Origin of the sequence: Pseudomonas umsongensis (genome assembly GCF_012647205.1) — a bacterium.
Lineage (GTDB): Bacteria > Pseudomonadota > Gammaproteobacteria > Pseudomonadales > Pseudomonadaceae > Aquipseudomonas > Aquipseudomonas umsongensis.
Genome location: NZ_CP051487.1, coordinates 113,555 through 171,225, shown reverse-complemented (window position 1 = coordinate 171,225; position 57,671 = coordinate 113,555). Strand labels below are relative to the sequence as shown.

General features: G+C 58.6%; 55 protein-coding genes (1 of these 55 cut by a window edge). 34 read left to right on the top strand and 21 right to left on the bottom strand.

The window, feature by feature from the left end; translation table 11 throughout:
• The 8 genes from HGP31_RS00790 to HGP31_RS00755 all read right to left on the bottom strand — a co-directional run.
• A protein-coding gene (locus HGP31_RS00790) for an MlaD family protein (protein WP_020798023.1) crosses the window boundary here: on the bottom strand, positions 1-383 show its 5' portion. The gene continues 556 nt to the left of window position 1, outside the view; the window shows 383 of its 939 coding nt (coding positions 1-383); it begins with the start codon at positions 381-383; its stop codon lies off the left edge, out of view.
• A 1-nt stretch (position 384) separates the two neighbouring features.
• Positions 385-1,188 carry an ABC transporter ATP-binding protein gene (locus HGP31_RS00785; protein WP_020798022.1) on the bottom strand — a complete coding sequence of 268 codons (804 nt, stop codon included), beginning with the start codon at positions 1,186-1,188 and terminating at the stop codon, positions 385-387.
• Entirely contained in the window at positions 1,185-2,333 is a 1,149-nt protein-coding gene (locus tag HGP31_RS00780; protein ID WP_020798021.1) for an ABC transporter permease, read from the bottom strand. The genes HGP31_RS00785 and HGP31_RS00780 overlap by 4 nt, the downstream gene beginning before the upstream one ends.
• A 54-nt stretch (positions 2,334-2,387) precedes the next feature.
• Positions 2,388-3,416, bottom strand: coding sequence for a DUF5924 family protein (locus HGP31_RS00775; protein WP_168757032.1), 1,029 nt, complete (start codon positions 3,414-3,416; stop codon positions 2,388-2,390).
• Between the two features lie 64 nt (positions 3,417-3,480).
• Positions 3,481-4,857, bottom strand: coding sequence for a M16 family metallopeptidase (locus HGP31_RS00770; RefSeq protein ID WP_020798019.1), 1,377 nt, complete (start codon positions 4,855-4,857; stop codon positions 3,481-3,483).
• Between the two features lie 166 nt (positions 4,858-5,023).
• Complete coding sequence (locus tag HGP31_RS00765; protein ID WP_168757031.1) at positions 5,024-6,682, bottom strand: Na/Pi cotransporter family protein; 1,659 nt, start codon at positions 6,680-6,682, stop codon at positions 5,024-5,026.
• Positions 6,683-6,895: 213 nt separating this feature from the next.
• On the bottom strand, positions 6,896-7,663 hold the full coding sequence (locus HGP31_RS00760; protein WP_020798017.1) for a TerC family protein: 768 nt from the start codon (positions 7,661-7,663) through the stop codon (positions 6,896-6,898).
• A gap of 85 nt (positions 7,664-7,748) precedes the next feature.
• Complete coding sequence (locus tag HGP31_RS00755; protein ID WP_020798016.1) at positions 7,749-9,056, bottom strand: CitMHS family transporter; 1,308 nt, start codon at positions 9,054-9,056, stop codon at positions 7,749-7,751.
• A 409-nt stretch (positions 9,057-9,465) separates the two neighbouring features.
• Between HGP31_RS00755 and HGP31_RS00750 the strand changes: the two genes are divergently transcribed.
• Positions 9,466-9,867 (top strand): GFA family protein, encoded by a 402-nt coding sequence (locus tag HGP31_RS00750; RefSeq protein WP_020798014.1) that lies wholly within the window; start codon positions 9,466-9,468, stop codon positions 9,865-9,867.
• Here HGP31_RS00750 and HGP31_RS00745 read toward each other — a convergent pair whose 3' ends face one another.
• Positions 9,868-10,194: a DOPA 4,5-dioxygenase family protein gene (locus tag HGP31_RS00745; RefSeq protein ID WP_008064666.1), complete on the bottom strand. Its 327-nt coding sequence runs from the start codon at positions 10,192-10,194 to the stop codon at positions 9,868-9,870.
• Between the two features lie 85 nt (positions 10,195-10,279).
• On the opposite strand from HGP31_RS00745, the gene HGP31_RS00740 reads away from it, so the two are divergent.
• Positions 10,280-10,942, top strand: coding sequence for an NAD(P)-dependent oxidoreductase (locus tag HGP31_RS00740; protein ID WP_020798013.1), 663 nt, complete (start codon positions 10,280-10,282; stop codon positions 10,940-10,942).
• On the opposite strand, the gene HGP31_RS00735 is transcribed toward HGP31_RS00740, so the two are convergent.
• Positions 10,939-11,889, bottom strand: a complete 951-nt coding sequence (locus tag HGP31_RS00735; protein ID WP_020798012.1) for a choline sulfate utilization transcriptional regulator — start codon at positions 11,887-11,889, stop codon at positions 10,939-10,941. The two genes, HGP31_RS00740 and HGP31_RS00735, sit on opposite strands and share 4 nt — an antisense overlap.
• Before the next feature lie 114 nt (positions 11,890-12,003).
• Here HGP31_RS00735 and betC point away from each other — a divergent pair, with 114 nt between their 5' ends.
• The 3 genes from betC to HGP31_RS00720 all read left to right on the top strand — a co-directional run bounded on the left by betC (position 12,004) and on the right by HGP31_RS00720 (position 16,189).
• Entirely contained in the window at positions 12,004-13,518 is a 1,515-nt protein-coding gene (gene betC / locus HGP31_RS00730; RefSeq protein ID WP_168757030.1) for a choline-sulfatase, read from the top strand.
• Positions 13,519-13,534: 16 nt separating this feature from the next.
• The gene (choX, locus tag HGP31_RS00725; protein WP_033040456.1) at positions 13,535-14,455 is read left to right on the top strand and encodes a choline ABC transporter substrate-binding protein; all 921 of its coding nucleotides are present in this window, start codon (positions 13,535-13,537) and stop codon (positions 14,453-14,455) included.
• 165 nt (positions 14,456-14,620) lie between these two features.
• Complete coding sequence (locus tag HGP31_RS00720) at positions 14,621-16,189, top strand: SulP family inorganic anion transporter (protein ID WP_033045433.1); 1,569 nt, start codon at positions 14,621-14,623, stop codon at positions 16,187-16,189.
• Between the two features lie 121 nt (positions 16,190-16,310).
• Here HGP31_RS00720 and aroE read toward each other — a convergent pair whose 3' ends face one another.
• Entirely contained in the window at positions 16,311-17,132 is an 822-nt protein-coding gene (aroE, locus tag HGP31_RS00715) for a shikimate dehydrogenase (RefSeq protein WP_033045432.1), read from the bottom strand.
• A gap of 13 nt (positions 17,133-17,145) precedes the next feature.
• Positions 17,146-18,060 carry an oxygen-dependent coproporphyrinogen oxidase gene (hemF, locus tag HGP31_RS00710; RefSeq protein WP_168757029.1) on the bottom strand — a complete coding sequence of 305 codons (915 nt, stop codon included), beginning with the start codon at positions 18,058-18,060 and terminating at the stop codon, positions 17,146-17,148.
• A gap of 162 nt (positions 18,061-18,222) precedes the next feature.
• On the opposite strand from hemF, the gene HGP31_RS00705 reads away from it, so the two are divergent.
• Positions 18,223-19,200: an NADPH:quinone reductase gene (locus tag HGP31_RS00705; RefSeq protein ID WP_020798006.1), complete on the top strand. Its 978-nt coding sequence runs from the start codon at positions 18,223-18,225 to the stop codon at positions 19,198-19,200.
• 116 nt (positions 19,201-19,316) lie between these two features.
• On the opposite strand, the gene tsaC is transcribed toward HGP31_RS00705, so the two are convergent.
• The 3 genes from tsaC to HGP31_RS00690 all read right to left on the bottom strand — a co-directional run bounded on the left by tsaC (position 19,317) and on the right by HGP31_RS00690 (position 22,141).
• On the bottom strand, positions 19,317-19,874 hold the full coding sequence (gene tsaC, locus HGP31_RS00700) for an L-threonylcarbamoyladenylate synthase type 1 TsaC (RefSeq protein ID WP_168757028.1): 558 nt from the start codon (positions 19,872-19,874) through the stop codon (positions 19,317-19,319).
• A gap of 54 nt (positions 19,875-19,928) precedes the next feature.
• Positions 19,929-21,035: a DNA-processing protein DprA gene (gene dprA, locus HGP31_RS00695; protein WP_020798004.1), complete on the bottom strand. Its 1,107-nt coding sequence runs from the start codon at positions 21,033-21,035 to the stop codon at positions 19,929-19,931.
• An 80-nt stretch (positions 21,036-21,115) separates the two neighbouring features.
• Positions 21,116-22,141: a LysM peptidoglycan-binding domain-containing protein gene (locus tag HGP31_RS00690; RefSeq protein WP_168757027.1), complete on the bottom strand. Its 1,026-nt coding sequence runs from the start codon at positions 22,139-22,141 to the stop codon at positions 21,116-21,118.
• Positions 22,142-22,316: 175 nt separating this feature from the next.
• Between HGP31_RS00690 and def the strand changes: the two genes are divergently transcribed.
• From def to HGP31_RS00665, 5 genes are all read left to right on the top strand, one after another.
• Entirely contained in the window at positions 22,317-22,823 is a 507-nt protein-coding gene (gene def / locus HGP31_RS00685; RefSeq protein WP_008064647.1) for a peptide deformylase, read from the top strand.
• A 69-nt stretch (positions 22,824-22,892) separates the two neighbouring features.
• The gene (gene fmt, locus HGP31_RS00680; RefSeq protein ID WP_033045430.1) at positions 22,893-23,852 is read left to right on the top strand and encodes a methionyl-tRNA formyltransferase; all 960 of its coding nucleotides are present in this window, start codon (positions 22,893-22,895) and stop codon (positions 23,850-23,852) included.
• Positions 23,849-25,159, top strand: coding sequence for a 16S rRNA (cytosine(967)-C(5))-methyltransferase RsmB (gene rsmB / locus HGP31_RS00675; RefSeq protein ID WP_168757026.1), 1,311 nt, complete (start codon positions 23,849-23,851; stop codon positions 25,157-25,159). The genes fmt and rsmB overlap by 4 nt, the downstream gene beginning before the upstream one ends.
• 22 nt (positions 25,160-25,181) lie before the next feature.
• On the top strand, positions 25,182-26,555 hold the full coding sequence (gene trkA, locus HGP31_RS00670; RefSeq protein WP_020798000.1) for a Trk system potassium transporter TrkA: 1,374 nt from the start codon (positions 25,182-25,184) through the stop codon (positions 26,553-26,555).
• A 123-nt stretch (positions 26,556-26,678) separates the two neighbouring features.
• Positions 26,679-26,993, top strand: a complete 315-nt coding sequence (locus HGP31_RS00665; protein ID WP_020797999.1) for a tetratricopeptide repeat protein — start codon at positions 26,679-26,681, stop codon at positions 26,991-26,993.
• A gap of 25 nt (positions 26,994-27,018) precedes the next feature.
• On the opposite strand, the gene HGP31_RS00660 is transcribed toward HGP31_RS00665, so the two are convergent.
• Both HGP31_RS00660 and tag read right to left on the bottom strand, forming a co-directional pair.
• On the bottom strand, positions 27,019-27,906 hold the full coding sequence (locus tag HGP31_RS00660; protein WP_020797998.1) for a lysophospholipid acyltransferase: 888 nt from the start codon (positions 27,904-27,906) through the stop codon (positions 27,019-27,021).
• A gap of 40 nt (positions 27,907-27,946) precedes the next feature.
• Positions 27,947-28,504: a DNA-3-methyladenine glycosylase I gene (gene tag, locus HGP31_RS00655; RefSeq protein WP_033045429.1), complete on the bottom strand. Its 558-nt coding sequence runs from the start codon at positions 28,502-28,504 to the stop codon at positions 27,947-27,949.
• An 81-nt stretch (positions 28,505-28,585) separates the two neighbouring features.
• Between tag and glyQ the strand changes: the two genes are divergently transcribed.
• From glyQ to HGP31_RS00635, 4 genes are all read left to right on the top strand, one after another.
• On the top strand, positions 28,586-29,539 hold the full coding sequence (gene glyQ, locus HGP31_RS00650) for a glycine--tRNA ligase subunit alpha (protein ID WP_003213601.1): 954 nt from the start codon (positions 28,586-28,588) through the stop codon (positions 29,537-29,539).
• Positions 29,536-31,590, top strand: a complete 2,055-nt coding sequence (gene glyS, locus HGP31_RS00645) for a glycine--tRNA ligase subunit beta (RefSeq protein ID WP_020797996.1) — start codon at positions 29,536-29,538, stop codon at positions 31,588-31,590. Before glyQ ends, glyS begins: the two co-directional genes overlap by 4 nt.
• Positions 31,591-31,596: 6 nt before the next feature.
• On the top strand, positions 31,597-32,130 hold the full coding sequence (gene gmhB / locus HGP31_RS00640) for a D-glycero-beta-D-manno-heptose 1,7-bisphosphate 7-phosphatase (protein ID WP_033045461.1): 534 nt from the start codon (positions 31,597-31,599) through the stop codon (positions 32,128-32,130).
• Positions 32,131-32,196: 66 nt separating this feature from the next.
• Positions 32,197-32,976 carry a lysophospholipid acyltransferase family protein gene (locus tag HGP31_RS00635; RefSeq protein WP_168757025.1) on the top strand — a complete coding sequence of 260 codons (780 nt, stop codon included), beginning with the start codon at positions 32,197-32,199 and terminating at the stop codon, positions 32,974-32,976.
• A gap of 264 nt (positions 32,977-33,240) precedes the next feature.
• Here HGP31_RS00635 and gyrB read toward each other — a convergent pair whose 3' ends face one another.
• Genes gyrB through dnaA form a run of 4 tightly spaced genes read right to left on the bottom strand, consistent with a single transcriptional unit; the run spans position 33,241 to position 39,447 of the window.
• Positions 33,241-35,658, bottom strand: a complete 2,418-nt coding sequence (gene gyrB / locus HGP31_RS00630) for a DNA topoisomerase (ATP-hydrolyzing) subunit B (RefSeq protein ID WP_033041074.1) — start codon at positions 35,656-35,658, stop codon at positions 33,241-33,243.
• A 5-nt stretch (positions 35,659-35,663) separates the two neighbouring features.
• Entirely contained in the window at positions 35,664-36,767 is a 1,104-nt protein-coding gene (gene recF / locus HGP31_RS00625; RefSeq protein WP_008064628.1) for a DNA replication/repair protein RecF, read from the bottom strand.
• A gap of 20 nt (positions 36,768-36,787) precedes the next feature.
• Positions 36,788-37,891 carry a DNA polymerase III subunit beta gene (dnaN, locus tag HGP31_RS00620; protein WP_020797992.1) on the bottom strand — a complete coding sequence of 368 codons (1,104 nt, stop codon included), beginning with the start codon at positions 37,889-37,891 and terminating at the stop codon, positions 36,788-36,790.
• Positions 37,892-37,929: 38 nt separating this feature from the next.
• The gene (dnaA, locus tag HGP31_RS00615) at positions 37,930-39,447 is read right to left on the bottom strand and encodes a chromosomal replication initiator protein DnaA (protein ID WP_033041071.1); all 1,518 of its coding nucleotides are present in this window, start codon (positions 39,445-39,447) and stop codon (positions 37,930-37,932) included.
• A gap of 567 nt (positions 39,448-40,014) precedes the next feature.
• Here dnaA and rpmH point away from each other — a divergent pair.
• From rpmH to glmU, 19 genes are all read left to right on the top strand, one after another.
• Complete coding sequence (gene rpmH / locus HGP31_RS00610; RefSeq protein WP_003213577.1) at positions 40,015-40,149, top strand: 50S ribosomal protein L34; 135 nt, start codon at positions 40,015-40,017, stop codon at positions 40,147-40,149.
• A gap of 16 nt (positions 40,150-40,165) precedes the next feature.
• The gene (gene rnpA / locus HGP31_RS00605) at positions 40,166-40,567 is read left to right on the top strand and encodes a ribonuclease P protein component (protein WP_197677877.1); all 402 of its coding nucleotides are present in this window, start codon (positions 40,166-40,168) and stop codon (positions 40,565-40,567) included.
• Positions 40,560-40,805 carry a membrane protein insertion efficiency factor YidD gene (gene yidD, locus HGP31_RS00600; protein WP_080725322.1) on the top strand — a complete coding sequence of 82 codons (246 nt, stop codon included), beginning with the start codon at positions 40,560-40,562 and terminating at the stop codon, positions 40,803-40,805. Before rnpA ends, yidD begins: the two co-directional genes overlap by 8 nt.
• Positions 40,806-40,807: 2 nt before the next feature.
• Positions 40,808-42,487 (top strand): membrane protein insertase YidC, encoded by a 1,680-nt coding sequence (gene yidC, locus HGP31_RS00595; RefSeq protein ID WP_020797990.1) that lies wholly within the window; start codon positions 40,808-40,810, stop codon positions 42,485-42,487.
• 79 nt (positions 42,488-42,566) lie between these two features.
• Entirely contained in the window at positions 42,567-43,937 is a 1,371-nt protein-coding gene (gene mnmE / locus HGP31_RS00590; protein ID WP_020797989.1) for a tRNA uridine-5-carboxymethylaminomethyl(34) synthesis GTPase MnmE, read from the top strand.
• Between the two features lie 551 nt (positions 43,938-44,488).
• The gene (gene mnmG / locus HGP31_RS00585) at positions 44,489-46,387 is read left to right on the top strand and encodes a tRNA uridine-5-carboxymethylaminomethyl(34) synthesis enzyme MnmG (protein ID WP_168757024.1); all 1,899 of its coding nucleotides are present in this window, start codon (positions 44,489-44,491) and stop codon (positions 46,385-46,387) included.
• Positions 46,384-47,028 (top strand): 16S rRNA (guanine(527)-N(7))-methyltransferase RsmG, encoded by a 645-nt coding sequence (rsmG, locus tag HGP31_RS00580; protein WP_008064612.1) that lies wholly within the window; start codon positions 46,384-46,386, stop codon positions 47,026-47,028. Before mnmG ends, rsmG begins: the two co-directional genes overlap by 4 nt.
• 18 nt (positions 47,029-47,046) lie before the next feature.
• Entirely contained in the window at positions 47,047-47,844 is a 798-nt protein-coding gene (locus HGP31_RS00575; RefSeq protein ID WP_008064610.1) for a ParA family protein, read from the top strand.
• A 9-nt stretch (positions 47,845-47,853) separates the two neighbouring features.
• Positions 47,854-48,726, top strand: coding sequence for a ParB/RepB/Spo0J family partition protein (locus tag HGP31_RS00570; RefSeq protein WP_008064607.1), 873 nt, complete (start codon positions 47,854-47,856; stop codon positions 48,724-48,726).
• Between the two features lie 148 nt (positions 48,727-48,874).
• Complete coding sequence (locus tag HGP31_RS00565; protein WP_008064605.1) at positions 48,875-49,282, top strand: F0F1 ATP synthase subunit I; 408 nt, start codon at positions 48,875-48,877, stop codon at positions 49,280-49,282.
• A gap of 16 nt (positions 49,283-49,298) precedes the next feature.
• Positions 49,299-50,168, top strand: a complete 870-nt coding sequence (gene atpB / locus HGP31_RS00560) for a F0F1 ATP synthase subunit A (RefSeq protein ID WP_020797986.1) — start codon at positions 49,299-49,301, stop codon at positions 50,166-50,168.
• Positions 50,169-50,302: 134 nt separating this feature from the next.
• Entirely contained in the window at positions 50,303-50,560 is a 258-nt protein-coding gene (gene atpE / locus HGP31_RS00555) for a F0F1 ATP synthase subunit C (protein WP_003097235.1), read from the top strand.
• 58 nt (positions 50,561-50,618) lie between these two features.
• On the top strand, positions 50,619-51,089 hold the full coding sequence (locus tag HGP31_RS00550; protein WP_008064601.1) for a F0F1 ATP synthase subunit B: 471 nt from the start codon (positions 50,619-50,621) through the stop codon (positions 51,087-51,089).
• A 12-nt stretch (positions 51,090-51,101) separates the two neighbouring features.
• Complete coding sequence (locus HGP31_RS00545; RefSeq protein ID WP_008064599.1) at positions 51,102-51,638, top strand: F0F1 ATP synthase subunit delta; 537 nt, start codon at positions 51,102-51,104, stop codon at positions 51,636-51,638.
• 21 nt (positions 51,639-51,659) lie between these two features.
• On the top strand, positions 51,660-53,204 hold the full coding sequence (atpA, locus tag HGP31_RS00540; RefSeq protein ID WP_020797985.1) for a F0F1 ATP synthase subunit alpha: 1,545 nt from the start codon (positions 51,660-51,662) through the stop codon (positions 53,202-53,204).
• 50 nt (positions 53,205-53,254) lie between these two features.
• Positions 53,255-54,115, top strand: coding sequence for a F0F1 ATP synthase subunit gamma (atpG, locus tag HGP31_RS00535; RefSeq protein ID WP_008064595.1), 861 nt, complete (start codon positions 53,255-53,257; stop codon positions 54,113-54,115).
• 27 nt (positions 54,116-54,142) lie between these two features.
• Entirely contained in the window at positions 54,143-55,522 is a 1,380-nt protein-coding gene (gene atpD / locus HGP31_RS00530; RefSeq protein WP_020797984.1) for a F0F1 ATP synthase subunit beta, read from the top strand.
• A gap of 45 nt (positions 55,523-55,567) precedes the next feature.
• Entirely contained in the window at positions 55,568-55,993 is a 426-nt protein-coding gene (locus HGP31_RS00525) for a F0F1 ATP synthase subunit epsilon (RefSeq protein WP_007969909.1), read from the top strand.
• Between the two features lie 115 nt (positions 55,994-56,108).
• Positions 56,109-57,476 (top strand): bifunctional UDP-N-acetylglucosamine diphosphorylase/glucosamine-1-phosphate N-acetyltransferase GlmU, encoded by a 1,368-nt coding sequence (gene glmU / locus HGP31_RS00520; RefSeq protein WP_168757023.1) that lies wholly within the window; start codon positions 56,109-56,111, stop codon positions 57,474-57,476.
• Positions 57,477-57,671: the final 195 nt, after the last annotated feature.

Genomic DNA, 57,671 nt, shown 5'->3' with positions numbered 1-57,671 from the left:
CCGTCCTTGCCCTTGAGTGGCGGGCTCTGGGGCGTACCGCCGCTGAGCTGGATGATCGATGTTCCGGTGACCCCGGTCAGCGCCAGCTTGGCCTGGGTATCTTCCTTGATCGGTGTGTCGCCACCCAGACGAATCCTGGCCAGCACCCGACGCGGGTCTTTCGGGTCCAGCCGCAGCAGCACGACATCGCCGACCTTGATCCCGCTGTACTGCACCGGGCTGCCCTTGGATAGACCACTGACCGCCTCGTTGAACACAACCTCGTAGTCCTTGAACTCGGTGTCGACACTGGACTTGGCCAGCCAAAGGCCAAAGAGCAGGGCGCCTGTCACCACAATCACGGTGAACAGGCCGATCAATACATGATGGGCTCGGGTTTCCATGTCAGACCTCGTTGAGCTGTTGAGCGGCCGTCAGCGCCGCGCGGCCGCGAGGGCCATGGAAGTATTCGTGAATCCATGCATCGTCGGTTTCCGAGACGACATCAATGGCATCGGCCACCAGCACTTTCTTCTGCGCCAGCACCGCCACGCGGTCGGTGATGGTGTAGAGCGTGTCGAGGTCGTGGGTCACCAGGAACACGCTAAGGCCCAAGGCATCGCGCAGGGTCAGGATCAGTTGATCGAAGGCGGCGGCACCAATCGGATCGAGACCGGCGGTGGGCTCGTCGAGAAACAGGATGTCCGGGTCCAGCGCCAAGGCCCGTGCCAGTGCCGCACGCTTGATCATGCCGCCGGACAGGGACGCGGGGTACTTGTCCGCCGCCGACAGCGGCAAGCCAGCCAGGGCCAGTTTTACCGCCGCCAAGTGCTCGGCATCGTCACGGCTCAATCCCGCGTGTTCGATCAGGGGCAGGGCGACGTTCTCGGTCACCGTCAACGAAGAGAACAGGGCGCCTTTCTGGAACAGCACTCCAAAGCGCCGTTCGATCAGGGAGCGCTCGTGCTCAGGCAGGGTCGGCAGGTTTTTACCGAAGACTTTCACCACGCCCTCGCTGGGCTGGCGCAAACCGACGATGCTGCGCAGCAGCACGGACTTACCGCTGCCGGAACCACCGACCACAGCCAGGATCTCGCCCTTGTACAGATCCAGATCGAGGTTTTCGTGCACGCTCTGGCTACCGAAACGATTGCACAGCCCGCGGACTTCGATCACCGCCTCGGCGGGCGCTCGGGGTAAACGACTCACCAACTCATCTCCATGAAAAACAGCGCGGCCACGGCATCGAGCACGATCACCACGAAAATCGACTGCACCACGCTGGACGTGGTGTGAGCGCCGACGGACTCCGCACTGCCGCTGACTTTAAAGCCTTCCAGGCAACCGATCGCTGCAATGAGAAACGCGAAGATCGGCGCTTTGACGATCCCCACCAGAAAGTGCTGGACGCCGATGTCCGATTGCAGCAGCGACAGAAACATCGCTGGCGAAATATCCAGCGCTACTGCGCAAACGACGCCGCCACCGATAATCCCCGAGACCATCGCCAGAAAGGTCAGCATTGGCAAGGCGACCAGCAACGCCAGGACCCTCGGCACCACCAGCAACTCGATCGGGTCGAGGCCCAGGGTGCGAATGGCGTCGATTTCCTCGTTGGCCTTCATCGAGCCGATTTGCGCGGTGAACGCACTGGCGGTGCGCCCAGCCATCAGGATTGCGGTCAGAAGCACACCGAATTCGCGCAAGAAGGCAAACGCCACCAAGTCCACCGTGAACACACTGGCGCCGAACGTGGTCAACACCGTCGCCCCGAGAAAGGCCACCACGGCGCCCACCAGAAAGGTCAGCAGGGCAACGATGGGCGCGGCGTCGAGACCGGTCTGTTCGATGTGCGCCACCATCGGCGTGATGCGCCAGCGGCTGGGGCGAAACAGACCACGCACGATGGTTTCCAGAATCAGGCCGACGAACCCCAACAATTGCAGGGTGTCCTGCCAGACCGCGTCCACCGCGCGGCCGATGCGGGTCAGCAATTGAATGCCGACGCTGATTTCGGGCTCCTTGAGCGGCACGCAGAAATCCGTCATCGACTGATAGACGGTTTGCAACAACGCGCGGTCGGCAGTGGAGAGGGTGCAATCGGGATGTTCGGCGGATCGACCCAGGCGCTCGGAACCCAACAGTTCCACCAGCAGCGAGGCGCCGGCCGTATCAAGGGCCCCGAGGCCATTGAGGTCGATATGGGTGCTGTCGTCGTACTGGCCTTCGAGCTTTTCACTCAGGTGCTTGAGGTCGGCGTAATGGGCAAGCGTCCAGTCTCCCGTCACCCGAATCTGAGGCGGGGAGTGCGAGGTGTCCAATTGGGCATTGCCGGCCACTGTGCTGCTTGTCATAAGCTCCGTGCTTTTTCGGCTATTACGCAGAGCTATGTAATAACACGAACTCACTCACTTTTCTTTGACCGGTGTGCTGTCTAATACCTTGAAGCGCAGCACACCGATCAATTGGCCGTCTTCGGTCAACACCCGCACCTGCCATTTGCCTGCCGGATTGCCAGGAAAATTCTGCTTGTGAGTCCAGGCCCGGTAGCCTTCCTTGCGTCCACCGTGAATATCGAGAGGGATGCGATCGACCTCTTTGCCGTTGAATTGCCAGACGTGATAAATCCGCTCGTCCAGTCCGCGTGGCGCATTGATCGCCGTGTAGGCATAGAGGCCACCGCCGCGAATCTGCTCGGTGCTGACTTCTTCGAGGCTGGCGCCGGGGGTGCGATCCTGCATCTGCGTGCTGATGGCCACGTCGGTCATCCACAGGGTCGCGGGCGGTACCCACGAACGCAGTACCCAGCCGACACCGCCGATACCCACGGTAATACTCAGGATCGCCAGGGCATTGCGCACGGTGCGGATCGGAAAGATCGACGCGAGGCTGGGGAACGACAACAGCACGGCGATGCCCAGTGCCCATTTGAAGCTTTGCGAGGTGGTCAGGTGCATGATCACCGGCAATGCGGTGAGGAGGGCGGCGAACAGGGTCAGGGTGTGCAGCGCCAGGAACGCCCAGCGCCGGGGTGCCAGCCACTTGTAGTAGAGCGGGTCGATGATGGAAATCAGCGCCGCGATACCCAACAGCCCGGTGAAGAAAAACTGGCCGCTGTTCCACGTCGTGGTGATGAAAAAGAACGGCAGGACGAAGAACAGGCTTTCCTGGTGAATCATCTGCGTCGCATAACGCAGAAGAGGCTGGGGAATTTCCCGCTTGAAGATTCTGGTGAACAGCTTGGTCAGGCTGTTTTCCAGCATTAGCCAGACCCAGCTGATCAGCATGATGGTGGTGATCCAGCTCGCCAGACCCTGCTGGCGATCCACCAGAATGAAGCTGCCGATTCCGGAGATAAAGCCACCGGCCGCGATGACCCCGGGGTAACGCTTCATCAGCTCGAGGATGCGCTGGACGAAGAGGGTCAGGGTCGGCATTCGGCGGTTCACATTAGTCGTAGGAAAAATCCCTGACAGGTTACCGCCTCATCAGCGAAAGTGCTTACTTTCTGCGATGAAAACGCCACGCCGCCAGGCTCAGCAGCAACAATCCCGACAACCCGGCGATCATCCACATCAATTGGTCATAACTCACCAACGGTTTTTCGATCCGCACATAGCCCGGTTGCAAGAGCAATTCGCGCATGGCCTTGTTCGCTTGCGCCAGCGTGACGGCTTGCAATTCCCTGACCGGGTTGGCGAAACGGCCGTCTGCATAGTCTCCCAAGGAACTCCAGTAGTAATCGGCCAGGGCGCTGTTGCCTTGAACGGCCCACGACTGGCGGGCGATGGCGGCCTGTTTGAGGCGATTGAAGGTCTCGGCGTTGAGACCATCCTTGAGCAAACCGGCCTTCAGCTCATCCAGCACCTCTTGCGCTTCGGCCACGTCGTCGCGATCCAGGTCGGCATTCAGGCTCATGAAGCCAACGCCGCCAAACACCTCACGCTCGGCCCAGGGACCATAGGACAAGCTGTGCGCCAGGCGCAGTTGGCGATAGAGTGCCCAGTCCAGATAGTCCTTGAGCAGGTCGAAGGTTTCGTCGTGCTGATTGTCCAGCACCGGCTCCGGTACCAGCCAGTGCAGCTTGGCCCCACCACCGACGAAGCCGCGAATCAGGTTGCGCTCATGGGCCGCGCTGGCCTGGATTTGTGGCAGGGGCGGGTGCTCTGTCGGGTCGATGGCGGTCAACGCGCCATAAGCCCGATCCAGATAGGCCGGCAGCAAGCGGTCGAGGTCGCCGACGACAATCAGCGTCATGTTGTTGGGCGCGTACCAGCCCTTGCGCACATTCTCCAGCTGTTCGCGGGTCAGGTGATGGACTTGCGCACGCTCAGGGCATTTGAGGCCCAGTTCCACGGCCAGTTGTTTGCTGGCGGTATTGCCCAGGTCCTGGCGATCCAGCCAGCGTTGCAGGTGGGTGTAGTGGCCACCATCTTCACGCTCGACCACTTGCTTGGCGGCGTGGATGGCGTCGTCGTCGAAATGAGTCTGCGTCAGCAACGCCAGCAGCAGATCGAGCACCTTGCGCTGGTTTTTCGCCGGGGCCTCGATCACAAAGGTGGTGTCGGCGTTGCTGGTGAAAGCATTCCACTCGCCACCCAGCGCCTGCATGCGCTCCTCCAGGCCGCCTTCACCGCTGGCGTCGATGCCGCTGAACAGCAGGTGTTCGAGCAGGTGTGGCAGTTCTTTATCGGCGCAACCGAAATCATCCAAGCCTACCCCGACCACCAACCGGATCGCCACGTGGCCGCGCTCAGGGGCGGGCTTGAGCACCAACTGCAAACCGTTGCGCAGGGTGTAGCCTTCGACCTGGAAACGATCCAGGGCAAACGAAGGGAATGAGCCAAGCAACAGACAGGCGAACAACAGACAACGCATAACGAGCTTCCAGACGGCTGATTGGAGATCCGTGTCGCTTTCCAGGCAGCCATCGCGAGCAGGCTCGCTCCCACAGAGGCTTCTCAAATCAACTGTGGGAGCGAGCCTGCTCGCGATGATCTTGAACCCGAAACCAATGTTACTGACTGACCACCGTGCCAGACGTTCAAGGCGAATGCGTGATGTCAGCCAAATCGTCGACGGCCAGCGCGCCAGTGTCGGAAGTTTCCAGCACCACGTAGGCACTGCTGCAAAACAGCGAATTCAAACGCTTCATGTCGGCAATCAACTCCAAGTGCAGCGAACTGGTCTCGATACTTTGCACGATCTTACGTTGCAAACGACTGACATGCGCGTGGGCCAGGCGGCGTTCCTGTGCGCGAAAGCGACGTTTCTCACGCAGTAACTGGCGGGCACTTTCCTTGTCGGCACTCAGGAAAACCGACAAGCCCAGGCGCAGGTTGGAGATCAACTGGCTGTGCAGCCCGGCCAACTCTTCCAGACCCACTTCGGAAAACGACCGGCGCTGGGAGGTTTTCTGTTGCTGGACTTTGCGCAGCATGCGCTCGATCAAGTCACTGGCAAGCTTGAGGTTGATCGCCAGCTCGATGATTTCCGCCCAGCGCCGGCTGTCCTGGTCACTCAAGTCTTCCCGGGGCATTTGCGCCAGGTACAGCTTGATCGCACTGTAGAGCGCCTCCACGTCATCACTCAGACGACGCACCTCCTGGGTCACTGCAGTTTGCTTGCCGTGCAGCACGTCGAGCATGGCTTCCAACATGTTGTCGATCAGATCGCCCATGCGCAGGGTTTCCCGGGCCGCGTTGGCCAATGCCAGGCTTGGCGTGACCAATGCTGTCGGGTCAAGGTGCCGGGGTTTGGCCATACCGTTGGTTTGCGGACGTTCGGGCAGTATCCACGCACAGAACCTGGCCATCGGCCCGACACTGGGCAGCAGGATCAGGCAACGCGCCGTGTTGTAGAGCAGGTGGAAGCCGATGACCATTTCCTGGGGGCTGAAGTCGAGGCTGTCGATCCAGTGCACCAAGGGGTCGAGCACGGGAATGATCAGCAACAGCCCGATCATCTTGTACAACAGGCTGCCCAGCGCCACCTGGCGGCCGGCGGCGTTCTGCATGCTGGTGCTGAGGAACGCGAGAATGCCGCTGCCGATGTTGGCGCCGATCACCAGGCCGATGGCCACCGGCAGGCTGATCACGCTGGCGCCGGCGAGGGTTGCGGTCAGCAGGACCGCCGCCAGGCTGGAGTAGGAAATCATCGCGAACAACGCGCCGACCAGGGCGTCGAGCAAAATGTCGCCGGTCAGAGAGGCGAAAATCACTTTCACCCCTTGGGCGTTGGTGATCGGCGCGGCTGCTTCGACAATCAGTTGCAGCGCCAGAATGATCAACCCCAGGCCGATGCTGACCCGGCCCATTTGCCCTAGTCGCGTCTGTTTGCGCGACAGGAAGAAAATCACCCCGAGAAAAATCAGCAGTGGCGAGAGCCATGACAGATCGAAGGTCAGCACCCGTGCCATCAACGCCGTACCGACATCGGCCCCCAGCATGGTTGCCATAGCAGGGGTCAGCGCCATCAGGCCCTGGCCGACGAACGACGTGACAAGCATCGCCGTGGCGTTACTGCTCTGGACCATCGCGGTCACGACGATCCCCGAGATGAACGCCAGCCAGCGCTTGGACATGTTCTGGCCGATGACGTGGCGCAGGTTGGAACCGTAGACCCGCAAGATGCCGGTTCGGACGATATGCGTGCCCCAGATCAGCAAGGCCACGGCTGAGAGCAAATTGAGCAGGGTGAGCATGCTGGCCCCCTGTGGTGGTAGCGCCCCAAAGGAGCAAGTTGGCGGTGCCGCGCGACATTCTACGTTCTGTAATTAAGCTGTAGTTGGCTAACGGTCTGGGCGCCAGCATCGCATAGCTAAAGAAGCGATTGAAATGAAACTGTCATGAAAACAGTTTGATGCAGACAAAAAAGGGGCCTCTCAAGGCCCCTTTTGTTCAGCACAACATTCCAGTTACTGCCCCGGAATGTCCTTGCGCAGTTTCACCGGGTCCTGCTGCTTTTTCTTTCTTGCAATGGCGGTGCGCATCTTGATGTTGATCGCTTCCACCGCCAGCGAGAACGCCATGGCGAAGTAGACGTAGCCTTTTGGCACGTGCACGTCGAAGGATTCGGCGATCAGCACCGTACCCACGATCAACAGGAACGACAGCGCGAGCATCTTCAGCGAAGGGTGCTTGTCGATGAACGCGCTGATCGTGCCCGAGGCTAGCATCATCACCAACACCGCCACGACAATCGCCGCCACCATGACCGGTACGTGGGAAACCATGCCGACGGCAGTGATCACCGAGTCCAGGGAGAACACGATGTCGATGATCGCGATCTGGATGATGGTGTAGAGGAAGTTGCCGCCCTTCATCGAAGGCTCGTCATCGGTTTCGTCTTCACCTTCCAGCGCGTGGTACATCTCTTGCGAGCTTTTCCACAGCAGGAACAGGCCACCGAAGAACAGGATCAGGTCACGCCCGGAGATACCCTGGCCGAACACTTCGAACAAGTCGGCGGTAAGGCGCATGACCCAAGTGATCGACAACAGCAACAGAATCCGCGTGATCATGGCCAGCGCCAGGCCGAAAATCCGGGTGCGCTGTTGCATGTGCTTGGGCATCCGGCTGACCAAGATCGAAATCATGATGATGTTATCGATACCCAGGACGATTTCCAGGGCAGTCAGGGTAAAGAAGGCAACCCAGATTTCAGGGTTGGTCAGCCATTCCATGTGTATTCCTTTGAGCGATTGTTAAACCAAAAAGGGCCCCGACTTCAAACCGCGAAGCCTGGACCCGAAATGGTGAGTCTTGGGCTTATAGAGTGCTGAACAGCGGAAAAATCCCCATCAGCAATGCGGCAACCAGTATGCACATGCAAACCAGCACTGCCCACTTCAGGGTGAAGCGCTGGTGATCACCAAAATCGATGCCAGCCAGGGCCACCAAGAGGTAAGTCGATGGTACCAGCGGGCTCAACAAGTGGACGGGCTGACCGACGATCGAGGCACGTGCCATTTCCACCGCGGTAATACCGTAATGGCTGGCGGCTTCGGCCAGTACCGGCAACACTCCGTAATAAAATGCATCATTCGACATGAAGAAGGTGAATGGCATGCTCACCAACGCCGTGATCACTGCCAGGTATGGGCCGAGGAAGTCCGGAATCACCGACAGCAGGCTTTTGGACATGGCATCGACCATGCCTGTGCCCGACAGGATACCGGTGAAGATACCCGCGGCAAAGATTAGCCCGACCACCGCCAGTACGCTACCGGCGTGGGCCGCGACGCGATCCTTCTGCTGTTGCAGGCACGGGTAGTTGACGATCATCGCGATACTGAACGCCACCATGAACAGCACCGGCAGCGGCAACAGGCCGGCGATCAGGGTGCACATCAGGACCAGGGTCAGGGCGCCGTTGAACCAGATCAAGCTTGGCCGACGTGCATCCGGGAATTGCGAAACGGTGATCTCGCTGTGATCGACCTCATCGCCGACCAGATGCAACTCTCCCAGACGCGCACGTTCACGTTTGCCGTAGAAGTAGGCAATGGCAAGGATGGCCAGGACACCGGCGGCCATCGCGGGAATCATCGGCACGAAGATGGCCGATGGATCGACGTGCAGCGCACTGGCGGCACGGGCGGTCGGGCCACCCCACGGAGTCATGTTCATCACGCCACCGGCGAGGATGATCAAGCCGGCCATGATCCGCGGGCTCATGCCGATACGGCTGTAGAGCGGCAGCATGGCGGCCACGCAGATCATGTAGGTGGTCGCGCCGTCACCGTCGAGGGAAACGACGAGCGCCAGGACGGCGGTACCCACCGACACTTTCAACGGGTCGCCCTTGACCATTTTGAGGATCTTGCGCACGGCCGGGTCAAACAGGCCGGAGTCGATCATCAGGGCAAAATAGAGAATCGCGAACATCAGCATCACGCCGGTTGGCGCGAGCTTGGTAATGCCTTCGAGCATCATCGGGCCGATTTTCGGGCCGAAACCGCCAAACAAGGCGAAAACGATCGGGATGATGATCAAGGCGATCAACGCGGACAGGCGCTTGGTCATGATCAGGAACATGAACGTGATGACCATGGCGAAGCCAAGGAAAGTCAGCATGGGAATACTCCAGGCGTAGCGCGGCTAGGGAAATGGGCGGATCGGATGGGATCAGCGCAGAACGGGAAGCACGAGACGTACGGGCGGAGTTGCAGCGAAGCGGCGGATAGAAGAGGACATCAGGGTCACCATTGTTGTTGTTTAATGGGCTGGGCGAACAATCGAACATTCGCTTTAGCCAACCGGTCTGTTGCCGGCAGTGAGGGCGATCCTAATCGTGGAAGCTTTCAGCCAGCTTTCGCCGATGAAAGCATTGACCGGATGTGCAACCGGTCGTCGGACCGGGGCAGAGAGGGGAAACCGAGTTGTGCCCTTCGCGAGCAGGCTCGCTCCCACAATGATTTTGATCCCCTGTGGGAGCGAGCCTGCTCGCGAAGACGTCAGTGAAAACGCATCTGGAGGAAAAGGAATGGTCGACTTTCACACAGGCGGCTGCCACTGCGGACAACTGCGATATCAATTCAGCGGGCCTTTACACGATATCGCCCATTGCCATTGCTCGATTTGCCGGCGGGTCAGCGGCGGGATCGTGACCACCTGGATCACTGTGCCGGCGACAACCTTTCAATGGCTCGCGGGAAAACCGGCGCGGTACGACTCTTCGCCAACCTGCGCGCGCTATTTTTGCGGCAACTGTGGGGCGCAACTGGCATTGGAGACTCACCTGAGCCCGGGCAGCATCGACGTGACCATCGCCACCCTCGATCACCCGGAGCGGGCCCCGGCCGAACGCCACATCTGGACCGACAGCCGCCTGCCGTGGTTGCATCTGGATGAGCATTTACCGGGCGAAGCCGAAGAAACACTCTGATCAGAAAATAGACAGGTCGAGCGGGCGAATCGCGCCCATCCAGATCGCGTGCTCGCTGTGATCCAGCAGATCGTTGCCGGTGTCGGGGTGCAGGAACACCACCAACCCCTTGCGGTTGAGCGCCAACCACGGCAGCACATCACCGATCAGTTCAGGGCCGAACGCCAGTTGGCAGCTCCAATCCGGGTGCGGGCCGACGGGGCGTTCGTGCACCCGGCCCATTTTCAGCGGGAACAATTGTGCCGCTTGCTCACACAGGGCCCGCGCCTGGTCGATGGTGCTGGCATCGAAATAGACATGGGCGTGGTAACCCTTGATCCGTTGCATCTGAATCCCTCCAAAACCGAGTCGAACCCTCACCGTTTCCTAAAGGTCAAATGCCATACAGGAAAGAGAACAAGGGAGTTCAGCCATGAAAAATGCCGAAACCCCAGTGGTGAAAGTGGTGCTTTATGGTGCCATGAGTAGCTTGGGCAGTGCGCTGATGGCTGAAATGTTGCGGCGCCAACATGAAGTGATCGCCATTCTCGATGACTTGACGGCGCTGGCGCCGCGCCCGGGTTTGCGTACCAAGGCCGGCGACCTGTTCGACGCACAACGGGTCAAGCAAAGCGTGGCCGGCAGTTCGGCGGTCATCTGTTTATTAGACGCACCGGGGTTGCCATTCAATAGTGAACACGTGGAAAAAAACATTGTGCCCGGCCCGGTCGAGCAGGTGCTGGCGGTGGATGCATTGCTTGATGGCATGCAGGCAGCAGGCATTACCCGATTGTTTCTAGTGGGGGATTTCGAGGTGCTGGACGATCCGGAGTTCGAGGACGGGTTGCAACGCCACGCCGCCGAAGAAATCCGCGAAGCGCTACAAAGCAGCCCCTTGCACTGGACGATGGTAAACGCTCCGCGCGGGGTGCCGGGGCTGACCATCGAGCACTTCAGTCAAATCGGCGGCAACCTTGAGCCGGGACTGGCCGAGCCGCTCGCACGTTTGGCCCGCACGGCAGTGGGGATCGCTGATGAGTTGCATCTGAACCTGCATATTGGCGAGCACGTTAATTTTGTTGCCACCGATAGCTAGATCGCAATTGAGGGCAGTGCCATCCCGTTCAACGATTGCGCACTGCTGGCCTGCTCGGCCATCAACCAATCGACAAACTGCTGGATCAAGGCGCCACGCCGTTTGCGTTGTGGTAACACGACGTAATAACCCAGCCTGGAGATCACCGTTTCGGCAATCGGTCGACACAACAAACCTTGTGCCAACAAGTTATCCACAAGGTGCCGCCAGCCAATCGCCACGCCCTGGCCGCCAATGGCGGCCTGAATCAACAAGGTGTAATTATCGAAACGCAATTGGCCGGGCGCCGGGGGCGAAGTGATGCCCAACTCGCGAAAGACACCGCTCCAGTCAAACCAGTGGCTGCTGTTTTCGCCACGCAGGTGCAGAAGTGGAAACTCCAACAATGATCGAGCGGGTAGGGGCAGGGTGCGATCATTGAGTACTTGCGGGCTGCACACCGGGAACACTTCCTCGCTGAATAGCCAATGACTCTCTCCCTGTTTGAAGCGGCCATCGCCGAACAGCACTGCTACATCGATATCGCTGCGCAACATGTTATGGCTACGTTCACTGGTCACCAGACTGACGTCGACCTGTGGGTTGGCCGCGTGAAAGCGGTGCAATCGAGGCATCAGCCAATAGGCGGCAAAGGCAAAATCGGTGGCGACTTGTAGCACTTCATGCTGATGCTGGGCGCTGATCGCGCTCAATCCTGCATCGATATTCTGCAAACCCAGCTGAACTTGCTCGAAAAGGATAGCACCTGACTCAGTCAGTTCAATGCCGCGATAGATGCGGTCGAACAGTCGAGCCCCCAACTGCTCCTCCAGTCGCTTGATTTGCTGGCTGACCGCCGGCTGCGTGGTTCCCAGCTCGACCGCCGCCGCCGTAAAGCTGCGTTGACGGGCCGCTGATTCGAAAGCGCGGAGCAAATCCAGAGAAAGGTCACCAAGCGCGTCATACATAAGCTGTGCTTATCCTAGTCATTGCCGCCCGTGGGCTTTACCGCAAAGTGTGTGGGTTACATCCTCGACCCCAGCACTCTCGCATAAACATCCACTATGGAATGCCGCGATCACATGAAGCGCAAGAACATTCTTTTCATCATGGCCGATCAAATGGCCGCGCCAATGTTGCCGTTCTACGGTCCTTCGCCTATCAAATTGCCTAATCTGAGCCGCCTCGCCGCCGAGGGCGTGGTATTCGACAGCGCTTATTGCAACAGCCCGCTGTGCGCACCTTCGCGCTTTACCCTGGTCAGCGGCCAGCTGCCGAGCAAGATCGGGGCTTATGACAACGCGGCGGATTTCCCGGCCGATGTGCCGACTTATGCCCATTACCTGCGGCGCCTCGGCTATCGCACTGCGCTGTCAGGCAAAATGCATTTCTGTGGTCCGGACCAATTGCACGGCTATGAAGAACGCCTGACCAGCGATATCTACCCAGCCGACTACGGCTGGGCCGTGAACTGGGACGAACCGGACGTGCGTCCGACCTGGTACCACAACATGTCGTCGGTTCTCCAGGCAGGCCCTTGCGTGCGCACCAACCAACTGGATTTCGATGAAGAGGTAGTGTTCAAGGCCCAGCAGTACCTGTTCGACCACATTCGCGAGGATGGCGAGCAGCCGTTTTGCCTGACGGTTTCGATGACTCACCCCCACGACCCGTACACGATTCCCAAGGCTTTCTGGGACCTGTACGACGACGCCGAAATTCCTTTGCCGGAAACACCGGATCAACACGAACTCGATCCGCATGCCCAGCGATTGCTCAAGGTTTATGACCTGTGGGACAAACCATTGCCTGTGGATAAAATCCGCGACGCTCGCCGCGCCTACTTCGGTGCTTGCAGCTATATCGACAGCAACGTCGGCAAACTCCTGCAAACCCTTGAGGATACTGGGCTAATCGATGACACCATCATCGTATTCTCCGGCGACCACGGTGACATGCTGGGCGAACGGGGCCTCTGGTACAAAATGCACTGGTATGAAATGGCCGCTCGTGTCCCCCTGTTGATAAGTGCTCCAGGGCAATTCGGCGCCGGCCGGGTCAGTGCATCGGTATCCACCGCCGACCTGTTGCCGACCTTTGTAGAACTGGCCGGCGGCACCCTTGAACCGGGCTTGCCGCTCGATGGCCGTTCGCTGGTTCCGCATCTGCAAGGGCAGGGCGGACACGATGAAGTGTTCGGCGAATACATGGCCGAAGGCACCATCAGTCCATTGATGATGATTCGTCGTGGCGCTTACAAATTCATCTACAGTGAAGATGACCCTTGCCTGCTCTTCGATGTAGGCAATGACCCGCGAGAATTGGAAGAACTCAGCAAATCGCCGCAACATCGTCAACTTTTCGACGAATTTCTCGCCGAAGCTCGCGCCAAATGGGACATTCCAGCTATCCATCAACAGGTGCTCGCGAGCCAGCGGCGCCGGCGTTTCGTCGCCGATGCCCTGACCATCGGCAAGCTGAAGAGCTGGGATCACCAGCCACTGGTGGATGCCAGTCAGCAATACATGCGCAATCACATCGACCTCGACGATCTGGAGCGCAAAGCACGTTATCCACAACCCTGCCAAAACCAATAATGTTAAGGGGAAGTCCATGCAAAAGTTATCCACAGTACTGACGGTCGGACTTCTGGCCCTGGGCAGTGCATCGGTGTATGCCGATCAAAGTTGCGAGACGGTGAAAATGGCCGACCCTGGCTGGAGCGATATCGCCGCAACCAACGCCATTACCGGGTTTCTGCTGGACGGCATGGGCTACAAGGCCAAGGTCGACACCCTCGCGGTGCCGATTACCTTTGGCGGGCTCAAGGATGGCCAGGTGGATGTTTTCCTCGGCAACTGGATGCCGGCGCAGCAGGGTTTCTACGACAAGTTCATCGCCACCGGGGACGTCACGCAACTGGCGAAGAACCTCGACGGCACCGAGTTCACCCTCGCTGTCCCGGATTACGTCTGGGATGCGGGTGTGCATAACTTTGCCGACCTGAACAAATACGCCGACAAGTTCGACCACAAGATCTATGGCATCGGGTCTGGTGCACCGGCAAACATTTCGCTGCAAGAGATCATCAAGAAAAATGATTTCGACATGGGTCAATGGAAACTGATCGAATCCAGCGAGCAGGCCATGCTTGCGGAAGTGTCCCGCGCGGTGAAGAAACAGAAGTTCGTGACCTTCCTCGGCTGGACACCGCACCCGATGAACGTGCAGCTGAAAATGCATTACCTGAAGGGTGGCGAGAAATACTTCGGCGACACCGGCAGCGTCCACACCCTGACCCGCAAAGGTTATGCACAGGCCTGCCCGAACGTCGGCAAGCTGCTCACCAACCTGAGCTTCACCCAAGAGATGGAGAACAGCATCATGGCCGAGGTGGTGAACAAGAAAGTCAGCAATGCCGATGCGGCCAAGGCGTGGATCAAGGCCAACCCGGCAGTGCTGGACAAGTGGCTCGATGGCGTGAAGACCGTGGATGGCAAGGATGCGTTACCGGCAGTGAAAGCCAAGCTCTAACTCCCGCCACTGATCGTTCCCACGCTCTGCGTGGGAATGCATCCCGTGACGCTCCGCGTCGCACTCCAAGGGCAAACGCGGAGCGTCCATGGCGGCATTCCCACGCAGAGCATGGGAACGATCAGCGTCTGTTAACCTTGTGCAAAACCCAATCCGAGAGGACCCATGGCCCTTCCCAGCCGCCATTCACTCTTCCCATTCCTCACATGGTTACCCAGGCAAACCCGCGCCAGCGTCGGTCGTGACCTGATCGTCGGCCTCAGTGGCGCGATTCTCGCGTTGCCGCAATCCATCGCCTACGCACTGATTGCCGGCCTCCCACCGGAATACGGCTTGTATGCGGCGATCATCCCGGTGTTGATCGCTTGTCTGTGGGGCTCGTCGTGGCATTTGATCTGCGGTCCGACGGCGGCCATTTCCATCGTCCTGTACGCCAGCGTCAGTCCCCTGGCCATTCCTGCGACGCAGGACTACGTCACCGTGATCCTGTTGCTGACCCTTCTGGCAGGGATTTTCCAGTGGCTGCTGGGGTTGCTGCGCTTTGGTGCGCTGGTCAATTTCGTCTCTCATTCGGTGGTGCTTGGCTTCACCCTCGGCGCGGCGGTGGTCATTGCCGTTGGCCAGTTGCCCAACTTGCTGGGGCTGGAGCTGCCCAGCCAGGCCACCGCACTGGACAGTTTCATCACACTGACCACACACCTGGGTGAAGTGGATAAACCTTCGCTCATTCTCGGATTGGCCACCGTGGCGGTCGGGCTGATCCTCAAGCTGTGCTTGCCGCGCTGGCCGACGCTGTTGATTACCCTGGTGCTGGCTGCCGTGATGGTCTGGCTTTGGCCCTCCATGTTCGGTCACGTAAAACTGGTGAGCGCCTTCACCGGTAAGCTACCGCCTTTTAGCCCATTGCCGTTGGACCTCGACCTGATCCTGCGCCTGCTGCCCAGTGCCGTGGCGGTCGGAATGCTCGGGCTGGTCACCAGCCTGTCGATTGCCCGTTCGCTGTCGGCGCGCTCGCAACAGTTGCTCGACGCCAATCAGGAAGTCCGCGCCCAAGGCTTGTCCAATATTGTCGGCGCGTTTTTTTCCGGATCGCTGTCGGCCGGCTCCTTCACCCGTTCAGGCCTGAGCTACGAAGCGGGGGCCTGTTCGCCGTTGGCGGGAGTCTTTTCGGCTTTGTGGGTAGCGTTGTTCGCCGTCTTCGGTGCCAGTCTGATCGCACACATTCCCATCCCGGCCATGGCCGGCAGTATTTTGCTGATCGCCTGGGGCCTGGTGGACCATCGTGGCATTCGTGCGTTGCTACGGGTCAGCCGCGCCGAGTTCGTGGTCATGGGCCTGACCTGTGTCGCCACGCTGCTGCTGGAACTGCAGACAGCGATCTATGCCGGGGTGCTGGCATCGCTGTTCTTTTACCTCAAGCGCACCTCGCAACCACGGGTGCAGCATTTGCGTGACGGCGATGAAGACATTCTGCGGGTCGGCGGCTCGATCTTCTTCGGCGCCAGCCACTACCTGCAAGTTCGCCTGCAACGAATGCAGGGTGCACGCGTGGTGATCGAGGCGCAGCAGATCAACTTCATCGACTATTCAGGGGTTGAGATGCTGCATCAGGAAGCACGGCGGTTACTGCGCCAGGACCGCAGCCTGACCCTGCGCCGGGCTCGGCCGCAGGTGGTGGATGAATTGAGGAAGCTGGAAGGGGCAGAGAAATGCCCGATCCGGTTTGAAGACTGAAACAACCTAATACGTGTAGGAGCGAGCCTGCTCGCGATGGACGTCAACGATAACGCGTGCATTCAGGATGCATGCGTTGTCCTTGGGTTCTTCGCGAGCAGGCTCGCTCCTACAGGGGGTCTTACTCAGCCAGTTGCCGACGAAGTTCGGCCAGCACCGGCGCCGTATCCGGACGCACGCCGCGCCACAGGAAGAAGGCTTCCGCCGCCTGCTCGGCCAACATCCCCAGCCCATCCATCGACACCGCCGCGCCATGCTCGCTGGCCCAACGGCAAAACGAGGTCGGCTCCTTGCCGTACATCATGTCGTAGCACACCGTCTTGCCCGGTTCGATCAGGCTGGTGGCAATCGGCGGAACATCGCCCGACAGACTCGCGGACGTCGCATTGATGATCAGGTCTACCGACTCTTGAAGCCAGTCATAACCACTGGCCGATACCGGGCCCAGATCGCAGAACAGTTCGGCCAGCAACTCGGCCTTGTCCACCGTACGGTTGGCGATGACCACCGACGCCGGCTGCTCAGCCAACAACGGCTCCAGCGCACCGCGCACTGCGCCGCCGGCACCGAGCAGCAGGATGCGCTTGCCCTTGAGGCTGAACCCGGCATTGACCGTCAGGTCCCGTACCAGGCCAGCACCGTCGGTGTTATCGCCCAGCAAACTGCCATCTTCCAGCTTGCTCAGTGTGTTTACCGCGCCGGCCCGCTGTGCCCGCGCCGTGAGTTTGTCGGCCAGGCGATAAGCCTCTTCCTTGAACGGTACTGTCACATTCGCGCCACGGCCTTCGAGGAAAAACGCCCGGGCACAGCTCGAAAAATCATCGAGGGGCGCCAGTGAAGTGCTGTAGTCGAGTTTCTGCCCGGTCTGCTCGGCGAACAGACGATGAATCAACGGCGATTTGCTATGGCCAATCGGGTTACCGAATACGACGTAACGGTCCATCTGGATTCCTCGTTCAGGCCTTGGCCAACCAATCGCGATCTTGCAGGAAATACTCAGTCAGGCGTGCTTCTTCGCTGCCAGGCTCGGCTTTCCAGTCGTAACCCCAGCGGACTTGCGGCGGCAGCGACATGAGAATCGACTCGGTGCGACCGCCCGATTGCAGCCCGAACAAGGTGCCACGGTCGTAGACCAGGTTGAATTCGACGTAACGCCCACGACGGTACTCCTGGAACTCCCGCTGCTTGGCGGAATAGGCGTCGTTTTTGCGGCGCTGCACGATTGGCAGGTACGCCTCGATGTAGGCGTCACCGATAGCACGCATGAACGCGAAGCTGGTGTCGAAATCCCACTCATTCAGGTCATCGAAAAACAAGCCGCCGATTCCCCGCGGTTCGTGGCGATGCTTGATGTAGAAGTAGCTGTCGCACCAGGCCTTGTAACGCGGGTAGACGTCCGCACCGAACGGCGCACAGGCCTGTTCGGCGACGCGGTGCCAGTGCACGCAATCTTCTTCATTCCCGTAGTACGGTGTCAGGTCGAAGCCGCCGCCAAACCACCAGACCGGCTCTTCACCTTCTTTTTCGGCGATGAAAAACCGCACGTTGGCATGGGAAGTCGGTACATGTGGGTTGTGCGGGTGGATCACCAGCGACACACCCAGGGCCTCGAAACCGCGTCCGGCCAGTTCCGGCCGGTGGGCACTGGCCGACGGTGGCAAACCGCTGCCGAAAACGTGGGAAAAGTTGACGCCGCCCTTTTCGATGACCGCGCCATTTTCGACCACGCGGGTGCGTCCGCCACCGCCGGCAGGCCGGGTCCAGGCGTCTTCGACGAAGCGCGTGCCGCCGTCTTCGGCCTCCAGGGCAGCGCAAATACGGTCTTGCAGATCGAGCAGGTAGGCTTTTACGGCCTCGGTGCGGGTAGTCATGGCATCACCTTGGATCGGGCAAAGCTACGCGGCGCTCCACAGGAGCCAGCCTGCGCAAATGGGCGCGTAGCATACCACCGCCGAAGCGCTCGTCGCAGTTGACGCAGATCACGCTTCGCAGTCCCATAGGGCGCTTGGTAAAACAATCTCAGGAGAGTGCAGATGGCAAAGCGTATCCAGTTCCGTGCCCACGGTGGCCCCGAAGTGCTTGAGTATGTCGATTATCAGCCCTCCGAGCCCGGCCCGCAGCAGGTTCGCGTGACCAACAAGGCCATAGGCCTGAACTTCATCGACACCTATTACCGCAGCGGCCTCTATCCGCCACCGGCCCTGCCATCGGGTGTCGGTTCGGAAGGCGCGGGCGTTGTCGAAGCGGTCGGTAGCGAAGTGACCCGATTCAAAGTCGGCGATCGCGTAGCTTACGGCAGCGGCCCGTTGGGTGCCTACAGCGAGGTCCACGTCTTGCCCGAGGCCAACCTGGTACACCTTCCGGACGCCATCAGCTTCGAGCAGGCCGCGGGTGTGATGCTCAAGGGCCTGACCGTGCAGTACTTGCTGCGCCAGACCTATGAACTCAAGGGTGGCGAGACCATCCTGTTCCACGCCGCTGCCGGTGGCGTCGGTTCCCTGGCCTGCCAATGGGCCAAGGCCTTGGGCGTCAAGTTGATCGGCACCGTGAGCTCGGCGCAGAAAGCCGCGCTGGCCAAGGCCAATGGTGCCTGGGCGACCATCGACTACAGCCATGAAAACGTCGCGCAACGCGTACTGGAATTGACTGACGGCAAAAAGGTCCCGGTGGTGTACGACGGCGTCGGCAAGGACACTTGGCTGACCTCTCTCGACTGCGCGGCGCCCCGTGGGCTGGTCGTGAGCTTCGGCAATGCGTCCGGGGCGGTGGACGGGGTGAACCTGGGGATTCTGGCGGGGAAAGGCTCGTTGTACGTCACTCGGCCGACGCTGGCGACCTACGCCAATAACGCGGAAAACCTGCAGCGTATGGCCGATGAGCTGTTCGAGATGATCATCAGCGGTAAAGTGAAAGTGGATATCAGCCAGCGTTATCCACTGGCGGACGCAGCGAAGGCGCAGACCGAGTTGTCCGCGCGGCGTACGACCGGATCGGTAATTTTATTGCCTTGAAGGCCTCTTCGCGTGCAAGCCCGCTCCCACATTGGATCTTCAGTGACCACAGAATTGGTGTTCGACACTAATCAAATGTGGGAGCGGGCTTGCTCGCGAATGGGGTCACCTCGGTCTTAATCGGGGCGCACAACATGCCCGGTCGCCAGATCCCGGATAACACTCGGGTTCTTGCGCCCACCCAGGTTCCCACCCAACACCAGATCAACCTGACCACGGAAATACTGCTCCACGCGAATCCGCGTGCGCGCTGCCGGCCGGCCCTGGGGGTTGGCGGACGTCGACACCAACGGCCCGACCAGTGCACACAAATCCCGCACCTGCGGGTGATCACTGACCCGCAACGCCACCGTTTCATGCACACCGGTAATCCACTGCGGCAACATGTTCTGATGCGGCACCAACCAGGTGTTCGGCCCCGGCCAGGTGCTGGCCATGCGATCCATCCACAGCTCGGGAAAATCGTCAAAGAGGAAGTCAAACTGGCGGATATTGTCAGCCACCAGTATCAGCCCCTTGTCCACGGACCGCCCCTTGATCAGCAGCAAACGATCCACTGCCTCTTCATCCCACGGGTCGCAACCCAGACCCCAGACAGCTTCGGTTGGGTAGGCAATCACCGCCCCTGCGCGAATTGCTCGTGCGGCTTGCTGCACACGCCAACTGTTGACCATGAAAAATTCTCCAGAATAAGGCTCTGCGCAGTTTACCGATCTTCCTCGTAAAACCTAGCTTACCCGCGCAAACCAGCGCCCGTTTTCGCAGACTGCGCGGCCGTCCATTTCCAGCTCCGTCAACGTCGCCAGGACCTTGGGCAAGGTCCAACCGCTGGCATCGGCCAGTGCTTCACTGGTGTGGGGGGCAGCGTGGAGCAGTACAAGTAGCGGATGACTCGTTACGGTCGCGAGTGTTTCTGTTGAAAACGGTAGCTGCTGCCAGCCGCGCAAGGCTTCGAGGATATGCTCTATGGTCTCCACCAGCACGGCGCCGTCGCGGATCAACTGATGGCAGCCGCGAGCACCGGGATGATGAATCGACCCTGGAATCGCATACACCTCGCGCCCCTGTTCCGCCGCCAGCCTGGCCGTGATCAGTGAACCACTGGCAACACTGGCTTCGACGACCAGCACGCCGAGGGACAAACCGCTGATGATCCGGTTGCGTCGGGGGAAGTTGCTGGCGCTCGGAGCGGCGTCCAGCGGAAACTCCGAGAGCACCGCGCTGCCCGATGCGATCATTGCGTCCGCCAGGCGCCGATTGCGCTGTGGATAAAAATTTTCGAGTCCCGTGCCAAGTACCCCGACCGTTCGCCCGCCAACATCCAGTGCCGCCTGGTGCGCGGCTGCATCGATCCCCAGGGCCAGCCCGCTGGTGATGACAAACCCGGCACCCGCCAGGCTGCGAGAAAACGCGGCTGCGGTGTCCATGCCTGGCCGTGAAGCACGACGACTGCCGACCATCGCTAACTGCGGTTTTTCCAGGATCTGCGGATCACCCGCCACGAACAACAACGGTGGCGCGTCGCTGATTTGCGCCAGCAGCGCCGGGTAGTCGGGCTGGTCCCACATCAGTAAATGCTGGTCCTGACGCTCTATCCAGGCCAATGCGTGGCTGGCGCCGTCACGAATTTCAGGGGAGCGCCGGGCCTCGCCACACACCTGCGGCAAGCCCAACGCTCGCCACGCACTGGCGGGTGCACTGATGGCTTTGGACGCCGAACCGAAGGCTTCCAGCAATTTCCGGAAACGCGCCGGACCAAGTTCCGGTAACCGGTGCAGACGTAAACGGGCTTCCAGTTCCGCAGGGGAAACCGATGAAACAGCGGGTATCGACATGGATCATCCTTGATCGTTATGAGCCCCCATCGAAATGGGAATAAGCTGTGGATAACTCTGTTGGTAACTTGTGAAGTCCGCTAAGGATTCTGCACCTTGTCCAGCACCGCCAAAGAACGCGAGGCCTTCAGCACCAGTCCATAGCTGAGCTTGTCGTAGGTGCGAAAAACCATCAGAAGACCAGCGCGTTCATCCGGAATTTTCAATGGCTGGCCGGTGATCCGGTCACGCACGGTTTCGCCGGTTTTCATCACTACCAGGACATTCCCTTCGGCCAGGCCGTCGCGTTTCCCCTTGTTCAAGGTAACTACGTCCAGTGCACCGATCTGCGTGACCCCGCGTGGTACATCGATGATCAGGCCATTGACCTGGGTGTCGGGAGCGCTCGGCATGAACGTCGAATTGATCGAACGTTCTTCGCCGCTGAACAGGCGATCGCCGAGGCGCACCTCCTGGGTGGTGCGTTGCAGCACCAGCGTCGCGACGTCACCTTCAGTGGCGACGATCTCGCCACCGCCTATGTCATCGGCGTTGATGCCCAGGAATTCCTGGGTCTGCGGATCGGTGTAGACCTTGCCCTGACGAAAAATGCCGTACACCGGTTGAGCCGGGTCGATGAGGCCGCGGGCGAAGATACGGTCGCCGGTGCCGCTGAGTACGCGTTCGGCATCACCGGCAACGATATAAGGCGCCTTGTCGAAATCCTCGGCGTTGTCGACGATGCGGTTACTCAGCAAAAAGCTGTTGATCGATTTCAGCGGGATGCTCGGTATGGCGTCGGCCACCGGGCTGCTGCGCACCCGTGGCGAAAGCTTAATGGTGCCTCGCGAGGTGCCGCGGTTGAGGCTCAGTCGTGGTTGGCCGTTGACGTAGACCAGCGATAGCGTGTCCCCGGGGTAGATGAGATTCGGGTTTTCAACCTGTGGATTGACCTGCCAGAGTTGCGGCCACTGCCAGGGCTCACGCAGGTACTTACCCGATATGTCCCAAAGTGTGTCGCCCGCAGCGACGGTGTACTGCTGTGGAAAACCCTCCCGAAGTTGCACTTGCCCGTGCGCAAAACCTGCCGAGGCCAGAAGGAGCAGGGCGAGTAGTGATTTCCTCATGCGATGAATCCCTTTATTATGTACGTTCGCGTGAAACGCCAGAGCCCTCGGTGGCTCGCTCCCCGCTTGCTTATGAAAAGAAGGGAGCTACGTTTTACAACGGTAGCCTGCATCTTCTCCGGAGCAGCCAGGCCATCGACCCGACTTTACTTCACACGTGCAGTAATCAAAGCTTATGGCCATTTTAAACATCCTCGAATTCCCTGACCCGCGCCTGCGTACGATCGCCAAGACAGTGACCGTAGTGGACGACGAAGTGCGTCAGCTGGTCGATGATATGTTTGAAACAATGTATGAAGCGCCAGGCATCGGCCTCGCCGCGACCCAGGTCAACGTGCACAAACGTATCGTCGTGATGGACCTCTCCGAAGACCGCACCGAACCACGGGTGTTCATCAACCCCGAGTTCGAGCCCCTGACCGACGAGATGGAGCAATACCAGGAAGGCTGCCTCTCGGTGCCGGGTTTCTACGAAAACGTCGATCGCCCGCAAAAGGTCAAGGTCAAGGCCCTGGACCGCGATGGCCAGCCATACGAACTGATCGCCGAAGGCCTGCTCGCCGTTTGCATCCAGCACGAATGCGACCACCTCAACGGCAAATTGTTCGTCGACTACCTGTCCACGCTCAAACGTGACCGTATCAAGAAGAAACTGGAAAAACTTCACCGCCAGAATGCTTGATGCCCCTCTTCAAAGGCTTGCTGCGGCAAGCCTTTTTCTTTTCAAGATGCTTTGTAATCGAGAGCTTTCATGACTGAGCCACTGCGCATTGTCTTTGCCGGCACCCCGGAATTCGCCGCCGAACACCTCAAGGCCCTGCTCGACAGCCCTTACGAGATCGTTGCGGTCTACACCCAGCCGGATCGTCCGGCGGGTCGTGGGCAAAAGCTGATGCCGAGCCCGGTCAAGCAACTCGCCCTTGAAAACAATATTGCGGTGTTACAACCCCCGACCTTGCGCAATGCCGACGCCCAGGCCGAATTGGCCGCACTGAAGCCGGACTTGATGGTGGTGGTTGCCTACGGCCTGATCCTGCCGCAGGTGGTGCTGGATATTCCGCGCCTGGGTTGCATCAATAGCCACGCGTCCCTGCTGCCTCGCTGGCGCGGTGCGGCGCCGATCCAGCGTGCCGTCGAAGCCGGTGACAGCGAAAGCGGCGTGACGGTAATGCGCATGGAAGCCGGCCTCGACACCGGGCCGATGCTGCTGAAAGTCATCACGCCGATCAGCGCCCAGGATACCGGTGGCAGCCTGCACGACCGTCTGGCCGAAATGGGTCCGCCCGCCGTGCTCCAGGCGATTGCCGGCCTCGCCGCCGGTACGCTGGAAGGTGAAGTGCAGGACGACAGCCTGGCCACCTACGCACACAAATTGAACAAGGATGAGGCGCGCATCGACTGGACGCGGCCAGCAGTTGAGCTGGAGCGTCTGGTTCGCGCTTTCAATCCTTGGCCGATCACCCACAGCACACTGAACGGCGAAGCGTTGAAAGTGCTGGCGGCGAACGTGGCCGAAGGGCAGGGCACAGCGGGGGAAGTTCTTGCTGCCAGCAAAGACGGGCTGATCGTTGCCTGCGGTCAGCAGGCCCTGTGCCTGACCCGCCTGCAATTGCCCGGTGGCAAGGCGCTGAACTTCAGTGACCTGTTCAACAGCCGTCGAGAGAAATTCGCCATCGGCACCGTCCTCGGTCAAGCGGTGGACGCTCAATGAACCCGCGTTTGGCCGCCGCCAAGGCACTCGCCGCTGTCCTGAGCGGCAAAGCTTCCCTCAACAGTTCATTGCCGACACAACTGGACAAAGTCGAAGACCGTGATCGCGGTTTCACCCAGGATCTGGCATTTGGCACCGCTCGCTGGCAGCCGCGCTTATCCGCGCTGGCGGCCAAGCTGCTGCAGAAACCGTTCAAGGCTGCCGACGCCGATGTTGAAGCGCTCTTGCTGGTGGGCCTCTACCAATTGCTCTACACCCGAGTCCCTCCCCACGCCGCGATCGGCGAAACCGTGGGTTGCGCCGACAAGCTGAAAAAACCCTGGGCCAAGGCCTTGCTCAATGCCGTACTGCGCCGCGCGCAACGGGAAAGCGAAACCCTGTTGACCGAGCTGGAACACGACCCGGTAGTGCGCACCGCCCACCCGCGCTGGCTGCAAAAATCGCTCAAAGCCTTCTGGCCCGAGCAATGGGAAGCCATTTGCACGGCGAACAACGCGCACCCGCCCATGATTCTGCGGGTCAACCGCCGCCATCACAGCCGTGATGCCTACCTTGGCCTGCTCAGTGAAGCGGGTATCGCCGCCAATGCATGCGTTTACAGCCGCGATGGCATCATCCTCGATGCAGCCGCCGACGTGCGCAGCCTGCCGGGCTTCGCCGAAGGCTGGATAAGCGTGCAGGACGAAGCGGCACAACTGGCTGCCGATTTGCTGGACCTGGCGCCGGGCCAACGCGTGCTCGACGCTTGCTGTGCACCCGGCGGCAAGACCTGCCATATCCTCGAAGCCGAACCCAAGCTGGCCGGCGTCGTCGCCGTGGACCTTGAAGCCAAACGCCTGGTGCGGGTGCGCGAGAACCTCGAACGCCTGAAATTGAGCGCCGAACTGATCGCCGCCGACGGCCGCGACACCGCCACCTGGTGGGACGGCAAGCCCTTCCAGCGCATCCTCCTCGATGCACCGTGCTCGGCCACCGGCGTGATTCGCCGTCACCCGGACATCAAGCTGACTCGCCAGCCCGATGACATCGCTGCGCTGGCGTTGCTGCAAGGTGAATTGCTGGACGCCCTGTGGATGACGCTGGAAGTCGGCGGCATCCTGCTCTATGCCACCTGTTCCACGCTGCCGACCGAAAACACCGAAGTGATCGAGGCCTTCCTCGCTCGCACCCCGGGCGCCCGCGAACTGGACCTGGCCACGACGGCCGGGATCAAGCAACTCCATGGTCGGCAATTGCTCGCCCAGGAAGATGGTCACGACGGGTTCTACTACGCCAAGCTGATCAAGATCGCCGCCGCACGCGGCTAAACGGATTCAACGGAGTGACTGGATGAAAATCATCATCCTCGGAGCGGGGCAGGTCGGCGGTTCGCTGGCGGAGCACCTGGCAAGCGAAGCGAATGACATTACCGTGGTCGACACCGATGGCGAACGCCTGCGTGACCTCGGCGACCGACTGGACATCCGTACGGTACAAGGCCGCGGTTCGCTGCCCAGTATTCTGCGCCAGGCTGGCGCCGATGATGCCGACATGCTGGTCGCCGTGACCAGCAGCGATGAAACCAATATGGTGGCCTGCCAGGTTGCCCATACCCTTTTCCATACACCGACCAAGATCGCCCGCGTGCGTGAAGCGGCGTACCTGACCCGCAACGAATTGTTCGACAACGAAGCGATCCCGGTGGATGTGCTGATCAGCCCCGAGCAGGTGGTCACCAACTACATCAAGCGCCTGATCCAGCATCCGGGCGCCTTGCAGGTGATCGACTTCGCCGAGGGCAAGGCGCAGTTGGTTGCGGTGCGGGCCTATTACGGCGGGCCGCTGGTAGGTCAGCAACTGCGCCAGCTGCGTGAACACATGCCGAATGTCGAAACCCGCGTGGCCGCCATTTTCCGTCGCGACCGACCGATCCTGCCCCAGGGCGATACGGTGATCGAAGCGGACGACGAAGTGTTTTTCATCGCCGCTCGGGCGAACATTCGCGCGGTCATGAGTGAAATGCGCCGTCTCGACGAGACCTACAAGCGCATCGTCATCGCCGGTGGCGGGCAAATCGGCGAACGCCTGGCCGAAGCCATTGAAAGCCGTTACCAAGTGAAGATCATCGAGATGAATCCGGCACGCTGCCGACACCTCTCGGACACCCTCGACAGCACCGTGGTGTTGCAGGGCAGCGCTTCGGACCGTGACCTGCTGCTGGAAGAGAACATCGCCGACGCGGACATCTTCCTGGCCCTGACCAACGACGACGAGGCCAACATCATGTCGTCGCTGCTGGCCAAGCGCTTGGGCGCTAAGAAGGTGATGACCATCATCAATAACCCGGCCTACGTCGACCTGATCCAGGGCGGCGACATCGACATCGCCATCAGCCCGCAACTGGCGACCATCGGCACCTTGCTGGCGCACGTGCGTCGCGGCGATATCGTCAGCGTGCACTCATTGCGTCGCGGCGCTGCGGAAGCCATCGAGGCGATTGCGCACGGCGACGCGAAATCGAGCAAGGTGATCGGCAAGGCCATCGAAAACATCGGCTTGCCACCGGGCACGACGATTGGCGCGATTATTCGTGATGAAGAGGTCATTATCGCGCACGATGACACCGTGATCGCCGCCGGCGACCATGTGATCCTGTTCCTTGTGGATAAAAAGCATATTCGCGATGTGGAAAAGCTGTTCCACGTTGGACTCAGCTTCTTCTGACGATCATTCCCACGCTCTCTGTGGGAATACAGCCCGGGACGCTCCGCGTCCCAAAGCGGACGCAGAGCGTCCATTGAGGCGTTCCCACGTAGAGCGTGGGAACGATCATAAGAGGTGTCACCCATGATCGAATCCCTGGAAAAAATGCTCGCCAAGGGTGTGGATAACTCGTTACTGCGCTTCGGCCTGGGCAAGGGTTACCTGGATCTTGGGGAAAACGCCAAGGCCGTCGAGCATTTCCAGCGCTGCGTCGAGATCGATCCGAAGTACTCGGCCGCCTGGAAACTGTTAGGCAAGGCTCATCTGGCGCTGGCGGATGTCGCGGCTGCGCGACAAGCCTGGGAGAAAGGCCTGGAAGCCGCCCGAAACCACGGCGACAAACAGGCCGAAAAAGAAATGACTGTGTTTCTGAAGAAACTCGACCGTCAGGCGCACTGACTGCAGACAGCCCAAGCCATCCGGTTCAGTACCAGCGTTCTTCACCCGCAGGACGCTTCTTGAAGCGCTTCATGCTCCACATGTATTGGCTCGGATACGCCCGCACATAGCGCTCGACGACCTGGCTCATGGCTGCGCAAGAAGTGGCGGTATCGGTGCTGTACATGGCCTCGGGCGCGGCTTCCAGGATCACCTTGTAGCCCGAACCGTCCGGCAACCGCAGGGCATGCAGGAACACGCCCACCGCTTTGCCACCGGCGAGCATGTTCGGCACAAACTTGCTGGTCAGCGCCTGTACGGCGAAGAACGGCACGAAGATCCCCGCGGATTCGGCCGGTTCCGGGTCGGCTGGAATACCCACCGCACCACCTCTGCGCACTTCCTTGATCACACTGAGGATGCCTTCCTTGGTGGAAGCGGCCACCTTGTTGCCCAGTTGAACCCGTTGCTTTTGCAGCAACTCATCCACCGCCTTCAATTTTGGCGGGCGATAGAAAATGATCGGTTTGCACTGGCTGCAGTAGAAATGGTTGAGCACTTCCCAGTTGCCCAGGTGACTGGTGATGCCCACCACGCCTTTGCCGGAGGCGAGGGCGTCTTTCAATACGTCGAGGCCTTCCACCTCGCGAACCAGGTCGATGGAGCGCTGGGCCGGCCAGATCCAGGCACAGGCGCTTTCAGTCAGGGACTTGCCAATGTCCCGCAAGCTCTGGCCCACCAGGCGCTCACGCTCGGCGGGGTCCATATCGGGAAAGCACTTGGACAGATTGATCCGCACCACATCGCGGGAACGGTTCGGGGTTTTCCACATGACCCAGCCTATCGCCGAGCCCACGGCTTGAACGGCCCGCCACGGAAGCAGGGCAAACAGCCGCAGAGCGCCTACCAGCAAGGCGCCTTTCAACTTATCCACAGGTCACTCCTGATCTTGTGCTGTGCGCGAGGCGGCCATTCTAACCGCCGTTGACCAGCATCGCGTAGCGATCGCAATCGCGGGTGTGGTCCATGACCATGCCCGATGCCTGCATCAGTGCGTAGCAAATGGTCGGGCCAACGAAGGTGAACCCGGCCTTTTTCAAGCCTTTGCTCATCTCCACTGCCTCGGGTGTGATCGCCGGCACTTCGCTGCGATCCTTGAAATGATTGATCTTCGGCACACCGCCGACAAAGGACCAGAGAAACGCCACCGGATCCTCCAGTGCCATCCAGGCCTGGGCATTGCGTCGGGCCGCGTTGAGCTTGAGGCGATTGCGGATGATCCCCGGGTCGAGCATCAGTTCATCGATTTCCGCGTCGCTCATCTGCGCCACGCGCTGGACGTCGAAGCCGTACATCACCCGGCGATAATGCTCGCGCTTGCGCAGCACAGTGATCCAGGAAAGGCCGGCCTGGAACCCTTCGAGCAAAAGCAACTCGAACAATGCCTGCGCATCGCGTAGCGGCGTGCCCCACTCCTGATCGTGATAAGCCATGTACAGCGGATCTTCGGTACACCAAAAGCAGCGTGGCATAGGGCTCCAGGGGGCGTGCGCAGCAACGAATCGGGTATACTCCCGCTCTTTAAATCGCAGCCCAAGAAACAGGTGAATTTCGTGAGCCAGCCTACGCCAGCCGTGCGTACCTTCCAAGACTTGATCCTCGCCCTCCAGCAATACTGGGCCGAGCAAGGTTGTGTGGTACTTCAGCCCTACGATATGGAAGTAGGCGCCGGCACTTTCCACACCGCTACATTCCTGCGCGCCATTGGCCCGGAAACCTGGAACGCCGCTTATGTACAGCCAAGTCGTCGCCCGACTGACGGCCGCTACGGCGAAAACCCGAACCGTCTGCAGCACTACTACCAGTTCCAGGTGGTGCTCAAGCCGAACCCGGACAACTTCCAGGAACTGTATCTGGGCTCCCTCAAGCACGTGGGCCTGGACCCATTGGTGCATGACATTCGGTTTGTCGAAGACAACTGGGAATCGCCGACCCTCGGCGCCTGGGGTCTGGGCTGGGAAGTCTGGCTCAATGGCATGGAAGTGACCCAGTTCACCTACTTCCAGCAAGCGGGCGGCATCGAATGCTACCCGGTAACCGGCGAGATCACTTACGGCCTCGAGCGCCTGGCCATGTACCTGCAAGGCGTGGATTCGGTCTACGACCTGGTCTGGGCTGACGGTCCGTTCGGCAAAGTGACCTACGGCGACGTGTTCCACCAGAACGAAGTGGAGCAGTCGACCTACAACTTCGAACACGCCAACGTCGAGAAGCTGTTCGAATTGTTCGATTTCTACGAAAGCGAAGCCAAGCGCCTGATCGAACTCGACCAGCCGCTGCCGTTGCCAAGCTACGAAATGGTGTTGAAGGCGTCCCACACCTTCAACCTGCTGGATGCGCGCCGGGCGATTTCCGTGACCGCGCGTCAGCAATACATCCTGCGTGTTCGCACCCTGGCGCGTTCCGTTGCGCAAGCCTACCTGCTGGCTCGCGCCAAGCTGGGCTTCCCGATGGCGACCCCGGACCTGCGTGACGAAGTACTGGCCAAGCTGGAGGCTGCACAATGAGTGCTCTGGATTTTCTGGTTGAATTGGGCACTGAAGAACTGCCACCCAAGGCCCTGAACACCCTGGCCGAGGCATTCCTTGCCGGTATCGACAAGGGCCTGCAAGCTGCCGGCCTGAACTACGAGACCAAAACCGTATACGCCGCGCCACGCCGTCTGGCGGTGCTGATCACCTCGCTGGCCACCCAGCAGCCGGATCGCAGCATCAACCTCGATGGCCCGCCACGCCAGGCCGCGTTCGATGCCGAAGGCAACCCGACTCAAGCGGCACTGGGCTTTGCCAAGAAATGTGGGGTCGACCTGAGCGAAATCGATCAGAGCGGTCCGAAACTGCGTTACAGCCAGAGCATTGCCGGCAAGCCGACCGCGAGCCTGCTGCCAACCATCGTCGAAGATTCGCTGAACGACCTGCCAATCCCTAAACGCATGCGTTGGGGTGCGCGCAAGGAAGAATTCGTGCGTCCGACCCAATGGCTGGTGATGCTGCTCGGGGACCAGGTCATCGATTGCACCATCCTTGCCCAGAAGTCTGGCCGCGATTCCCGTGGTCACCGCTTCCACCATCCAGAAAGCGTGCGCATCGGTTCGCCGTCCAGCTACCTGGCCGACCTGCGTGCCGCTTACGTGCTGGCCGACGCCAACGAGCGTCGCGACATCATCAGCAAGCGCACCGAAGAGCTGGCCACCCGCCAGGAAGGCACGGCGATCGTTCCACCAGCCTTGCTCGATGAAGTGACCGCGCTGGTCGAGTGGCCGGTGCCGCTGGTGTGCTCGTTCGAGGAGCGTTTCCTCGACGTGCCACAAGAAGCGCTGATCACCACCATGCAGGATAACCAGAAGTACTTCTGCCTGCTGGATGCTGAAGGCAAGTTGCTGCCACGTTTCATTACCGTGGCCAACATCGAAAGCAAAGACCCGCAGCAGATCATCGCCGGTAACGAAAAAGTGGTTCGCCCACGCCTGACTGACGCCGAGTTCTTCTTCAAGCAAGACAAGAAGCAGAAGCTCGAAGAATTCAACCAGCGTCTGCAGAACGTTGTGTTCCAGGAAAAACTCGGCAGCGTCTACGACAAGGCCGAGCGCGTTTCCAAGCTCGCCGCCTACATCGCTGCGCGCATCGGCGGCAACGCTTCGTGGGCCGCTCGTGCAGGCTTGCTGTCGAAATGCGACCTGGCCACCGAAATGGTCGGCGAGTTCCCGGAGATGCAAGGTGTCGCCGGCTACTACTACGCCCTCAATGACGGCGAGCCGGAAGATGTCGCCCTGGCACTGAACGAGCAATACATGCCGCGCGGTGCCGGTGCCGAATTGCCTGCCACCCTGACCGGTGCGGCCGTGGCCATCGCCGACAAGCTCGACACCCTCGTGGGGATTTTCGGGATCGGCATGCTGCCGACCGGTAGCAAAGACCCCTATGCCCTGCGCCGTGCCGCACTGGGCGTGCTGCGTATCCTGATCGAGAAACAACTGGATCTGGACCTGAACGACGCCGTGGCTTTCGCCGTGAATGCGTTCGGTTCCAAGGTCAAGGCTGCCGGCCTCAACGATGCCGTACTGGAATTCATCTTCGACCGTCTGCGTGCTCGTTATGAGGATGAAGGCGTCGATGTGGCCACCTACCTGTCGGTTCGTGCCTTGAACCCGGGCTCGGCCCTGGACTTCGACCAGCGCGTGCAAGCGGTGCAGGCTTTCCGCAAGTTGCCGGAAGCGGCGGCCCTGGCGGCGGTGAACAAGCGCGTATCGAACTTGCTGAGCAAGGTCGAAGGCTCGGTGCCGACCGTGGTGGAAGCCAAGTACTTCGACAATGCCAACGAGTTCTCCCTGTACTCGGCGATCCAGCAGGCTGACCAGGCTGTCCAGCCTATGGCCGCGGCACGTCAGTACAGTGAATCGCTGGCTCGCCTGGCTGCATTGCGCGAGCCGGTGGATGCGTTCTTCGAAGCGGTGATGGTCAATGCGGAAGACGCCAATGTGCGCGCCAACCGTTATGCACTGCTGGCGCGCTTGCGTGGCTTGTTCCTCGGCGTCGCCGATATTTCGTTGCTGGGGTAAGACTGTTTGAAACTGCTGATTCTCGATCGGGACGGGGTGATCAATTACGACTCCGACGCTTACATCAAGTCGGTGGAGGAGTGGATTCCACTCCCCGGTTCGATCGAAGCCATCGCGCAGTTGAGCAAGGCTGGCTGGACGGTGGCGGTTGCCACCAACCAGTCGGGCATCGCTCGCGGCTATTACGATCTCGCCACCCTCGACGCCATGCACGAGCGCTTGCGCTCACTGGTGGCCGAGCAGGGTGGTGAAGTCGGCCTGATCGTCTACTGCCCGCACGGGCCGGACGACGGCTGCGATTGCCGCAAACCCAAACCCGGGATGTTGAAAAGCATCGCCGCACATTACAACGTATCGCTGACTGATCTATGGTTTGTCGGCGATAGTCTCGGTGACCTGGAAGCCGCCAAAGCCGTCGATTCTCAGCCAGTTTTAGTTAAGACCGGGAAAGGCGAAAAGACTTTGGGCAAGACCCTACCGGCAGGCACTTTGATTTTCGACGATCTGGCGGCGATTGCCGCAGAACTTATCCACAATTAGAGCGCTTTCGACAGATCGGGAGTGCGCTTGAACAGTCGGGCAGTGCCCGTAACGGTAAACGTCGCCATGTCGATACTGCAGGCCATCAGAACATTTCTCTTTTACCTGCTGCTGGGCACCAGTTCCCTGCTGTGGTGCAGCCTGAGTTTTTTTATCGCGCCCTTTCTGCCGTTCAAGGCGCGCTATCGGTTCATCAACGTGTATTGGTGCCGATGCGCCTTGTGGCTGAGCAAGGTGTTCCTGGGCATTCGCTATGAAGTGAAGGGTGCCGAAAACGTTCCGGCACAGCCCTGCGTGATTCAGTCGAACCACCAGAGTACCTGGGAGACGTTCTTCCTCTCGGCCTATTTCGAGCCCTTGAGCCAGGTCCTCAAGCGCGAACTGCTCTACGTGCCTTTCTTCGGCTGGGCCATGGCCATGCTGCGCCCGATCGCCATCGACCGGGACAACCCGAAAGCGGCACTCAAGCACGTCGCCAAGAAAGGCGATGAATTGCTCAAGGATAACGTCTGGGTGCTGATTTTCCCCGAAGGCACGCGCGTTCCCTACGGCACCATCGGCAAATTCTCGCGAGGCGGTACGGCGTTGGCCGTTAATGCCGAGCTACCGGTGCTGCCGATTGCACACAACGCTGGCAAGTTCTGGCCAAAAAACGGTTGGGCGAAGAAGCAGGGTGTCATCACCGTGATCATCGGCGCGCCGATGTATGCCGAAGGAAGCGGACCACGCGCCATCGCCGATTTGAACGATCGGGTTCAGGCCTGGAACGAGCAGATGCAGCGGGAAATGGGCTCTCTGCCACCGGCTCCACAAGCGCCTGCTGCCAACGATCAGGTGGCTGTCTGAGGTTCTGTGGATAACCTGTGTACCGTTTGTGAGAAAAGTGCTGTTTTTTGATTCTAACTTGATGATTTATATAGATATTTCTTAAACCGTAAAAAAACCAAAAAACGTGCATAAGTTTTTTTTGGGCGCAAAAAAACCGGCTGATATAGCCGGTTTTTTTATGCCTGTAATGTGGGTGTTTCACACTTGCAGAGGATTTACTTTTTTCCACAAAAAAGGCCAACGCGCGACGTTGGCCTTTTTCGTTTGGCGATTGAACCGGGATCAGAAATCCAGGTTGGAAACCGCCAGGGCGTTGCTTTCGATGAAGTCACGGCGAGGCTCGACCGCATCACCCATCAGGGTGTTGAAGATCTGGTCCGCGCCAATGGCGTCCTCGATGGTTACTTTCAGCATCCGGCGAACGCTTGGGTCCATGGTGGTTTCCCACAGCTGGTCCGGGTTCATTTCACCCAGTCCTTTGTATCGCTGAATGGTGTGGCGCTTGGTGCTTTCAGCCATCAACCATTCCAGGGCTTCCTTGAACTCGGTGACCGCTTTCTTACGCTCGCCACGCTGAATATACGCTCCATCGTCGAGCAGAGTGCTCAACTGAGCGCCCAGGGATACGACGGTCTTGTAGTCGTTGCTGCCGAAGAAGTCGCGGTTGAACGTGACGTAGTTCGACAGGCCGTGGGAGATCAGCTCGACCTCTGGCAGCCAGACATTACGCTCACGGTCTTCACGCAGGCTGGCCTTGTAGACCAGTCCAGACTTCTCGACGGTGCGCAGACGCACTTCATACTGGGCCAGCCAATCCTGCATCGCTGCGTGATCGGACAGTTGCTCCAGGCTCACGGCCGGCAGGTAGATGAAGTGCTCGGTCAGTTCCTGTGGGTACAGGCGCGACAGACGCTTGAGGGTCTTCATCACCAGGCGGAAGTCATTCACCAGGCGCTCAAGGGCTTCGCCGGAGATACCCGGTGCCTCTTCATTCAGGTGCAGGCTCGCATCTTCCAGGGCCGACTGCGTCATGTACTCTTCCATGGCGTCGTCGTCTTTGATGTATTGCTCTTGCTTGCCCTTCTTGACCTTGTACAGCGGTGGCTGGGCAATATAGATGTAGCCGCGCTCGATCAACTCTGGGAGCTGACGGAAGAAGAACGTCAGCAGCAGGGTACGAATGTGCGAACCGTCGACGTCAGCATCGGTCATGATGATGATGTTGTGATAACGCAACTTGTCGATGTTGTACTCTTCGCGACCGATGCCGCAGCCGAGCGCGGTGATCAAGGTGCCCACTTCCTGAGACGAGATCATCTTGTCGAAACGTGCCTTCTCAACGTTCAGGATCTTACCCTTGAGCGGGAGGATCGCCTGGGTCTTGCGGTTGCGTCCCTGCTTGGCGGAGCCGCCAGCAGAGTCACCTTCCACGAGGTACAGTTCGGAGAGGGCAGGGTCCTTTTCCTGGCAGTCAGCCAGTTTGCCTGGCAGGCCGGCGATGTCCAGCGCGCCTTTGCGGCGGGTCATCTCACGGGCCTTGCGCGCCGCTTCACGAGCACGTGCCGCGTCGATCATCTTGCCGACAACCAGCTTGGCTTCGTTCGGGTTTTCCAGCAGGAAGTCGGAGAAGTACTTGCCCATTTCCTGTTCGACCGCGGTCTTCACTTCGGAAGAAACCAGCTTGTCCTTGGTCTGGGAGCTGAACTTCGGATCCGGCACTTTTACCGAAATGATCGCAGTCAGGCCTTCACGGGCATCGTCACCGGTGGTCGCGACCTTGTGCTTCTTCGCCAGGCCTTCGGCTTCAATATACGTATTGAGGTTACGCGTCAGGGCGGAACGGAAACCCACCAGGTGAGTACCGCCATCGCGCTGCGGAATGTTGTTGGTGAAGCACAACAGGTTCTCGTTGAAGCTGTCGTTCCACTGCAGGGCGATTTCTACGCCGATGCCGTCTTCGCGCTGGATGTTGAAATGGAACACCTGGTTGACCGGGGTCTTGTTGGTGTTCAGGTATTCAACGAACGCGCGCAAGCCGCCTTCGTACTTGAACAGTTCTTCCTTACCGCTGCGCTCATCCTTGAGGACGATGCCGACACCGGAGTTGAGGAAGGACAGTTCACGAATCCGCTTGGCCAGGATGTCCCAGCTGAAGTGGATGTTCTTGAAGGTTTCGCTGGAAGCCTTGAAGTGGATCTGGGTGCCGGTGGTTTCGCTGTCGCCAACGATCTTCATCGGTTCCTGCGGAACACCATGGACGTAGGTCTGTTCCCAGATCTTGCCGCTACGGCGAACGGTGAGGACGAGCTCTTCAGACAGTGCGTTCACTACCGACACGCCTACACCGTGCAGGCCGCCGGATACCTTGTAGGAGTTGTCATCGAACTTACCGCCGGCGTGCAGCACGGTCATGATGACCTCGGCTGCCGAAACGCCTTCTTCCTTGTGCACGTCTACCGGGATGCCACGACCGTTGTCTTTGACGGTGATGGATTCATCCGGGTGAATGATGATGCTGATGTCGTCGCAGTGGCCGGCGAGCGCTTCGTCGATCGAGTTATCGACCACCTCGAACACCATGTGGTGCAGACCGCTGCCATCGTCGGTGTCACCAATGTACATACCGGGACGTTTGCGTACGGCATCCAGGCCTTTCAGCACTTTAATGCTCGTTGAGTCGTACGTATTTTCTTCGCTCAATGCCTTCACTCCCGATGGTCGTGGGTCTGGGTGATACGGCCCTGTTCCACGTGGAACAGGGCGACTGGCGTTTCCGTCTGCCAGCCTTCCCTCAATAATTCGTGGTCTACACAGGTGATAAACACCTGGCAGCGTAAGTCTTCCAGCAAGCGGCAAAGCGCACGGCGATGCTGCTCGTCCAGTTCGGACGGCAAGTCATCCACCAGATAAATACACTGACCGCGTCGGGCCTGGCTGACCAGGTGACCTTGGGCAATCCGCAATGCGCAGACCACCAACTTTTGCTGTCCTCGGGACAGGATGTCCGCGGCATTGTGAGCGCCCAATCTGAGGCGCAAATCAGCTCGTTGCGGTCCTGCCTGGGTATGCCCCATCTGCTGATCCCGCTGAAGGGATCCGGCGAGCACAGCGCTCAGTTCACGGTCTTTGTCCCAGCCCCGGTAATAGCTGAGCGTTAGGCCCTCAAGCTCAACCAGTTCGCTCAAGGTCTGTTCAAACACCGGTTTCAAGGCTTTGATATAGGCGCGGCGGTATTCATCTATTTCAGCGCTGGCCTGGCACAGCTCCCTGTCCCAAACCGCTTGCGAAACGGCATCAAGTGTACCATGCCGCAGCCAAGAGTTTCTCTGGCGCAGGGCCTTCTGCAGGCGTTGCCAGGTAGACATGAACCGAGGTTCCACGTGGAACACGCCCCAGTCGAGGAACTGTCGGCGAATCTTCGGCGCCCCCTCCAGCAAGCGGAAGCTGTCCGGGTTGATCAACTGCAGCGGCAGGATTTCGGCCAGTTGCGCCGCGCTACGCGCGTTCTGCCCGTCGATCCGAATTTGGAACTCCCCCTGGCGGTCCCGCGAAATGCCCAAGGCACTGTGTCCGCCTTCGGCGAGTTCGACCTGGCCGAATACCGTGCACGCCAATTGTTCGTATTGAATGACAGGTAATAGGCGGGTGCTGCGAAACGAACGCGCGAGCCCCAGCAGATGAATGGCTTCCAGGACACTGGTTTTGCCGCTGCCGTTGGCGCCGTAAAGAATATTGATTCGGGGGGAGGGGGAGAAGGTCACCGGATGCAGATTGCGCACCGCGGTGACCGAGACGCGACTTAAGGACATCTAGCTTCTGCTGAACATGATTACAGGCGCATCGGCATGACGACGTAGGCCGAGTCGTCGTTGTCGGACTCTTGTACCAGCGCACTGCTATTAGAGTCGGACAGGATCAGGCGAACCTGCTCGGTGGTCATCACGCCCAATACGTCGAGCAAGTAGCTAACGTTGAAGCCGATCTCCAGGGAGCCGCCGTTGTACTCTACGCCAACTTCTTCTTCCGCTTCCTCCTGCTCCGGGTTGTTCGCCTGGATCTTCAGCTGACCAGGGGCCAGTTGCAGGCGGATGCCGCGGTATTTCTCGTTGGACAGGATCGCCGTGCGGCTGAATGCCTCGCGCAGCGCCTGACGATCACCCAACACCAGCTTGTCCCCGCCTTTTGGCAGAACACGCTCGTAGTCCGGGAATTTGCCGTCAACCAATTTCGAGGTGAAGGTGAACTCACCGGTGGTTGCGCGAATGTGGTGCTGACCCAGGACGATGCTGACGATACCGTCCGGCTCGGTCAGCAAACGTGCCAGTTCAAGGATACCCTTGCGCGGCACAATCACCTGATGGCGGTCCGGCTGGCCGATATCAGCCTGCATCGAACACATCGCCAAGCGGTGACCATCGGTGGCCACGGCGCGAATAACGCCTGCCGAGACTTCCAGCAGCATGCCGTTGAGGTAGTACCGTACGTCCTGCTGGGCCATGGCGAAGCTGGTGCGTTCGATCAGGCGACGCAGTTTGGATTGTTCCAGGCTGCACGTCAGCGAACCCGGACCTTCTTCCACAGTAGGGAAATCGTTAGCCGGCAAGGTCGAGAGGGTGAAGCGGCTTCGACCGGCCTTCACTACCAGCTTCTGTTCATCGACCTTGATGTCGATCAGCGCGTCGTTCGGCAGGCTTTTGCAAATATCCATCAGTTTACGTGCAGGCACGGTGATGGAACCTGTTTCAGCAGGCTCTTCGAGCTGCACTCGACCAACCAGCTCGACTTCAAGGTCGGTACCGGTCAGCGACAATTGCTGGCCTTCGACAACCAGCAGCACGTTGGAGAGCACCGGCAAGGTCTGTCGGCGCTCGACGACGCCTGCGACCAGTTGCAGGGGTTTCAACAGGGCTTCGCGTTGAATGGTGAAATGCATGGTCTAGTCCCTTGCCTTAAAAGCTGCGCTGGTGTTCATCAAGTGGTCAGTGTACGCAGCAGGTTCTTGTAGTCCTCGCGGATGTCCGCGTCGGATTCCTTAAGTTCGTTGATCTTGCGGCAGGCGTGCAAAACAGTCGTGTGGTCACGCCCACCAAACACATCACCGATTTCCGGCAAGCTGTGGTTGGTCAGTTCCTTGGACAACGCCATGGCGACCTGACGTGGGCGGGCAACCGAACGTGAACGACGTTTGGACAGCAAATCCGAGATCTTGATCTTGTAGTACTCGGCGACGGTGCGCTGAATGTTATCCACAGAGACCAGTTTGTCTTGCAGCGCCAACAAATCCTTCAGGGACTCGCGGATCAGCTCAATGGTGATATCGCGACCCATGAAGTGCGAATGGGCGATCACGCGTTTGAGCGCACCTTCCAGTTCACGGACGTTGGAGCGAATGCGTTGGGCAATGAAGAACGCTGCATCGTGGGGCAGATCGACTTTGGCCTGGTCGGCTTTCTTCATCAGGATCGCGACACGGGTTTCCAGTTCCGGCGGCTCTACAGCCACCGTGAGGCCCCAGCCGAAGCGAGACTTCAGGCGCTCTTCAAGGCCTTCAATTTCTTTCGGGTAGCGGTCACTGGTAAGAATGACCTGCTGGCCACCTTCAAGCAGAGCGTTGAAGGTGTGGAAAAACTCTTCCTGGGAACGTTCCTTGCGGGCGAAGAATTGAATGTCATCGATGAGCAATGCATCCACCGAACGGTAGAAGCGCTTGAATTCATTGATCGCGTTCAACTGCAGAGCCTTGACCATGTCGGCCACGAAGCGCTCGGAATGCAGGTACACGACCTTGGCGTTCGGATTCTTCTTTAATAGGTGGTTACCCACAGCGTGCATCAAGTGGGTTTTACCCAAGCCTACACCGCCATAAAGGAACAACGGGTTGTAACCGTGCTTGGGGTTGTCCGCCACTTGCCAGGCTGCGGCCCGGGCCAGTTGGTTGGACTTACCCTCAACAAAGTTCTCGAAGGTAAAGGTGCGGTTCAGGTAGCTGGTGTGCTTGAGCGCGCCTTCAACCTGGACGGTACGTTGCTCGGCGCGAACCGGAGCCTGTTGCGAACTGGCGCCGGCCATGGGGTCGAAGCTGTCACGCGAAGGTTCTTGCTCGCTGACTTCAGCGGGCTTGGGCGTCGAACGCTTGTTCGATGGTGCAGGAGGTGGCACAGCTGCAGGCGCGGCAGCAGCCTGAACCTGGGAGGCCGCCGCTGCGGCCAGTGGCGCATTCGGCGCAGCGCGCGGAGCGGAACTGCGTTTGCTGCCTATTAATAAGGAAAGCGCAGGCGCCATACCGTTGCCGTGCTCGTCGAGCAATTCCAGGACGCGACTCAGGTATTTCTCGTTGACCCAGTCCAGGACGAAACGGTTGGGTGCATAGACACGCAACTCGTCGCCTTCGGCTTCGACCTGTAGTGGACGGATCCAAGTGTTGAATTGTTGGGCAGGCAGCTCATCGCGCAAAAGCTCCACGCACTGCTGCCAAAGTTCCACTGACACGGAGATCCCCTAAGTTGAAAGCCGGTGAGGCAAAAACAAGCGGCCATTGTAACGGCCAGACGCCGACTTATCCACACGTAGGTGAGTCGTGCACCGAGAAGAATCAAGGTTCCATACGGTAAAAAGACGACCAATGGTCTGTGCATAAGGTCTGTGGATAACCCCCTCTAAGCTCATTGCACAAGTGGGGGCGAAACTCGGTGGATAACCTGCCTGTGGATAAGGCTGCCTTTCACACACAGGTTTTCCGACAGTGCAGCACAGGCTGAACACGGTTTTCCACTGTAGTTGTCATTCTCTGTACAGCGTGTAAGACAAGGGCTTAAGGCAGTTATCCACAGATGAGGGTCGCCCTAGCCTTTATAAGCTTTACAGAAAAGCTTTAAATACTTTCCTTCTTTATTTTTATGTTTGTCGAAGGATCAGGGTCGGAGAAAACCTCTGGAGATCTATTTATAAGGAAACGTTGGTTGGAAATTGACCTAGAGGCTTGCTTTCTCTAGAATCCCCGGTCTCTTAAAACGGGGGCCATTCCGGCCCGTTGTGGACGAACCAGGTAACACGACAATGAAACGTACTTTCCAACCAAGCACTATCAAACGCGCTCGTACCCACGGTTTCCGTGCTCGCATGGCTACCAAGAACGGCCGTGCCGTTCTGTCGCGTCGTCGCGCCAAAGGTCGTGCGCGTCTGGCAGTTTGATAAGCCGGCACTGGAGGTGAGTCAGGACTTCAGTCGGGAAAAGCGTCTGCTTACTCCCCGGCATTTCAAGGCAGTCTTTGACTCCCCTACCGGCAAGGTACCGGGGAAAAATCTCCTGCTCCTTGCGCGCAACAACGATCTTGATCACCCCCGTCTCGGGCTGGTTATCGGGAAAAAGAGCGTAAAGCTCTCCGTCGAGCGCAATCGCCTCAAACGTCTGATGCGCGAATCGTTTCGCCTGAACCAGGATTTGCTGGTCGGCTGGGACATCGTTATCGTCGCGCGCAAAGGTTTGGGTGACGTAGAAAACCCCGAATTGATTCAGCATTTCGGCAAACTCTGGAAGCGTCTGGCACGCAGCACGCCGGTACCAGCAGTCAAAACCGAAACTGTAGGGGTAGACAGTCCAGATGCGTAAACTGGCACTCGTTCCGATCCAGTTTTATCGCTACGCCATTAGTCCCCTAATGGCCAGTCACTGTCGTTTCTACCCCAGTTGTTCCTGCTACGCGTTAGAAGCCATTGAAAATCATGGCCTTCTGCGCGGTGGCTGGCTGACCTTTCGTCGTTTAGGTCGCTGTCATCCGTGGAATCCCGGTGGTTATGACCCGGTTCCATCTATCCCTACCTCCCGTTCTTCTTCGATGGCCGAGTAATCATGGATATCAAACGCACGATCCTGATCGTCGCCCTGGCAATCGTGTCCTACGTTATGGTTCTTAAATGGAACCAGGACTATGGCCAAGCTGCCTTGCCGACTCAGAATGTTGCTTCCAGTACGACCGCACCGGGCCTCCCGGATACGGCCACTGGCAATAAAGCGTCCGTCAGTGACGACATTCCACACGCCGCAAACGATACCAGCGCACCTGCCGAAACTCCGGTTGCTGCAAGCACCGACCTCATCCAGATCAAAACGGATGTGCTCGATCTGGCCATCGATCCACAAGGTGGTGATGTCGCCCAACTGAGATTGCCGCTGTATCCACGTCGCCAGGACCATCCGGAAATTCCATTCCAGCTGTTCGACAACGGCAACGAGCGGACTTATCTGGCGCAAAGTGGCCTGATTGGCAGCAACGGCCCGGATGCAAGTCCTGCCGGTCGTCCGGTTTACTCGGCGGAGAAGAAGGTTTATCAACTGGCTGATGGCCAGGACCAACTGGTCGTGGACCTGAAGTTCAGCAAGGACGGCGTCAACTACATCAAGCGTTTCACCCTGAAACGCGGCCTGTATGACGTAACCGTTTCCTACCTGATCGACAACCAGAGCGCACAGCCCTGGTCCGGTGCAATGTTTGCGCAATTGAAGCGTGACGCCAGCTCCGATCCATCTTCCAGCACCGCCACTGGCACCGCGACTTATCTGGGCGCTGCCCTGTGGACAAGTAACGAGCCGTACAAAAAAGTGTCGATGAGCGACATGGATAAGGCTCAGCTGAAAGAAACCGTCACCGGTGGTTGGGTTGCCTGGTTGCAACACTACTTCGTGACCGCGTGGATTCCGGCGAAGGGCGAAAACAACGTCGTCCAGACCCGTAAAGACAGCAAAGGCAACTACATCATCGGTTACACCGGTCCTTCGTTGACCGTTGCTCCGGGTGCCAAGGCTGAAACCAGCGCTGTGCTGTACGCCGGTCCGAAAAGCCAGGCTGTCCTGAAAGAGTTGTCCCCAGGCCTGGAACTGACCGTCGACTACGGCATCCTGTGGTTTATCGCGCAACCGATCTTCTGGCTGCTGCAACACATCCACGCGATTGTGGGTAACTGGGGCTGGTCGATCATCTTCCTGACCATGCTGATCAAGGGGATCTTCTTCCCTCTGTCGGCTGCCAGCTACAAATCCATGGCGCGCATGCGTGCAGTGGCGCCAAAACTGGCTGCACTGAAAGAGCAACATGGCGATGACCGGCAGAAAATGTCGCAAGCCATGATGGAGCTGTACAAGAAAGAGAAGATCAATCCGCTGGGTGGTTGCTTGCCAATCCTCGTGCAGATGCCGGTATTCCTTTCGCTGTACTGGGTTCTGCTGGAAAGCGTTGAAATGCGCCAGGCGCCGTTCATGCTGTGGATTACCGACCTGTCGATCAAGGATCCGTTCTTCATTCTGCCGATCATCATGGGTGCAACCATGTTCATCCAGCAGCAGTTGAACCCGACTCCACCGGATCCGATGCAGGCCAAGGTGATGAAGCTGATGCCAATCATCTTCACCTTCTTCTTCCTGTGGTTCCCGGCCGGTCTGGTACTGTACTGGGTAGTGAACAACTGCCTGTCGATCGCCCAACAGTGGTACATCACTCGTAAGATCGAAGCAGCTGCCAAAGCGACTGCCTGACTTACACTGTGGGTAACCACTCAAAACGCCCCCTAGTGGGGCGTTTTGCTATCTGTCACTTTTGTCTGGATACCGGTTTATGAGCGCTCCTCGTGAAACCATTGCCGCCGTCGCCACCGCTCAAGGTCGGGGTGGTGTAGGCATCGTTCGTATTTCCGGGCCGTTGGCCAGCGTTGCGGCCGTGGCCTTTAGCGGTCGTGTACTCAAACCGCGATTCGCTCACTATGGACCGTTTCTTGGTGAAAACGACGAAGTGCTCGATCAGGGCATCGCGTTGTATTTTCCAGGACCGAACTCTTTCACTGGCGAAGATGTATTGGAGTTACAGGGGCACGGAGGCCCGGTTGTCCTGGATATGCTGCTTCAACGCTGTCTTGAACTCGGCTGTCGTCTGGCCCGACCGGGAGAATTCAGCGAACGTGCGTTCCTGAACGATAAGCTCGACCTGGCCCAGGCCGAAGCCATCGCCGACCTGATCGAAGCCAGTTCTGCACAGGCGGCTCGCAACGCATTGCGCTCCCTGCAAGGCGCCTTTTCGGCTCGTGTGCATAACCTCACGGAACAACTCATCGGGTTGCGTATTTATGTCGAAGCGGCGATCGATTTTCCGGAAGAGGAAATCGACTTCCTGGCCGACGGCCACGTACTGGGCATGCTCGACAAAGTGCGCGATGAGTTATCCACCGTGATGCGGGAGGCCGGACAGGGCGCCTTGCTGCGCGACGGCATGACCGTGGTCATCGCCGGTCGTCCGAATGCGGGTAAGTCCAGCCTGCTCAATGCGCTGGCCGGCCGTGAAGCGGCCATCGTCACCGAGATCGCCGGCACCACGCGGGACGTCCTTCGCGAACATATCCACATCGATGGCATGCCGCTGCACGTGGTGGATACTGCCGGGTTGCGCGATACCGATGACCATGTGGAAAAAATTGGGGTGGAGCGGGCATTGAAAGCCATCGGCGAGGCCGATCGGGTGCTGCTCGTTGTCGATGCAACCGCGCCGGAAGCGCTCGATCCTTTCGCACTATGGCCTGAGTTCCTTGAAACCCGCCCCGATCCGGCGAAAGTCACGTTGATCCGCAACAAAGCCGACCTTACAGGCGAGGCCATGGCCCTGGAAGTCAGCGATGACGGACACGTCACCATTAGCCTCAGCGCCAAGTCTGCAGGTGTTGGCCTGGAGTTGCTGCGCGACCACCTGAAGGCTTGCATGGGCTACGAACAGACCTCGGAAAGCAGTTTCAGTGCTCGCAGGCGCCACCTGGAAGCATTGCGTCATGCCAGTGCATCCCTTGAGCACGGCCGCGCGCAATTGACCCTGGCGGGTGCCGGCGAATTACTTGCCGAGGATTTGCGCCAGGCTCAGCAGTCGCTGGGAGAAATCACCGGTGCATTCAGCTCCGATGACCTGTTGGGACGAATTTTTTCCAGCTTCTGCATCGGTAAATAGTCTTTCTGTTATCTACAGGCAGGCCGTCCTGGCCTGTCTGCCCCCTCCACTTTCAAAACCATCCCCTCCAGTGCCGAGCAGATTTTTCTGCTTGAGCGGTTTTTCCTTGCCCGAATTTCCTTCGATCGACGCTTTTCTGTGGATTAAGCCCTGTTAATAACCGCGGCTAAGGGCAGTTGATAACAGGGCCTCAAAACTGAAGATAACCGCCCCTGTGGATAAGCGCCCCATTCATCCACAGGCTTAAACCGGTTATCCAAGGGCCTCATTGGCACATGACCACAGGGTTTTGAAACTCTGTACACAACGTATTTATTGGGCTGTAGCAATCTATCCACAGAAAGGTCGGTCAGTAGAAATAAACATAAAAACAAAGATTTAATAAATTTCTCTCTTTTTAATTTCTATAACCGCCACTTTTCCACAGCTGGTTAAATTTTGTGCAAAGGGTTCTTTAGGAAGGGCGAAGTCCCTATACTTGTCGACCAGGTCCGAAAACCTGAGCTCAAACTATTCCTGAATTACCTACTTAAGCAGGCACGAGGTGCGTGGTGGATTTCCCTTCCCGTTTTGAAGTGATCGTCATCGGCGGCGGTCATGCCGGTACCGAGGCAGCACTGGCCTCAGCACGTATGGGGGTCAAGACCCTATTGCTGACGCATAACGTGGAAACCCTCGGTGCCATGAGTTGCAACCCGGCCATTGGCGGGATAGGCAAAAGCCATCTGGTCAAGGAAATCGACGCCCTCGGCGGTGCGATGGCCATTGCTACCGATAAGGGCGGCATCCAGTTTCGCGTGTTGAATAGCCGCAAAGGCCCAGCCGTACGTGCAACCCGCGCTCAGGCGGATCGGGTTCTGTACAAGGCGGCCGTACGCGAAATCCTGGAAAACCAGCCGAACCTGTGGATATTTCAACAGGCAGCTGATGACTTGATCGTCGAGCAAGAACAAGTCCGTGGTGTTGTCACCCAAATGGGCCTGCGTTTCCTCGCCGATTCGGTCGTCTTGACCACAGGTACCTTCCTTGGCGGACTTATCCACATCGGTTTGCAGAATTTCTCCGGCGGTCGCGCTGGTGATCCGCCATCGATTGCGCTAGCTCAGCGTCTTCGAGAATTGCCACTGCGTGTTGGTCGCCTGAAAACCGGAACACCGCCGCGTATCGACGCACGGTCCGTGGATTTTTCCGTGATGACCGAGCAAGCAGGCGATACGCCGATTCCGGTGATGTCGTTCATGGGGTCCAAAGAGCAGCATCCGCGACAGGTCAGTTGCTGGATTACCCACACCAATGCACGCACTCACGAAATCATTGCCGCGAACCTCGACCGTTCGCCGATGTATTCCGCTGCTGGTGAGATCGAAGGTATCGGCCCGCGTTATTGCCCGTCGATCGAAGACAAGATCCATCGGTTTGCTGACAAGCAGAGCCATCAGGTCTTCATCGAACCGGAAGGCTTGACGACAAACGAGCTGTACCCAAACGGAATTTCCACTTCCTTGCCGTTCGATGTGCAATTGCAGATCGTGCAATCGATCCGCGGCATGGAAAACGCACACATCGTGCGTCCGGGCTACGCGATCGAATACGACTATTTCGACCCGCGTGACCTGAAGTACAGCCTGGAAACCAAAGTCATCGGTGGTCTGTTTTTTGCCGGGCAAATCAATGGCACCACCGGTTACGAAGAAGCCGGCGCCCAGGGTTTGCTGGCCGGGACCAACGCCGCACTGCGTGCCCAAGGAAAAGATGCCTGGTGCCCGCGTCGGGACGAAGCCTACATCGGCGTATTGGTCGACGACCTGATTACGCTCGGGACCCAGGAGCCGTACCGGATGTTTACCTCCCGTGCCGAATATCGCCTGATCCTGCGTGAAGACAACGCTGACCTGCGCTTGACCGAAAAAGGCCGCGAATTGGGTCTTGTCGATGACGCGCGTTGGGCGGCGTTCTGCAAAAAACGCGAAAGCATCGAGCTGGAAGAGCAGCGTCTGAAAAGCACCTGGGTACGGCCGGGCACCGAACAGGGCGATGCGATTGCCGAAAAATTCGGTACGCCACTGACCCATGAATACAACTTGCTCAATCTGCTGAGCCGTCCGGAAATCGACTACGCTGGTCTGATCGCCGTGACCGGTGAGGGCGCAGAAGATCCACAGGTTGCCGAGCAGGTCGAAATCAAGACCAAGTACGCGGGTTACATCGACCGCCAGCAGGATGAAATCGCGCGTTTGCGGGCCAGCGAAGACACCAAACTGCCTGTGGATATCGATTACACGAACATTTCCGGTCTGTCCAAAGAGATCCAGAGCAAGCTCGGCGCGACCCGTCCAGAGACATTGGGTCAGGCGTCACGCATCCCGGGCGTGACACCAGCAGCCATTTCCCTGTTGATGATTCATCTGAAAAAACGCGGCGCGGGCCGTCAGTTGGAGCAAAGCGCTTGAGTTCGTTGGTCACCCCGCAACACGCAGAAGAGTTATCCACAGGCGCTCGTCAGCTCGGTGTCGCCCTGACCGAAACCCAGCATGCACAGCTGCTGGGTTATCTGGCCCTGTTGATAAAATGGAACAAGGCCTACAACCTCACCGCGGTCCGCGATCCTGACGAAATGGTGTCCCGTCATTTGCTCGATAGTCTGAGCGTGATGTCGTTCGTCGAAAACGGTCGCTGGCTCGACGTTGGAAGCGGTGGCGGTATGCCGGGCATTCCCCTGGCCATCCTCTTTCCCGAGTCACAAGTGACCTGCCTGGACAGCAACGGCAAGAAAACCCGCTTCCTGACCCAGGTCAAACTCGAGCTGAAACTGGATAACCTGCAAGTTATCCACAGTCGCGTCGAAGCGTTCCAGCCTGCACAACCCTTCAACGGGATCATCTCCCGGGCCTTCAGCAGCATGGAAAACTTCAGCAACTGGACGCGCCACCTCGGTGACACCGATACACGCTGGCTGGCAATGAAGGGCGTTCATCCCGCCGATGAGCTGGTAGCATTGCCGACAGACTTCCACCTCGATAGCGAACACGCCCTGGCCGTTCCTGGTTGCCAAGGCCAACGCCATCTGCTGATACTGCGCCGCACGGCATGATTGGGAACACAAGCAAGAATGGCTAAGGTATTCGCGATAGCGAACCAAAAGGGTGGTGTGGGCAAGACCACCACCTGTATCAACCTCGCAGCATCCCTGGTCGCAACCAAGCGTCGGGTATTGCTGATCGATCTCGATCCACAGGGCAACGCCACCATGGGTAGCGGTGTGGATAAACACGGCCTGGAAAACTCGGTCTATGACCTGTTGATCGGGGAATGCGACCTGGCCCAGGCCATGCATTTCTCCGAGCACGGCGGTTACCAGCTGTTGCCGGCCAACCGGGACCTGACCGCGGCCGAAGTGGTTCTGCTGGAAATGCAGATGAAGGAGAGCCGCCTGCGCAGTGCGTTGGCGCCGATCCGCGAAAACTACGATTACATTTTGATCGACTGCCCGCCGTCACTCTCGATGCTGACCTTGAACGCACTGGTAGCCGCCGACGGGGTGATTATCCCCATGCAGTGTGAGTATTTCGCACTCGAAGGCTTGAGCGACCTTGTGGATAACATCAAGCGCATCGCCGAGCTGCTCAATCCGAACCTCAAGGTTGAAGGCCTGTTGCGTACGATGTACGACCCGCGCCTGAGCCTGATGAACGATGTATCGGCCCAGCTCAAGGAACACTTCGGCGATCAGCTGTACGACACGGTCATTCCGCGCAACATTCGCCTGGCGGAAGCGCCGAGCTACGGCATGCCGGCCCTGGCGTACGACAAATCATCGCGCGGTGCCGTGGCCTATTTGGCCCTGGCGGGCGAAATGGTCCGTCGCCAACGCAAAAACTCACGCATCGCCGCTGCTCAGGCAACTTAAGGAATCCCCATGGCCGTCAAGAAACGAGGTCTCGGACGTGGACTGGATGCACTGCTGAGTGGTCCGAGTGTCAGCGCGCTGGAAGAACAGGCGGTGCAGGCCGATCAGCGAGAGCTGCAGCACCTGCCGCTGGATCTGCTGCAGCGCGGCAAGTACCAGCCGCGTCGCGATATGGATCCCCAGGCGCTCGAAGAGCTGGCGCAATCGATCAAGGCACAAGGCGTGATGCAGCCGATCGTTGTGCGGCCGATCGGTAGTGGTCGCTACGAAATCATTGCCGGGGAACGCCGCTGGCGTGCCAGCCAGCAAGCTGGCCAGGAAACCATCCCGGCGATGGTGCGTGATGTACCGGATGAAACCGCGATCGCCATTGCGCTGATCGAGAACATCCAGCGCGAAGATCTCAATCCGATCGAAGAAGCGGTGGCCTTGCAGCGCCTGCAGACCGAATTCCAGCTGACCCAGCAACAAGTCGCCGAAGCCGTGGGCAAGTCCCGGGTAACCGTGGCCAACCTGCTACGCTTGATTTCGCTGCCGGAAGTCATCAAGACCATGCTGTCCCACGGTGACCTGGAAATGGGTCATGCGCGTGCATTGCTCGGTTTGCCGGATAATCAGCAGGTTGAAGGGGCGCGACATGTTGTCGCACGCGGACTGACCGTGCGCCAGACTGAAGCACTGGTTCGCCAGTGGTTGAGTGGCAAACCGGAGCCCGTGGAACCCTCGAAACCGGACCCGGATATTGCTCGCCTGGAACAGCGCCTGGCCGAGCGCCTAGGCTCTGCGGTGCAGATCCGCCACGGGAAGAAGGGTAAAGGACAACTGGTTATCGGCTACAACTCTTTGGATGAACTTCAGGGTGTGCTCGCACACATTCGCTGAAACAATTCCTTATGTAGCGCGCAGTCGGAAATCACTACCTGACAGTTGAATAGGGGCAGAACCGCCCCTATACTCTGCGCGCATTTTGTCGGCACAAATTATGCCAAGTTATTGAATTCTGGCAGCCGACCATTGGAGAGCAATAGTGATGGAAACCCGCACGCCAAACCGCTTGCCCTTCCATCGCCTGGCAGTTTTTCCGGTGTTAATGGCTCAATTTGTCGTTTTGCTGATTGCTGCTTTGGCGCTCTGGCAATGGCATGGAGTCGTTGCCGGGTACTCGGGACTTTGCGGAGGCCTGATAGCCTTGCTGCCCAATGTTTATTTTGCTCACAGGGCATTTCGGTTTTCCGGCGCCCGAGCAGCCCAGTCCATCGTCCGGTCTTTTTATGCCGGCGAGGCAGGCAAACTGATTTTGACGGCAGTGCTGTTTGCACTGGTGTTCGCAGGTGTGAAGCCACTGGCACCGATTGCAGTATTCGGTGTCTTCGTGCTGACTCAGTCAGTCAGCTGGTTCGCTCCCCTGCTGATGAGAACAAGACTTTCGAGACCTTAGGGCGTTTGAGGCAACCATGGCAGAAACAACCGCTTCGGGCTATATCCAGCACCACTTGCAGAACCTGACCTTCGGTCAGCACCCTACCGGCGGCTGGGGCTTTGCCCACACCGCAGCAGAAGCCAAGGAAATGGGCTTCTGGGCTTTCCACGTCGATACCCTCGGCTGGTCGGTCGCATTGGGTCTGATCTTCGTTCTTCTTTTCCGCATGGCGGCAAAGAAAGCGACTTCCGGGCAACCAGGTGCTTTGCAGAACTTCGTTGAAGTATTGGTCGAATTCGTCGATGGCAGCGTGAAAGACAGCTTCCATGGCCGTAGCCCGGTGATTGCACCGCTGGCACTGACCATCTTCGTCTGGGTGTTCCTGATGAACGCCGTCGACCTGGTACCGGTCGACTGGATTCCTCAGCTGGCCATCCTGATCTCCGGCGACTCCCACATCCCGTTCCGCGCCGTGTCGACGACCGACCCGAACGCGACCCTGGGCATGGCGTTCTCGGTTTTCGCACTGATCATTTTCTATAGCATCAAGGTCAAGGGCCTCGGCGGTTTCATCGGCGAGCTGACCCTGCACCCGTTCGGCAGCAAGAACATCTTCGTTCAGGCCCTGCTGATCCCGGTGAACTTCCTGCTGGAATTCGTGACCCTGATCGCCAAGCCGATCTCCCTGGCCCTGCGTCTGTTCGGCAACATGTATGCCGGCGAACTGGTGTTCATTCTGATCGCTGTGATGTTCGGCAGCGGCCTGCTCTGGCTTAGTGGCCTGGGCGTTGTTCTGCAGTGGGCGTGGGCTGTGTTCCACATCCTGATCATTACCCTGCAGGCGTTCATCTTCATGATGCTGACCATTGTTTACCTGTCGATGGCGCACGAAGAAAACCATTAAGACCAGTCTCGACTAGTCTGATGTCCCTCCTGGTCAAACGGGAGGGTGCTCCTCACGGGGCATCTGAAACGATTTGTTTTACCGCTTTAAATTAAAAAAACCTAAACCATACGACGTAAAAGTCGGGAGGAAAGATGGAAACTGTAGTTGGTCTAACCGCTATCGCTGTTGCACTGTTGATCGGCCTGGGCGCACTGGGTACCGCAATTGGTTTCGGCCTGTTGGGTGGCAAGTTCCTGGAAGGCGCAGCGCGTCAGCCAGAAATGGTTCCAATGCTGCAAGTTAAAATGTTCATCGTTGCCGGTCTGCTCGACGCCGTAACCATGATCGGTGTTGGTATCGCTCTGTTCTTCACCTTTGCGAACCCGTTCGTTGGTCAAATCGCTGGCTGATTACTCGGATCTTCCGGGTAATTTGGTGTGATGGACAACGTAACTGCGAGGTGTTGGCGTGAACATTAATGCGACCCTGATTGGCCAGTCCGTTGCGTTCCTGATTTTTGTACTGTTCTGCATGAAGTTCGTATGGCCTCCGGTCATTGCGGCATTGCACGAACGTCAAAAGAAGATCGCTGATGGTCTGGACGCTGCCAGCCGTGCAGCTCGCGACCTGGAGTTGGCCCAAGAGAAAGCGGGTCAGCAACTGCGCGAAGCGAAAGCTCAGGCAGCTGAAATCATCGAGCAAGCCAAGAAACGCGGTAATCAGATTGTTGAAGAGGCTGTTGAAAAAGCCCGTATCGACGCTGACCGTGTGAAGGTTCAGGCTCAGGCCGAGATCGAACAGGAACTGAACAGTGTCAAAGACGCGCTGCGTGCCCAAGTGGGCTTGCTGGCAGTCGGCGGCGCCGAGAAGATCCTGGGTGCCACAATCGATCAAAACGCGCACGCAGAGCTGGTTAACCAACTGGCTGCTGAAATCTAAGCGAGGGCGATCATGGCAGAACTGACCACGTTGGCCCGACCTTACGCTAAGGCGGCCTTCGAGCACGCTCAGGCCCACCAGCAACTGGCCAATTGGTCAGCCATGCTCGGCCTGGCAGCAGCGGTATCGCAAGACGATACCCTGCAGCGCGTGCTCAAGGCCCCGCGACTGACGAGCGCAGAAAAGGCCGCCACGTTCATTGACGTGTGCGGCGACAAGTTCGATGCCAAGGCACAGAATTTCATCAACGTCGTTGCCGAAAACGACCGTCTCCCGCTGTTGCCGGAGATTTCCGCTCTGTTCGACCTGTACAAGGCCGAGCAAGAGAAGTCGGTAGACGTTGAAGTGACCAGTGCATTTGCATTGAACCAAGAACAGCAAGACAAACTCGCCAAGGTTCTCAGTGCACGACTCAACCGGGAAGTGCGCCTGCAAGTTGCGGAGGATGCCGCCCTGATAGGTGGTGTCGTAATCCGCGCCGGCGACCTGGTTATCGATGGCTCGATTCGCGGCAAAATCGCGAAACTTGCCGAAGCATTGAAATCTTGAGTTTGAAGGGGCAGCAGAGCAATGCAGCAACTCAATCCTTCCGAAATAAGTGAAATTATCAAGGGCCGCATCGACAAGCTCGATGTGACCTCCCAAGCCCGTAACGAAGGCACTGTCGTCAGCGTATCTGACGGCATCGTGCGGATTCACGGTCTGGCCGACGTCATGTACGGCGAGATGATCGAGTTTCCGGGCGGCGTCTACGGTATGGCCCTCAACCTGGAGCAAGACTCCGTAGGTGCCGTTGTTTTGGGCGCATACCAGTCTCTGGCTGAAGGCATGAGCGCCAAGTGCACCGGCCGCATCCTCGAAGTTCCAGTTGGTAAGGAACTGCTGGGTCGCGTAGTCGACGCACTGGGTAACCCTGTTGACGGCAAAGGTCCACTGGGCAACACCGAGACCGACGCGGTCGAGAAAGTTGCTCCAGGCGTGATCTGGCGTAAGTCGGTAGACCAGCCTGTACAGACTGGCTACAAGGCTGTCGATGCCATGATCCCTGTCGGCCGTGGCCAGCGTGAGCTGATCATCGGTGACCGTCAGATCGGTAAAACCGCTCTGGCGATCGACGCGATCATCAACCAGAAGAACAGCGGCATTTTCTGCGTATACGTAGCCATTGGTCAGAAGCAATCGACCATCGCCAACGTGGTTCGCAAGCTGGAAGAAAACGGCGCCCTGGCCAACACGATCATCGTGGCTGCCAGTGCTTCGGAATCTCCTGCGCTGCAATTCCTGGCACCGTACTCCGGTTGCACCATGGGTGAATTCTTCCGCGACCGCGGTGAAGACGCGCTGATCGTTTATGACGATCTGTCCAAGCAAGCAGTGGCTTACCGCCAGATTTCCCTGCTGCTGCGCCGTCCACCAGGCCGTGAAGCTTACCCAGGCGACGTGTTCTATCTCCACTCCCGTCTGCTGGAGCGCGCATCCCGCGTTTCGGAAGAGTACGTAGAGAAGTTCACCAACGGCGCAGTGACCGGCAAAACCGGTTCCCTGACCGCACTGCCGATCATCGAAACCCAGGCTGGCGACGTTTCCGCGTTCGTTCCGACCAACGTGATTTCCATCACCGACGGTCAGATCTTCCTGGAATCGGCCATGTTCAACTCGGGCATCCGTCCTGCAGTGAACGCCGGTGTTTCGGTATCCCGTGTGGGTGGTGCCGCTCAGACCAAGATCATCAAGAAGCTGTCCGGTGGTATCCGTACCGCTCTGGCTCAGTACCGTGAACTGGCGGCATTCGCCCAGTTCGCTTCTGACCTGGACGAAGCGACCCGTAAGCAACTTGAGCATGGTCAGCGCGTTACCGAGCTGATGAAGCAGAAGCAATACGCCCCAATGTCGATCGCTGACATGGCGTTGTCGCTGTATGCCGCTGAGCGTGGGTTCCTGACTGACGTCGAAATCGCCAAGGTCGGCAGCTTTGAACAAGCGCTGATTGCTTACTTCAACCGCGATCACGCCGAATTGATGGCGAAGATCAACGTGAAGGGTGACTTCAATGACGATATCGACGCTGGCATGAAAGCCGGTATCGAGAAGTTCAAGGCCACCCAAACCTGGTAAGCCGCAGCGGGAGCCGCAAGGCTCCCGCTTGCTAACCTGATAGGTGTTACATGGCAGGCGCAAAAGAGATTCGCAGTAAGATTGCGAGCATCAAAAGCACGCAAAAAATTACCAGCGCCATGGAAAAAGTGGCGGTCAGCAAAATGCGCAAGGCACAAATGCGCATGGCTGCTAGCCGTCCTTATGCGGAGCGCATCCGCCAGGTTATTGGGCATCTGGCCAACGCCAACCCGGAATACCGCCACCCGTTCATGATCGACCGCGAAATCAAGCGTGTTGGTTATGTCGTAGTGAGCAGTGACCGTGGTCTGTGCGGTGGCTTGAACACCAACCTGTTCAAGGCCCTGGTCAAGGACATGGCGGTAAACCGCGAGAAAGGCGTCGAGATTGATCTGTGTGTAGTGGGTAGCAAGGGTGCGGCCTTTTTCCGCAACTTCGGCGGCAACGTCGTAGCAGCTATCAGCCACCTGGGTGAAGAGCCGTCGATCAACGACTTGATCGGTAGCGTCAAAGTGATGCTGGATGCCTACCTGGACGGCCGTATTGACCGCCTGTCCGTGGTTTCCAACAAGTTCATCAACACCATGACGCAACAGCCTACCGTGGAGCAATTGATTCCACTGGTGGCAACCCCGGATCAGGACCTCAAGCACCACTGGGACTATCTCTACGAACCGGATGCCAAAGAGCTGCTTGACGGCTTGATGGTCCGCTACGTTGAGTCGCAAGTCTACCAGGCGGTGGTCGAGAACAACGCGGCTGAACAAGCTGCGCGGATGATCGCGATGAAGAACGCTACCGACAACGCCGGTGATTTGATCAGCGATTTGCAGCTGGTCTACAACAAGGCGCGTCAGGCTGCGATCACCCAAGAGATCTCGGAAATCGTCGGCGGCGCTGCCGCGGTTTAACGGTTCAAATATTCAGAGGATCCAGCTATGAGTAGCGGACGTATCGTTCAAATCATCGGCGCCGTTATCGACGTGGAATTTCCACGCGACAGCGTACCGAGCATCTACAACGCGCTGAAAGTAGTGAGCGCGGCTGAAACCACCCTGGAAGTTCAGCAGCAGCTGGGCGACGGCGTGGTTCGTACCATTGCGATGGGTTCCACCGAGGGCTTGAAGCGCGGTCTGGAAGTGACCGACTCTGGCGCAGCCATCTCCGTACCGGTCGGTAAAGCGACCCTGGGCCGGATCATGGACGTACTGGGCAACCCGATCGACGAAGCTGGCCCAATCGCCACCGACGAGCGTTGGGGTATCCACCGTGCAGCGCCTTCGTTCGCTGAACAAGCAGGCGGCAACGACCTGCTGGAAACCGGCATCAAGGTTATCGACCTGGTTTGCCCGTTCGCCAAGGGTGGTAAAGTTGGTCTGTTCGGTGGTGCCGGTGTAGGCAAAACCGTAAACATGATGGAACTGATCCGTAACATCGCCATCGAGCACAGCGGTTATTCCGTGTTCGCCGGTGTGGGTGAGCGTACTCGTGAGGGTAACGACTTCTACCACGAGATGAAGGACTCCAACGTTCTGGACAAAGTGGCACTGGTTTACGGTCAGATGAACGAGCCGCCGGGTAACCGTCTGCGCGTAGCACTGACCGGCCTGACCATGGCCGAGAAGTTCCGTGACGAAGGTAACGACGTTCTGCTGTTCGTCGACAACATCTATCGTTACACCCTGGCCGGTACCGAAGTATCCGCACTGCTGGGCCGTATGCCTTCGGCAGTAGGTTACCAGCCGACCCTGGCTGAAGAGATGGGCGTTCTGCAAGAACGTATCACTTCGACCAAGGAAGGTTCGATCACTTCGATCCAAGCGGTATACGTACCTGCGGACGACTTGACCGACCCGTCGCCAGCGACCACCTTCGCCCACTTGGACGCCACCGTCGTTCTGTCCCGTGACATCGCTTCCCTGGGTATCTACCCAGCGGTAGACCCACTGGACTCGACTTCGCGCCAGCTGGACCCGAACGTTATCGGCCAGGACCACTACGACACCGCTCGCGGCGTCCAGTACGTTCTGCAGCGTTACAAAGAACTGAAGGACATCATTGCGATCCTGGGTATGGACGAGCTGTCGGAAGCCGACAAGCAGTTGGTAAACCGTGCTCGTAAGATCCAGCGTTTCTTGTCGCAGCCGTTCTTCGTGGCTGAAGTCTTCACCGGTGCATCGGGTAAATACGTTTCCCTGAAAGACACCATTGCTGGCTTCAAAGGCATCCTCAACGGTGACTACGACCACCTGCCAGAACAAGCGTTCTACATGGTTGGCGGCATCGAAGAAGCGATCGAGAAAGCCAAGAAACTGTAATCCCGGCGCCCGGAAACGGGCGCTAATTTAGGTTGAGGCAATCAGATGGCTATGACAGTCCATTGCGATATCGTCAGCGCGGAAGGGGAAATCTTTTCCGGTCTGGTCGAGATGGTGATTGCGCACGGTGCACTGGGTGATCTTGGTATCGCCCTGGGTCACGCGCCGCTGATCACTAATCTGAAGCCAGGTCCGATCCGCCTGGTCAAGCAGGGCGGGGAAGAGGAGGTGTACTACATCTCCGGTGGTTTCCTCGAGGTTCAGCCGAACATGGTCAAGGTTCTTGCCGACACCGTGCAACGTGCTGCCGACCTGGACGAAGCTTCCGCTCAGGAAGCCGTCAAGGCTGCCGAAAAGGCCTTGCATGAGCGGGGCGCGGAGTTCGATTACGGTTCCGCTGCCGCACGTCTGGCCGAGGCCGCAGCCCAGCTGCGTACCGTCCAGCAGATCCGCAAGAAGTTCGGCCACTAAGGCAGCGCTTGTTGTGTGATTGATTAAAAAGGGTAGCCTCGGCTACCCTTTTTTATTTTCCCGATATTCATCACGTTGGTCGCAGCCGCTGACCACCCAGGATTGGTAGCCAGTCATGTCTCTTGAAATCGTTATCCTCGCTGCTGGGCAGGGCACCCGCATGCGTTCGGCCCTGCCAAAGGTCTTGCACCCGATTGCCGGCAATTCCATGCTCGGCCATGTTATCCACAGCGCCCGACAACTTGATCCACAGCGCATTCACGTGGTGATTGGCCATGGTGCCGATGTGGTACGCGAGCGCTTGGCCGCTGACGATCTGAACTTCGTCCTCCAGGACAAACAATTGGGTACCGGTCATGCCGTGGCCCAGGCCGTTCCTTTCATCAAGTCCGACACCGTGCTGGTGCTTTACGGTGATGTGCCCTTGATTGAAATCGAAACCCTGCAGCGTTTGCTCAAGCTGGTAATGCCTGGGCAGATGGGCCTGCTTACCGTCGAACTGGATGACGCAACCGGTTACGGCCGCATCGTTCGCGGCAATGATGGAAAGGTCTCTGCCATCGTCGAGCACAAGGACGCCAACGAAGCCCAGCGCGCCATCAAGGAAGGCAATACCGGGATCCTCGCGGTTCCGGCCGATCGCCTGGCCGACTGGACGGGTCGCCTGTCGAACAACAACGCGCAGGGCGAGTACTACTTGACCGACGTGATTGAAATGGCAGTCCGCGACGGTCTGGTGGTGGCCACCGAACAGCCCCACGACGCCATGGAAGTGCAGGGCGCCAACGACCGCAAGCAGCTTTCCGATCTTGAGCGTCATTATCAGCTGCGCGCCGGCCGTCGCTTGATGGCTCAAGGCGTGACCTTGCGCGACCCGGCCCGTTTCGATGTCCGGGGTGATATCAGTGTGGGTCGCGACGTTCTGATCGATATCAATGTGATCCTCGAAGGTAACGTCGTCATTGAAGACGACGTGGTCATTGGCCCGAACTGCGTGATCAAGGACAGCACCTTGCGTAAAGGCGTCGTGATCAAGGCCAACAGCCATATCGAAGGGGCGATTCTCGGTGAAGGCAGCGATGCCGGTCCGTTCGCGCGTTTGCGTCCAGGCACTGTGCTCGAAGCGCGGGCGCATGTGGGTAACTTTGTCGAGTTGAAAAATGCTCACCTGGGCGAAGGTGCCAAGGCTGGCCATTTGACCTACCTTGGCGATGCCGAAGTGGGCGCACGCACCAACATCGGTGCGGGCACCATTACCTGTAACTACGATGGCGCCAACAAGTGGAAAACGGTGCTGGGCGAAGACGTGTTCATCGGTTCCAACAACTCGTTGGTGGCACCTGTGGATATCTTGTCTGGTGCGACTACGGCTGCCGGTTCGACTATTACCTCTACTGTGGATAAAGCGCAGTTGGCAGTAGCCCGTGCTCGCCAGAAGAACATCGACGGTTGGAAGCGACCAGAGAAGCTCAAGAAGAGCTAAGTTATCCACACCTCGGTGTTTTTTGGAAGTTATTCACAGCAAAACGGCTGTTAATAATATTAACCGGCTGGCCTCGCTTACTTCAGGGGGCTTGCTGTTAATTATTTTATCCACAGAGTCTTTTGATCGATCCGCGCTTGACGAAATTTCCTCGATAGGTTTTGATTGCTTCCGTTATCTTTCGAATCGAAACTT

Bases quoted from the DNA above. Each gene is read 5' to 3' on its own strand.
- HGP31_RS00575 (WP_008064610.1), top strand. From the start codon at position 47,047: ATGGCTAAGGTATTCGCGATAGCGAACCAAAAGGGTGGTGTGGGCAAG.
- HGP31_RS00735 (WP_020798012.1), bottom strand. From the start codon at position 11,889: ATGTATGACGCGCTTGGTGACCTTTCTCTGGATTTGCTCCGCGCTTTC.
- hemF (WP_168757029.1), bottom strand. From the start codon at position 18,060: ATGACTACCCGCACCGAGGCCGTAAAAGCCTACCTGCTCGATCTGCAA.
- yidD (WP_080725322.1), top strand. From the start codon at position 40,560: ATGCGTAAACTGGCACTCGTTCCGATCCAGTTTTATCGCTACGCCATT.
- mnmE (WP_020797989.1), top strand. From the start codon at position 42,567: ATGAGCGCTCCTCGTGAAACCATTGCCGCCGTCGCCACCGCTCAAGGT.
- atpA (WP_020797985.1), top strand. From the start codon at position 51,660: ATGCAGCAACTCAATCCTTCCGAAATAAGTGAAATTATCAAGGGCCGC.
- HGP31_RS00565 (WP_008064605.1), top strand. From the start codon at position 48,875: ATGGAAACCCGCACGCCAAACCGCTTGCCCTTCCATCGCCTGGCAGTT.
- atpD (WP_020797984.1), top strand. From the start codon at position 54,143: ATGAGTAGCGGACGTATCGTTCAAATCATCGGCGCCGTTATCGACGTG.
- def (WP_008064647.1), top strand. From the start codon at position 22,317: ATGGCCATTTTAAACATCCTCGAATTCCCTGACCCGCGCCTGCGTACG.
- trkA (WP_020798000.1), top strand. From the start codon at position 25,182: ATGAAAATCATCATCCTCGGAGCGGGGCAGGTCGGCGGTTCGCTGGCG.
- fmt (WP_033045430.1), top strand. From the start codon at position 22,893: ATGACTGAGCCACTGCGCATTGTCTTTGCCGGCACCCCGGAATTCGCC.
- choX (WP_033040456.1), top strand. From the start codon at position 13,535: ATGCAAAAGTTATCCACAGTACTGACGGTCGGACTTCTGGCCCTGGGC.
- HGP31_RS00780 (WP_020798021.1), bottom strand. From the start codon at position 2,333: ATGACAAGCAGCACAGTGGCCGGCAATGCCCAATTGGACACCTCGCAC.
- HGP31_RS00525 (WP_007969909.1), top strand. From the start codon at position 55,568: ATGGCTATGACAGTCCATTGCGATATCGTCAGCGCGGAAGGGGAAATC.
- yidC (WP_020797990.1), top strand. From the start codon at position 40,808: ATGGATATCAAACGCACGATCCTGATCGTCGCCCTGGCAATCGTGTCC.
- HGP31_RS00740 (WP_020798013.1), top strand. From the start codon at position 10,280: ATGAAAAATGCCGAAACCCCAGTGGTGAAAGTGGTGCTTTATGGTGCC.
- HGP31_RS00705 (WP_020798006.1), top strand. From the start codon at position 18,223: ATGGCAAAGCGTATCCAGTTCCGTGCCCACGGTGGCCCCGAAGTGCTT.
- glmU (WP_168757023.1), top strand. From the start codon at position 56,109: ATGTCTCTTGAAATCGTTATCCTCGCTGCTGGGCAGGGCACCCGCATG.
- dnaN (WP_020797992.1), bottom strand. From the start codon at position 37,891: ATGCATTTCACCATTCAACGCGAAGCCCTGTTGAAACCCCTGCAACTG.
- HGP31_RS00770 (WP_020798019.1), bottom strand. From the start codon at position 4,857: ATGCGTTGTCTGTTGTTCGCCTGTCTGTTGCTTGGCTCATTCCCTTCG.
- rsmB (WP_168757026.1), top strand. From the start codon at position 23,849: ATGAACCCGCGTTTGGCCGCCGCCAAGGCACTCGCCGCTGTCCTGAGC.
- HGP31_RS00775 (WP_168757032.1), bottom strand. From the start codon at position 3,416: ATGCCGACCCTGACCCTCTTCGTCCAGCGCATCCTCGAGCTGATGAAG.
- betC (WP_168757030.1), top strand. From the start codon at position 12,004: ATGAAGCGCAAGAACATTCTTTTCATCATGGCCGATCAAATGGCCGCG.
- tsaC (WP_168757028.1), bottom strand. From the start codon at position 19,874: ATGGTCAACAGTTGGCGTGTGCAGCAAGCCGCACGAGCAATTCGCGCA.
- glyS (WP_020797996.1), top strand. From the start codon at position 29,536: ATGAGTGCTCTGGATTTTCTGGTTGAATTGGGCACTGAAGAACTGCCA.
- atpB (WP_020797986.1), top strand. From the start codon at position 49,299: ATGGCAGAAACAACCGCTTCGGGCTATATCCAGCACCACTTGCAGAAC.
- HGP31_RS00755 (WP_020798016.1), bottom strand. From the start codon at position 9,056: ATGCTGACTTTCCTTGGCTTCGCCATGGTCATCACGTTCATGTTCCTG.
- rpmH (WP_003213577.1), top strand. From the start codon at position 40,015: ATGAAACGTACTTTCCAACCAAGCACTATCAAACGCGCTCGTACCCAC.
- atpE (WP_003097235.1), top strand. From the start codon at position 50,303: ATGGAAACTGTAGTTGGTCTAACCGCTATCGCTGTTGCACTGTTGATC.
- HGP31_RS00545 (WP_008064599.1), top strand. From the start codon at position 51,102: ATGGCAGAACTGACCACGTTGGCCCGACCTTACGCTAAGGCGGCCTTC.
- dprA (WP_020798004.1), bottom strand. From the start codon at position 21,035: ATGTCGATACCCGCTGTTTCATCGGTTTCCCCTGCGGAACTGGAAGCC.
- HGP31_RS00635 (WP_168757025.1), top strand. From the start codon at position 32,197: ATGTCGATACTGCAGGCCATCAGAACATTTCTCTTTTACCTGCTGCTG.
- recF (WP_008064628.1), bottom strand. From the start codon at position 36,767: ATGTCCTTAAGTCGCGTCTCGGTCACCGCGGTGCGCAATCTGCATCCG.
- HGP31_RS00570 (WP_008064607.1), top strand. From the start codon at position 47,854: ATGGCCGTCAAGAAACGAGGTCTCGGACGTGGACTGGATGCACTGCTG.
- HGP31_RS00720 (WP_033045433.1), top strand. From the start codon at position 14,621: ATGGCCCTTCCCAGCCGCCATTCACTCTTCCCATTCCTCACATGGTTA.
- HGP31_RS00760 (WP_020798017.1), bottom strand. From the start codon at position 7,663: ATGGAATGGCTGACCAACCCTGAAATCTGGGTTGCCTTCTTTACCCTG.
- tag (WP_033045429.1), bottom strand. From the start codon at position 28,504: ATGCCACGCTGCTTTTGGTGTACCGAAGATCCGCTGTACATGGCTTAT.
- HGP31_RS00745 (WP_008064666.1), bottom strand. From the start codon at position 10,194: ATGCAACGGATCAAGGGTTACCACGCCCATGTCTATTTCGATGCCAGC.
- aroE (WP_033045432.1), bottom strand. From the start codon at position 17,132: ATGGACCGTTACGTCGTATTCGGTAACCCGATTGGCCATAGCAAATCG.
- HGP31_RS00750 (WP_020798014.1), top strand. From the start codon at position 9,466: ATGGTCGACTTTCACACAGGCGGCTGCCACTGCGGACAACTGCGATAT.
- HGP31_RS00690 (WP_168757027.1), bottom strand. From the start codon at position 22,141: ATGAGGAAATCACTACTCGCCCTGCTCCTTCTGGCCTCGGCAGGTTTT.
- HGP31_RS00765 (WP_168757031.1), bottom strand. From the start codon at position 6,682: ATGCTCACCCTGCTCAATTTGCTCTCAGCCGTGGCCTTGCTGATCTGG.
- atpG (WP_008064595.1), top strand. From the start codon at position 53,255: ATGGCAGGCGCAAAAGAGATTCGCAGTAAGATTGCGAGCATCAAAAGC.
- HGP31_RS00665 (WP_020797999.1), top strand. From the start codon at position 26,679: ATGATCGAATCCCTGGAAAAAATGCTCGCCAAGGGTGTGGATAACTCG.